The organism is Halomonas smyrnensis AAD6 (genome assembly GCF_000265245.1).
Taxonomy (GTDB): domain Bacteria; phylum Pseudomonadota; class Gammaproteobacteria; order Pseudomonadales; family Halomonadaceae; genus Halomonas; species Halomonas smyrnensis.
In genome coordinates, this window is the sequence record NZ_AJKS02000001.1 from 281,941 (window position 1) to 336,003 (window position 54,063).

Below are 54,063 nucleotides of genomic sequence, written 5' to 3' on the forward strand. Positions count from 1 at the left end.
ACATCGGCGGTCTGGATATCGACCAGTCGGATCCGGTCGCGGTGCGGATGCTGCTTGAGCCAGGCGATCTCGCGCTGGCAGAAGGGGCAGTGGCCGTCGTGGAAGAGCGTCACCGGCGCGCTGGCACGACGGGGATCCGGTGAGTGCAGGCGCGGCATCAGCAGGTCTCCCGCTCGTCGGAGGGTTCATCGCGGCTGGCGTCGTGATAGCCGGCCCGGTGCACGCCCCGGCCATAGGCCGGTTCGGTCTCGAGCCCGGCCAGGAAGGCCTCGGCCTGGGCCCGCATGGCCGCGCGCTTGTCGTCCGACATGCGATCCAGCGAGCCATAGATCAGCTTCATGCGATGATTGCCCGACAGCGCGTCGCGGTGGGTCTCGAGGAAGCGCCAGTAGAGGCTGTTGAGCGGGCAGGCGTCGTCGCCGACGACCCGCTTCGGGTCGAAGCGGCAGTGCCGGCAATGGTCCGACATGCGATCGATGTACTTGCCCGAGGCGCAGTAGGGCTTGGAGCCCATCAGGCCGCCGTCGCCGTGCAGCACCATGCCCAGGGTGTTGGGCAGCTCCACCCACTCGCAGGCGTCGGCATAGACCGCCAGATACCAGTCGCACAGCGCCGACGGGGCCACGTCGCACAGCAGCGCGAAGTTGCCGGTGACCATCAGCCGCTGGATGTGATGCGCGTAGGCGTTGTCTCGGGTCATCTCGATGGCGCGCCGGAGGCAGCGAAGCTCGGTGGCGCCGCTCCAGTAGAAGGCCGGCAGGCCGCGATTCGCGTCCAGGGCGTTGGCGCGCTTGTAGTCGGGCATGCGCGTCCAGTAGAGGCCGCGCACGTATTCCCGCCAGCCCAGTATCTGGCGAATGAAGCCCTCCACCGAGTTGAGCGGCGCGCGCCCCTCGCGATACTCGCGCTCGGCGCCCTCGCACGCCTCCCGGGGCGAGAGCAGGCCGAGGTTCAGCGCCGCCGACAGCCGCGAGTGGAACAGGAAGGGGGCCTCGTCGCTGATGGCGTCCTGCCAGCGGCCGAAGTCGGGCAGCAGCTCGGCGAGGAAGTGGCGCAGATCGGCCAGCGCCTGGCGCCGGGTCACCGGCCAGTGGAAGCCCGCGAGGTCGCCGAAGTGATCGCCGAAGTGCTCCTCCACCAGCGTCATGACCTCGCGGGTGACGTCATCCCGACGATGACGCGGTGGGGCGGGCACCTCGAGGCGTTCGGGCAGCGGCTCGCGGTTGTCGTGGTCGTAGTTCCAGCGGCCGCCGGCGGGCTCGTCGCCCTCCATCAGCAGGCCGGTGCGCCGGCGCATCTCGCGGTAGAAATACTCCAGCCGCGGCGACTTGCGTCCCTTCTCCCAGGCGGCGAAATCCTCCGGCGTGGCATAGAAGCGATCGTCCTCCATCAGGCGCCAGGGCAGGGCGGCGTGAGCGCGCTCACCCATGGCCTGCCACAGGCGCCACTCGCCGGGGCGCACGGCGCGGATCTCGTCGCACTCGTAGAGCCGCGCCAGGCGCTCGGCCTCGTCGAGCAGCGTCTGGGCGTTGTCCGGGTCGTCCAGGGCGCTGTAGTGCACGCGCAGGCCGCGGTCGCGCAGGTCGGCGGCGAAATGACGCATGGCGGCCAGGATCAGGGCGATCTTCTGCGGGTGATGGGGCACGTAGCGGCCTTCCTCGGCGACCTCGCACAGGGCGATGACCGCCTCCGGGGGGGCCTCACGCAGGCTCGGCAGGTCATGGCTGAGCTGGTCGCCGAGCACCAGGATCAGGGGACGGGACATTGTTCACCATAAGTTGTACAAATAGCTCCAATAGTATAACCATATTTCGCCCGAATGCCCGCAGTGGTAGGCTAGGCCTATCAGTTTCGTCTCATGTCGATCACGGGGAACGCGCGCCATGGCAGCCTTCGAGCACTCATCCGATGCCGAGCAGGACTCACCGGGAGAGGGACGGCTGCGGCACGCGCCCGCCGATCATCCCACGCTGCCTCGGGCGAAGGTCGGCGTGGTGCTGGTCAACCTCGGCACGCCGGATGCCACCGACTACTGGTCGATGCGCCGCTACCTCGGCGAGTTCCTCTCCGATCGCCGGGTCGTCGATTACTCGCGCTGGCTGTGGCAGCCGCTGCTGCAGCTGGTGATCCTCGCCCGTCGGCCGTTCATTTCCGGCGCGGCCTACCGCAGCATCTGGAACCAGGAGCTCGACGAGAGCCCGCTGCTGACCATCACCCGTGAACAGACCGCCAGGGTGGCGGAGCGGCTCGAGGCGGCCTATGGCGACCGGGTCGAGGTGGACTTCTGCATGCGCTACGGCAACCCCTCCACCGACAGCGTGCTGCGCCGCCTCCAGGCGCGCGGTTGCGAGCGCATCCTGTTCTTCCCGCTCTATCCCCAGTACGGCTCGCCGACCACCGCCACCGCCAACGACCAGGCCTTCCGCACCCTGATGCGCCTCAAGTGGCAGCCGGCGATCCGCACCGTGCCCGCCTATTACCGGCATCCGGCCTATCTCGAGGCGCTGTCCGCCTCGGTGCGCGAGGCCTATGAGGCCGCCGAGTCGACCCCGGAGGTGCTGGTGGCCTCCTATCACGGCGTGCCCAAGCGCTACCTCGACGATGGCGATCCCTACTACTGCCACTGCCGTCAGACCACCCGGCTGCTCCAGGAGCGGCTGGCGATGCCCGACGAGGCGATCGAGACCACCTTCCAGTCCAAGTTCGGGCCGGAGGAATGGGTGGGGCCGGCCACCGTCGAGCGCGTCGCCGAGCTGGCCCGCGAGGGGCGCAAGCATATCGCGGTGATCTCGCCGGCCTTCTCCGCCGACTGCGTGGAGACCCTGGAGGAGATCCAGCAGGAGATCCGCGCCGCCTTCCTCGAGGCCGGCGGCGAGACCTTCACCTATGTGCCGTGCCTGAACGCCCGCGAGGATCACGTCGATGCGCTGGAGGCCATCGCCCGTCAGGAGCTCTCGGGCTGGCTGTAGCGCCGCCCCGCGAGGCGTTCGCGCCCTCGTGACATTCGCACAAGAGAAAGGCGGCCCGGTGGGCCGCCTTTCTCGTTGCAGGACGCGTTGCCGAGAGGCGTGTCTCAGTGCCCGTTCGGGCGCTTGTCGAGGGTGATGGGGTCACGCTCGGGGGGAGAGCCGTGGGGCACCGGCGTCTGGCCGACCTCTTCCTCCTGAAGCTCCACGGGATGGCCGCGGGTCTTGTCGACGTACTTGAGCTGCAGGTGCAGGCCGGTCTTGGCCAGCAAGTGAGCGCTTACCGGGGCGGTGATGAACAGGAACAGGGCGATCAGGATTTCCTGCACCACCGGCTCGCTGTCGGCGATGCCGAAGTAGAGCATCGAGGCCACCAGGGTGCAGCCGATGCCCATGGTGGTGGCCTTGGTCGGCCCGTGCAGGCGCATGTAGAAGTCACGCAGGTGCGCCATGCCCAGCGAGCCGATGAAGGCGAAGGCCCCGCCGGCGATCAGCAGCAGCGAGATGACTCCCTCGAGAATCACGTAGAACGTCATGCCGGACCCTCCTATTCGATGATGTCGCCGCGCAGCAGGTACTTGCAGACCGCCACGGTGCTGATGAAACCGAGCATGGCGATCAGCACCGCCGCCTCGAAGTAGGTCTTGGTGCCGAGCCACAGACCGAGCAGCACGATCAGGGCGATGGAGTTCACGTACATGGTGTCCAGCGCCAGGATGCGGTCGGGCAGGCTGGGCCCCACCGTCAGGCGGAAGGTGTTCAGCAGCAGCGCCAGCATCACCAGCGTCAGGCTGATCTTCAGCGCGATGTCTAGCATTCGTAGATCTCCTTGAGCGGGCGCTCGTAGCGTTCGCGGATCTGTTCGATCAGCGCCTCGTCATCCTCCGCGTCCAGGGCGTGGATCAGCAGCGTCTTGCCGTCCATGCGCACGTTGGCCGACACCGTGCCCGGGGTCAGGCTGATGGTGCTGGCCAGTAGGGTGATGGTGAAGCGCTCCTCCAGCATCAGCGGATACTCCACGAAGTGGGGGCGCGAACGCTGACGCGGGTTGAGGATCAGCCAGGCGACCTGGAAGTTGGCGACCACGATGTCGCCCAGCACCCGCAGCACGTAGAGAAGCAGCAGCCCGGGGCGCTTGACGTTGGGCTGCACGTCCCAGAAGCGGTAGGTGAGCAGCGGAATGGCGATGGCCAGGGCGCCGCCCAGCAAGAACTGGCCGAAGGCCAGGCTGCGCACCAGCAGCAGCCACACCACCAGCAGCATCAGCGACAGCATCGGGATCGGCAGCCAGGAACGAGGACGGATCATGAGGCGTCTCCAGCGTCGGGGAGCAGGGTGCGAACCATGGCATCGGGATCGGCCAGCTGCTCGGCGGCGGCCTGGGTGTAGTCGCTGACCGGTCCGGCCAGCGCCACCAGCAGCGGCGAGGTGGCCAGCAGCAGGGACACGCCGATCCAGTGCTGGCGGGGCAGCGGCTCGCCGTCGCGCTCGCCCTTCTGGCTGCGCCAGAACAGGGTCGAGCCGGCCCGCGAGAGGGCGATGATGGCGCCCAGGCCGCTCGCCAGCAGCAGCGGCCACAGCCACGGCTGCTGCTCGGCGCTGGCGGCTTCGAGCAGCAGCGCCTTGCCGATGGCGCCGGACAGCGGCGGCAGGCCGGCCACCGCCACAGCACCGGCCAGGAACAGCATCGAGAGCGCGCCGCCCTGGGTCAGCGGCCGGCCACGGACGATGCGTGTCCCGGCCTTGCCGCGCTGCAGGCCGATCATCTCGGCCAGCAGGAACAGGCCGCCGGTGACCAGGGTGCTGTGCACCAGGTAGTAGAGCAGCGAGGACGTGGCCTCGACCGTGCCCATGCCGACGCCGGCCAGCAGGGTGCCCACCGAGACCAGCACCAGATAGGCCATCAGCAGGCGCAGGTCGCGGGCGGCCAGCACGCCGAGGGTCGCCACGGCCAGGGTCGCCAGCGCCAGCCACCACACCCAGGGCTGCTGCAGGGCGGCCAGGCTGCCGGCCTGCTCGCCGAAGACCAGCGAATAGACCCGCAGGATGGCGTAGATGCCGACCTTGGTCATGATGGCGAACAGCGCCGCCACCGGGGCCGGCGCCGCCGCGTAGGCCCGCGGCAGCCAGAAGTACAGCGGCAGGATGGCGGCCTTGAGGCCGAACACCACCAGCAGCAGCAGGGCGCCGGCGGTCACCAGGCCGCTGCGCTCGGCGGGCAGCTCGGCGATGCGGGCCGCCATGTCGGCCATGTTCAGGGTGCCGGTGGCGCCGTAGAGGGTGCCGACGGCGATCAGGAACAGCGACGAGCCGGCCAGGTTGAGCACCACGTAGTGCACGGCGGCCTGGGTGCGTGACTTGCCGCCGCCGTGCAGCAGCAGGGCGTAGGAGGCCAGCAGCAGCACCTCGAAGAACACGAACAGGTTGAACAGGTCGCCGGTCAGGAAGGCGCCGTTGATGCCCATCAGCTGGAGCTGGAAGAGGCCGTGGAAGTTGCTGCCCTGCTCGTCGTCGCCGCCGCAGGCGAAGATCACGCAGCCCAGGGCCAGCACCGAGGTCAGCATCACCATCAGCGCCGAGAGGCGGTCGAGCACCAGCACGATGCCGAACGGCGGCTGCCAGTCGCCCAGCGCGTAGTAGGCGATCTCGCCGCCGGCGGCCCGGTCGACCAGCAGCGCCGAGACCGCGACCAGCGCCAGGGTGGCCCCGACGCCGAGCCAGCGCTTGGTGCGCGGGCTGCCGTGGCGCGTGCGCAGCAGCAGCACGCCGGCGATCAGCGGCAGCACCACGGGGAGCACGATCAGGTGGGGACTCATCGACGGTTCTCCTCTCGATCGTCGCGACCGCGGCCGCCGTCGACGTGGTCGTTACCCATGTCGCCCCGGGCGCGCATCGCCAGGATCACCGCGAAGGCGGTCATGGCGAAGCCGATGACGATCGCGGTCAGCACCAGCGCCTGGGGCAGCGGGTCGGCGTAGGACGCCTTGCCGTCGACGATGGCGGCGCCATGGGTGGTCAGCCCGCCCATCGAGAACAGGAACAGGTTGACCGCGTAGGACAGCAGGGTCAGTCCCACCACCACGGGGAAGGTCCGTCCCCGCAGGATCAGATAGAGGCCACAGGCGCTGAGCACGCCGGTGGTGATGGCATAGAGGCTTTCCATCAGCGTTTCTCCTTGCCGCTGGAGGTGGTGGAGGAGGCGTCTTCCTTGCCCGGCCGGTGGGGCGTGGTGACCTTGCCGAGGTTGGCCAGGATCATCAGCGTCGCCCCGACCACGGCCAGATAGACGCCGAGGTCGAAGATCATCGCCGTGGCCAGCTCGAAGTCGCCGATCAGCGGCAGATGGAAGTGACCGAAGGACGAGGTCAGGAAGGGGTAGCCGAACAGCCAGCTGCCCACGCCCGTCAGGGTCGCCAGCCCGACGCCGGCGATGGCCACCGGCTGATAGGGGAAGTCGAGGCGCGCCTGGGCCCATTCCACGCCGCGGGCGATCAGCAGCAGGATCAGCGCCACGGCGGTGATCAGGCCGGCGATGAAGCCGCCGCCGGGCAGGTTGTGGCCGCGCAGGAAGATGAAGGCGGACACCAGCAGCGCCAGCGGCAGCAGCGCCTGGGAGATGGTGGTCAGGATCATCGGGTAGCGATCCGGGCACCACAGCCGGCCCTCGGTGTCGCTGTGCGGCATGAACAGGCGTAGGCGATTGAGCAGCTTGAAGATCGCCAGGCCGGCGATGGCCAGCACGGTGATCTCGCCCAGGGTATCGAAGCCGCGGAAGTCGACCAGGATGACGTTGACCACGTTGTGGCCGCCGCCGCCGGAGACGCTGTTGTCGAGGAAGAAGCCCGAGATGCTGGCGTTGTCGCGGGTCAACACCGCGTAGTTGAGACTGGCGATGGTCATGCCGAGGGCGCCGGCCAGGGCGATATCGCGCAGGTTGCGCGGCATCGAGGACTCGCGCGGCGTCTTCTGGGGCAGGAAGAACAGCGCCAGCATCAGCAGGATGATGGTCACCACCTCCACCGAGAGCTGGGTCAGGGCCAGGTCGGGGGCGGAGAAGCGGGCGAAGGTCAGCGAGACCAGCAGCCCCACCATCGACAGCATCAGCAGCGAGATCAGGCGGTAGCGATGGGTGACCACGGTGGCCAGGCCGCTGAAGATCAGCAGCGCCGCGCCGGTGAGCAGGATGCCGTCCACCGCCTGCTCGGGCCGGTCGCCGGCCAGGCTCGGCATCTTGCCGAGGCCGAGCGCGATGAACGCCAGCGAGACCAGCAGCAGCAGGCCCACGTAGCGCTGCAGCGAGGCGTTGTCGAGGCGTGACAGCAGCGACTCCGAGCGGTTCGCCGTGCGCTGCACGGCGGCCTCGAACACCAGTCGCGCGTCCACCGGCTTGAAGCCGCGCAGGAAGCGCCGCAGGTGCGAGTGGGCGGCATAGAGCCCCACGCCGACGAGCAGGGCCACGGCGCTCATCGCCAGCGGCAGGTTGAAGCCGTGCCAGATCGCCAGATGGAAGTCCAGCGGGGCGAGCAGCACCGCGCGGCTGGCCAGGTCGAGCAGGCCACCGGCCAGTGCCGAGGGGAACAGGCCGACCAGCACGCACAGCATGGCCAGCAGCGCCATCGGAGCGCTCATCAGCCGCGGCGGCTCATGGGGCGCCTTGGGCGGCGCCTGCTTCGGCGTCTTGAAGAACACCGCGTGCACCAGGCGCAGCGAGTAGGCCACCGAGAGCACGCCGCCGGCGGTTGCCAGCAGCGGCATCAGCCCGCTCAGGCCACCGAGGACCGGGGTGTTCAGGGTCTCGGCGAACAGCATCTCCTTGGACAGGAAACCGTTGAACAGCGGCACGCCGGCCATGGCCGCGCCGGTGATCGTGGTCAGCACGGCGGTCAGCGGCATGGCGCGGCGCAGCCCGCCGAGGTGCGACAGCTCACGGGTGCCGGTCTCGTGGTCGATGATGCCCGCCCCCATGAACAGCGCCGCCTTGAAGGTGGCGTGGTTGATGATGTGGAACAGCGCCGCCAGCACCGCCATCGGGCTGCCGATGCCCAGCAGCACCGTGATCAGGCCCAGGTGGCTGACGGTGGAGAACGCCAGGATGCCCTTGAGATCGGTCTTCATCAGCGCGAACCAGGCGCCATAGAGCATGGTGGTCATGCCGACCAGCGAGACCGTCAGGGTCCACAGCTCACTGCCGGCCAGCGCCGGGTGCAGCCGCGCCATCAGGAAGATGCCGGCCTTGACCATGGTCGCCGAGTGCAGGTAAGCCGAGACCGGCGTCGGCGCGGCCATGGCGTGGGGCAGCCAGAAGTGGAAGGGGAACTGGGCCGACTTGGCGAAGGCGCCGAGCAGCACCAGTGCCAGGGTCAGCGGGTAGCGCGGATCGGCGAGGATGGTCTCGCCGCTGGCCAGCACGGTGTCCAGCTCGTAGCTGCCGACGATATCGCCGATCAGCAGGAAACCGGCCAGCAGCGCCAGGCCGCCGGCGCCAGTGATCGTCAGCGCCATGCGCGCGCCCTTGCGGGCATCGCTGCGGTGCGACCAGAAACCGATCAGCAGGAAGGACGAGAGGCTGGTCAGTTCCCAGAAGATCCACAGCAGCAGCAGGTTGTCGGACATCGCGATGCCGACCATGGAGGCCATGAACAGGATCAGATAGGCGTAGAAGCGCCCGTAGGGCTCGTCCGGATCCAGATAGTAATGGGCGTAGAGCAGGATCAGCAGCCCGATCCCCAGGATCAGCAGGTTGAACAGCAGCGACAGGCCGTCCAGCCTGAAGGCCAGCTCCAGGCCCAGGGAGGGGATCCAGTCGACGGCGAAGCGCAGCGTCTCGCCGTCGAGCAGGGTGGGGATTTCCGCCAGCATCATCAGCAATGCCAGGGCGGGCAGGGCGGCGGTGGCCAGGGAGCATTCCCGGCGTCTTAGTCCGGCGCCGAAGGCCGGCACCAGCACGCCGAGAAGGGGTAGCAGCGCTATCCACATCAAGGTCATCGATCAGTCATCCTGCTCGGTTGCGTTATGTCGGAGCGTCATCATGCCGAGAGGGCGGCCGCGCGCCAGAGGTCAGGCGCCGCCTCCGTCCCAGGGCCGATCGAGCCCCATGAAGTAGTTGAATCGCAATACCTTACCGTATCGGGCGGCGGCTCGCGCCACCTTGCCTTTCAAAATCGGGCTCTTTAAGGTTGAACCACGTTTTCATCCGGTGGGCCCGCGCGGACGCCAGGGAGGAAGGCTCGATGCAACTGGTGGTGTTGGGAGGTTTCTTGCTCGCCGGGATGGCGCCGCTGCTGCATCGCTGGTTCGGCTCGCGCACCCCGCTGCTGATGGCGGCGCTGCCGGCGGGGATCGCCGCCTGGCTGCTGGCCCAGTGGCCGGCGATCGTCGCCGGTGAGGCCCTGCGCCTGGAATGGGCCTGGGCCCCGGGGCTCGATATCAGCCTGACCTTCCTGATCGACGGCCTGTCGCTGATGTTCGCCCTGCTGATCAGCGTGATCGGCGCCCTGGTGCTGGCCTACAGCGGCGAGTACCTGCGTGGCCATCGCGACCTGCCGCGTTTCCTGGTGGTGATCACCGCCTTCATGATGTCGATGCTGGGCCTGGTGCTGGCCGACAACCTGGTGGCACTGTTCGTCTTCTGGGAACTCACCAGCATCACCTCCTACCTACTGATCGGTTTCAACCATACCGATGCGACGGCCCGCAAGGCCGCCCAGCAGGGCCTGCTGGTGACGGTGGGCGGCGGCCTGGCGCTGCTGGCCGGCTTCGTCATGCTCGCCCAGGCCGGCGACAGCTGGTCCCTGCAGGCGCTGGTCGAACGTGGCGATGCCCTGCGCCAGCATGAGCTCTACACGCCGCTGCTGATCTGTGTCCTGCTGGGGGCCTTCACCAAGTCGGCCCAGTTCCCCTTTCACTTCTGGCTGCCCAATGCCATGGCCGCGCCCAGCCCGGTCTCGGCCTACCTGCACTCGGCGACCATGGTCAAGGCCGGGATCTACCTGCTGGCGCGCCTGCATCCGGCGTTGGGCGGCAGCGAGACCTGGACGCTCACCCTGTCGCTGGTCGGCGCCCTGACCATGGCCACCGGGGCCTTCCTGGCGATCCATCACACCAGCATCAAGAAGCTGCTGGCCTATTCCACGGTGATGGCGCTGGGCACCCTGACCCTGCTGCTGGGCATCGGCACGCCCGGGGCCCTGAGCGCCTTCGTGGTCTTCCTGCTGGCGCACTCGCTCTACAAGGGCGCGCTGTTCCTGATCGCCGGCATCCTCGACCACGAGACCGGCACCAAGGACGTCACCGCCATGGGCGGGCTGCGTCGGGTCATGCCGCTGACCGCCACCCTGTCCGTGGTCGCCGGGCTGTCGCTGGCCGGGCTGCCGCCGCTGCTGGGCTTCGTCGGCAAGGAGCTGATGTTCGCCTCGGTGCTGGACGCCACGGCCTGGCGCTGGCTGCTCCTGGCCCTGGCCTTCCCGGCCGCCTTCCTGACCCTGGCGGTGGCGGCGATCGTCACCCTGCGGCCCTTCTTCGGTGCCCGGCGAGAGACGCCCCGCACGCCCCACGAGCCGCCCTTCGCCATGCTCGCCGGCCCGCTGCTGCTGGCGTCGCTGTCGCTGTGGCTGGGGCTGGCGCCGGGCGGGCTGGACGGCCTGACCAACGCCATCCTGGCGGGCATCGGGGCGCCCGACGCCGGCGTGCACCTGGCGCTGTGGCACGGGGTCAACCTGCCGCTGGTGCTGTCCGTGGCCAGCCTGCTGCTGGGGGCGCTGGTGTATCGCCACTGGGATCGGCTGCGCCTCGCCCTGCGGCGGCTCGACCCGCTGATGGCGCGTGGCCCCGAGGCCGGCTATGCGGCGCTGATGGCGGGCCTGGTGTCGCTGTCGGCCTGGCAGACCCGCTTCCTGCAGAACGGCTACATGCGCAACTACCTGGTGATGACCCTGCTGGTGCTGCTGGGGCTGGTGGGGCATGCCTTCTTCTTCCGTCACGGCCTGGCGATCGAGCTCGGCCTGTCGGTCCACTTCCACGAGGCGGTGGTCGCCGGGCTGATGGTGGCCGGCGCGGTGACCGCCTGCGTGATGCGCGCCCGGCTGGCGGCGGTGGCGGCGGTGGGGGTGATGGGCTTCTCCATCGCCCTGACCTTCGTGCTGTTCAGCGCGCCGGACCTGGCCATCACCCAGCTGCTGGTGGAGACCCTCACCGTGGTGCTGCTGGCGCTGGTGCTGTTCCGCCTGCCGCGCTTCGCGACCCTGTCGACCCCGCTCGAGCGGCTGCGCGATCTGGTGGTGGCGACCCTGACCGGGGGGCTCATCACGCTGCTGATGCTCTCGGTGCTGTCCGGAGAGCGCCTGCCGCGCATCTCCGACTGGATGGTCGCCAACAGCCAGCCGCTGGCGCACGGGCACAACATCGTCAACGTCATCCTGGTGGATTTCCGCGCCCTGGACACCCTGGGCGAGATCTTCGTCCTGGCCCTGGCGGCCGTGGGCGTCTACGCCATGCTGCGGTTCCACGCCGGCGAGTACGAGGCCCGCGACGACGGGCGCACGGGAGGGCCGCCCGATGGTTAAGTCTGGCACCCTGATCCTCAGCGTCGCCGCCCGCCTGCTGCTGCCGCTGCAGCTGCTGTTCTCGGTGTTCCTGCTGCTGCGCGGTCACGACGAGCCCGGCGGGGGCTTCATCGCCGGCCTGGTGGCGGCAGGGGGCTTCGCGCTCTACCTGTTCGCCTTCGGTCGTCACGCCCTGCGCCGGGTGCTGCGGGTCTCGCCGCGCGATCTGGTGGGCGTGGGGCTGCTGCTCGGCGTGAGCTCGACGCTGCCGGCCTGGTGGAGCGGCGAGCCCTTCTTCACCGCCCACTGGTGGACGATCCCGGTGATCGACTTCAAGGCCTCGACGCCGCTGATCTTCGATATCGGCGTCTACCTGGCGGTCGTGGGCGTGGTGCTCACCGCCATCACCGCCCTGGTGGACACCGATCGACACGATGAGGGATAGCCTATGGAACCCCTGATGGCCGTGACCATCGGCGTGCTGTTCGCCACCGCCATCTACATGATGCTGAGGCGCTCCATCGTCAAGCTGGTGATCGGGCTGATGCTGCTGTCCAACGCCGCCAACCTGCTGATCTTCGCCACCGCCGGCATGCGCCGTGGGGCGCCGCCGCTGGTGCCGGAGGGGCTCGCTGCCCCCGAGTCGGCGGTGGCCGATCCGCTGCCCCAGGCGCTGGTGCTGACCGCCATCGTCATCGCCTTCGGCGTGCTGTCGTTCGCGGTGGTGCTGGTGCGGCGCGCCTGGGAGATCGTGCGCGCCGACGACCTTGACCGGATGAAGGATACCGACACGTGACCCCGCAGATCGCGCTCCCCGTCCTCATCCCGCTGTTCGCCGGGGCCCTGTCGCTGGTGTTCTGGCGCTCCCGCACGATGCAGCGCCTGATCGCGTTGGGCGGCACCGTCGGGCTGCTGGCCACCGGCGTCTGGCTGCTGATGACGGTGAGCCGCGACGGCATCCAGGTGATGCAGATGGGCGGCTGGCCGGCGCCCTTCGGCATCAGCCTGGTCGCCGACCTGCTGGGCGCGCTCATGGTCGTGCTGACCGGCATCATCGGCCTGGCGGTGGCGCTCTTCTCGCTGGCCTCGGTCGGCCGTGGGCACCAGGACTACGGCTATTTCCCGCTGATGCACCTGCTGCTGGCCGGCGTGGCCGGGGCCTTCTTGACCGGCGACATCTTCAACCTCTACGTGTGGTTCGAGGTGATGCTGGTGGCGTCCTTCGCGCTGCTGATCCTGGGCAGCGAGAAGCCGCAGATGGAGGGGGCGATCAAGTACGTGACCCTCAATCTGGTGTCGTCGGTGCTGTTCCTGGTCGCCGTGGGCCTGCTGTACGGCATGGTGGGTACCCTCAACATGGCCGACATCGCCCGCCGCCTGACGACCCTGGACGATACCGGCATGGTCGACGTGCTGGCGATGATGTTCATGGTCGCCTTCGGCATCAAGGCGGCGGCCTTCCCGCTGTTCTTCTGGCTGCCGGCCTCGTACCACACGCCGCCGGTCGCGGTCTCGGCGCTGTTCGCCGGCCTGCTGACCAAGGTCGGGGTCTATGCGCTGTTCCGGGTGTTCACGCTGATCTTCCATCACAGCCCCGGCTATACCCACGAGATCCTGCTGTGGGGCGCCGCCCTGACCATGCTGTCCGGTGTCCTGGGGGCGGCGGCGCAGTTCGAGTTCCGGCGCATCCTGTCGTTCCACATCGTCAGCCAGATCGGCTACATGATCCTGGGGCTGGCGCTGTTCACGCCTCTGGCGATCCTCGGCGGGGTGTTCTATATCGCCCACCACATCATCGTGAAGACCAACCTCTTCCTGATCAGCGGCATCGTCCAGCGGCTGCGCGGCAGCTATCGCCTCGAGACGCTGGGTGGCGTCTATCGCCAGCACCCCTGGCTGGCGGTGCTGTTCCTGATATCGGCGCTGTCGCTGGCCGGCATGCCGCCGCTGTCGGGCTTCTTCGCCAAGTTCATCGTGATCCGGGCGGGCCTCGAGGCCGAGGCCTACGGGGTGACGGCGATCGCGCTGCTGGTGGGGCTGCTCACCCTGTACTCGATGATCAAGATCTGGAACGAGGCGTTCTGGAAGGCGCCGCCCGATGACGAGGCCGGGGGCGAGCCCGCCCGGGAGGTCGGGCAGCGCGAACTGTGGCTGATGGGCGCGCCGGCGGTCGGCCTGGCGCTGTGTACCCTGGCGATCGGGCTGCAGCCCGACGCGCTCTATGCGCTGGCCGAGGCCTCCGCGGCGCAGCTGCTGGCGCCCGAGCGTTACATCGAGGCGGTACTCGGCGTGCCGGGAGGGGAGCCATGATCGGCGCGGCCTGGAACCTCATGCTCGGCGTCGCCTGGGTGGTGCTGACCGGCGACTTCAGCGGCGGCAGCCTGTTCGCCGGGCTGGTGTTCGGCTACCTGGTGCTGGCGCTGATCCAGCCCCAGGTGCCGGCGCTGGCCGGTTACGCCCAGCGGCTGCCGCGACTGATCCGCTTCGTCGGCTTCTTCCTCAAGGAGCTGGTGGTCTCCAACCTGCGGGTGTCCTACGACATCATCACGCCGCCCTGGTACATGAAGCCGGGGGTGATCGCGATGCCGCTGAAGGCCCGCACGGAATTCGAGATCGCCTTCGTCGCCAACCTGATCTCGCTGACCCCGGGGACGCTGAGCCTGGACGTCTCCGACGACCGCCGCGTGCTCTACATCCATGCCATGTTCCTCGACGACGAGCCGGCGCTGACCCGCAGCCTGGCCGAGCTCGAGCGGCGTGCCCTGGAACTCTTCCACTGACGAGGGGAGGCCTGTCCCGTGTCGATCGTGATCCTGTTCAGTCTGGCCGTGATGTCGCTGGCCCTGTGCCTGGCGTTCGCGCGCCTGTTCCGGGGGCCGAGCCTGCCGGATCGGGTCGTGGCGCTGGAGCTGTTCTCCTCGATCCTCGTCGGCATCATCGGCGTGGTGGCCATCGCCACCGACGTGGCGATCCTGCTCGACGTGGCCATCGTCATGGCGCTGATGGCCTTCATGGCCACCATCGGCTTCGCCCGGTTCCTCGAGCGGGGAGGGCCGCGAGATGACTGAGGTGCTCACCGCCGCCGGCCTGCTGACCGGCTCCACCTTCATGCTGCTGGCCGCCCTGGGGGTGGTGCGCCTGCCCGATCTGCTGACCCGCCTGCACGCGACCACCAAGGCGGCCACGCTGGGCGTGTCGCTGATCATGCTGTCGGTGGCGGTGCACTTCGCCGAGACGGCGGTGGTGGCCAGGGCCCTGGGGATCATCCTGTTCCTCATGCTGACGGCACCGGTGGCGGCGCATATCATCGGCCGCGCCGGCTACTTCGTCGGCGCCCGGCTGTGGGACGGCACCGTCAAGGACGAGCTTCGCCCCCACTACGATCCGCTGACCCATCGCCTGCGCAGCGGGCGCGAAGAGGACGACGAACCGCCCGCCGCGCCGCCCCACCGCGACTGACTCCCCCGCCCGCAAGACGCGCCTCGCCCCGTCGGGGCGTGTCACCCCGAGACCCGCGACGCCCCCCCCCCAGGTCGGCGAGTCGCTCGCCGCCTTCGGCCCATCCCCCCCGCCTGCCGGCCCGCAGGGTGAATCCTGCCGGCGTCGGCCGTGCCGCTTGCGTTCGCGACCATGGGATATAACATGTACATAAGTTGTACCATTTTTTTTACCCTGTCCATGTCGGGTGAAGCCATGCGTCGCAAGGCCGACCTTCCCTCCAAGCCCTGCCAGTGCTGCGGCCGTCCGTTCCGGTGGCGCCGCAAGTGGGCGCGCTGCTGGGAGGAGGTGCGCTATTGCAGCGACCGCTGCCGCCGCGAGGCCAGACGCCTTTCGCGCAGCGAGGACGGGGCATGAGGAGGCCGTCATGAGCATCGATCTCGTCTGGCTGCGCCAGGACCTGCGCCTGGCCGACAATCCGCTGTTCGCCGCGCCGCTGGGAGAGCACCTGGCCTGCGTCTATGTGCTGGATGAGCGCTGGCTGAAGGAGCGGCGCATCGGCCCGGCACGCCTCGGCTTCCTGTGGCAGAGCCTGATCGAGCTGCGCGGCCGCCTGCTCGCCCGGGGCAGCGACCTGCTGGTGCGGATCGGCGATCCGGCCGAGGAGGTGGCCGCCCTGAGCGCCGAGCTCGGCGCCCGGCGGGTGAGGGTGCGGCGCGATCCCGGCTGGGAGGAGACCCGCGCCGTCGAGCGGCTGGCGCCGCGCCTCGCCGCGGGGTGCGAGCTCGAGCGCCTGGAAGGGGGCATGCTGTTCGCCGCGGACGACCTGCCGCGGCCGGTCGCGGCGCTGCCGCCCGGCTTCTCGGGGTTCCGGCGTCGGCTCGAGGGCGTCACGCCGCAGGGCGCCGGCGCGGAGCCGGTGACGCTGCCGCCCTGGCCGCCCGATGCCTCGCGCGGGCTGCCGCCGCTGCGCTGGATCGACGTGCGGGCGGCCGAGTGGAGCGCCTCGTCCCTCGGCAGCTTCTCCTTCGCCGGCGGTGAGAGCGCCGGCCTGGCGCGGCTGGACGATTACCTGTGGGGCAGCGGCGCGGTGGCGCACTACGCCGAGACCCGCAACGGCCTGGTCGGCGCCGACTTTTCCAGCCGGCTGTCGCCCTGGCTGGCGCTGGGCTGCCTCTCGGCCGCCCAGGTCAACGACGCCCTGGACGACTGGGAGGCGGAGCGCGGCGCCAGCGACTCGAGCCGCTGGCTGCGCTTCGAACTGCTGTGGCGGGAGTATTTCCACTGGGCCGCCTGGCAGGATGGCCGGCGACTCTATGGCGGCGCCACGGCGCCCGGCGGGGGCGAGGACTTCGCGGCCTGGTGCCGCGGCGAGACCGGGCTGCCGTTCGTCGACGCCGGGATGCGCGAGCTGGCCGAGACCGGCTGGCTGTCGAACCGCGCCCGCCAGAACGTGGCCAGCCATCTCGTTCACGACCTGGGCGTCGACTGGCGACTGGGGGCGGCCTGGTTCGAGCGCTGCCTGATCGATCATGACGTCGCCAGCAACTGGGGCAACTGGGGCTATATCGCCGGCCGTGGCCGGCATGCCAGGGCGCATCGCTTCGACGTCCTGGACCAGGCCGAGCGCTACGATCCCTGGGGCGACTACGTGGCCCGCTGGTGCCCCGAGCTCGCCGATCTGCCGCCCGGCAGCGCCCGCCATCGCCCCTGGCAGCACGATCCCGCGGTCTTCCTGCCGCCGCCCTCGCTGGCGACGCCGGCTCGGCGGGACGTCGCGCCATGAACGCCGATCGCGATGACCCGGAGCGGGGCGCCCGCCGCCCCGGCATGAACGGACTCGGCGTCGCCGGGCTGGTGCCGTTCGTCGTGACCCTGCCGGCGGCCTACCTGGCATCGCCGCCGGGGCAGGCCCTCGCCATCCAGGCCTTCCTCGCCTACGGCGCGGTGATCCTGTCCTTTCTCGGCGGGGTGCACTGGGGACTGGCGCTGGCCGGCGCCGGCGGGCCCGAACCCGCGGGCCGCCGCCTGGTCGTGGGCGTGCTGCCGAGCCTGGTCGCCTGGCCGGCGCTGCTGCTCGCGCCGCCGGCCGCCGCCGCGACGCTGCTGGCCGGCTTCGTCGCCCTGCGCCTCTACGAGGCGGGCCCCGGCGCCGCGGGGCTGCCGGGCGACTATCGGCGGCTTCGCACTCGACTGACCGCCGTCGTGGCGGCCTGCCATCTGGCACTGATCGCGAGGCTGCTGCTGCTGGCCTGAACGGGCGTTCTGCGCGATCATCGGGGGCCATTTTCGTCAAGGAACGTCGTCGATGTTGCCCCCGTTACTGCTCCTCGTGCTGCTCTGCGCCGGCCTGGCCGGCTGCCAGGGTCTCACCCCGCCGCGCGCCGAAGCCGCCTCTTCCGCGGCCACTCCCGTTGGCTCTCCCTCGGCCGATGCCGCCGCCACGGCGATGACGGACGAGGCGGCGCCCGCCGTGCGGCCCGAGGCCGTGGGCGACTTCGACGACTGGCGCCGCGACTTCCGCCGCCTGGCGAGCGACGAGGGCCTCGGCGAGGCCGCCCTGGCGCGCATCGACGCGCTGCGCTATCTGCCCCGGGTCATCGAACTGGATCGGCGTCAGCCGGAGTTCGTGCGCCCGATCTGGGAGTACCTCGACGGGGCGGTGTCGACGAACCGGGTGAGCACCGGTCGCGATCGGCTCGTGGCCCATCGCCGCACGGCCGAACGCGCCGAGGAACGCTACGGCGTGCCGGCCGAGGTGCTGGTGGCGATCTGGGGCATCGAGAGCAGCTACGGCGGCTATCAGGGCGAGGTCTCGACCCTCGATGCCCTGGCGACCCTGGCCCATGACGGCCGCCGCCGCGACTTCGCCCGCGGCGAGCTGCTGGCGGCGCTGCGCATCCTCGAGGCCGGCGACGTGCCGGCCGAGCGCATGGTCGGCTCCTGGGCCGGCGCCATGGGCCATCCGCAGTTCCTGCCGTCGAGCTACCTGGCCCACGCGGTTGACGGCGACGGCGACGGCCGCCGCGATATCTGGGGCAGCGTCCCCGATGCCCTGACCTCGATCGCCGCCTATCTCGCCGAGGCCGGCTGGCGCGCCGACGAACCCTGGGGCCTGGAGGTCGCGCTGCCGGACGACTTCGATTATTCGCTGACGGGCGATACCACCCGCCGCAGCGCCGACGACTGGGCCGCGAGGGGCGTGCGGCCGCGCGCCGGCGAGGCGCTGCCCGCACTGGACGAGGCCGCGCTGATCGCGCCGGCCGGCGCACGGGGGCCGGCCTTCCTGGTCGGCCACAACTTCCGCGTCATTCGCCGCTACAACAACGCCACCAGCTATGCGCTGGCGGTGGCCACGCTGGGCGACGCCATCGACGGGCGTCCCGCGGTCCAGGGCGACTGGCCCCGCGAGGAGCCGGCGCTCAAGCGCACCCAGGTGCTGGAGCTGCAGCGGCGGCTCAACGCCCGCGGCCACGAGGTCGGCGAGGCCGACGGCATCCTCGGGCCCAATACCCGGCGCGGCCTGCGGGCCTTCCAGCGCGAGATCGGCGTGACGCCGGACGGCTTCGCCACCCTGGGGCTGCTGGAGCGGCTGCGGGAGGTGGGCTCATGAGGCGCGCGGCGTGGTGCCTGGCGGCGGCGCTGTGGTCGGGGCTGGTCCTGGCCGAGGCGCCGGATCGCACCGTGGGCTGGGTCGAGCCGGTGACCCTGATGCCCTGGAACCTGCCCTTCGAGGCCAAGCTGGACAGCGGGGCGCTGACCTCGTCGCTGGACGCGCGGGACATCGAGCGCTTCGAGCGCGACGGCGAATCCTGGGTGCGCTTCCGGCTGCATTTCGATGACGAGGACAAGGGCGAGACCTTCGCCATGACCCTCGAGCGGCCGCGGGTGCGGCGCCTGACGGTGCGCGGCGCCGGCGGCACCGACGATCGGCCGGTGGTGCTGATGGATGTGTGCGTGGACGGCGTGCGCTACGAGGAGGAGTTCAGCCTGCGCGACCGCTCGGAGATGACCTACCCGATCCTGCTGGGGCGCCGCACCATCGGCCACCTGGGGCGACTGGACGTGGCCAGCACCCATCTGACCGAGCCCGGCTGCGACGGCGATGCGCCGCGCAAGCCCCATCGGCCGGACGAGGAGGCGTCCGGCGATGACGGGGCGAGCGAAGCGCACGAGGAGAAGGGGGAGGCCGACGGCGCCGAGGCGTCGTCGTCATCGGCCGCCGAGCCCGAGGACGCACCGGCGTCAGAATAACCGCGCCAGCAGGGCGGTGACCGCGGTCTCCACGCGCAGGATGCGCGGGCCCATGTGGACGCCGTGGCAGCCGGCCTCGACCAGCTTCTCCACTTCCCAGGGAATGAAGCCGCCCTCGGGGCCCACCACCAGCAGCGTCGGCGCCTCGACCCCGCGGGGGCAGGCGTCCGGCATGCCGGGATGGGCCAGCAGCCCGCGGCGGCCGGCCAGCAGCCCCGGCAGGTCGTCCTCGACGAAGGGGCGGAAGCCCTTGGCCAGGGTCACGCGCGGCGGGCGGGTGTCCCGGGCCTGCTCCAGGCCCAGCTCCAGATGGCGGCGGATCTTGTCCTCGGACAGCTCCGGCGACTGCCAGTAGCTCTTCTCCACCCGTTTGGTGTTCAGAAGCGTCAGCTCCTTCACCCCGAGCGCGGTCACGTGTTCCAGGGTGCGCGCCAGCATCCGCGGCCGCGGCAGGGCCAGCACCAGATGCACCGGCAGCGGCGCCGGCGGGGCCTGGTCGAGGGCGGAGACGTCGAACACCGCCTCCGTGTCGTTCAGGGTCAAGAGCTCGCCGCGCCCCAGGGCGCCGCCCTCGATGCCCAGCGTCATGGCGTCGCCTTCGCGGGCCCGGTGGACCTCGCGCAGATGGGCGAGCCGTCGCGGGTCGCGCACCCGGGCCAGGCGGTCGTTCTCGATGTCGTCGGGCGAGAGCAGGATCAGGTTCATGGGGCCTCGTGGTGCCGGTATGCCTTGCATGAAGGGTGGGGCGGTGCACAATACCTGCATGAGGAGGCATCCGCCCACCCGATTCGAACCGAGGAGAGCGCCGTGCGCGTGATTCGCAAGTATGCCAACCGCAGGCTCTATGATACCGAACAGAGCCGCTACGTGACCCTCGAGGACCTGCGCAAGCTGATCCTCGACGAGGTGCCCTTCCGGGTCGAGGATGCCAAGAGCGGCGAGGACCTGACCCGCACCATCCTGCTGACCATCATCATCGAGCAGGAGCAGGCCGACGGCGACGCCCAGGTGTTCTCCAACGACCTGCTGGCGCAGTTCATCCGCGTCTACAACATGGCTCAGCCGCTGCCGCTGGCGCGCTACCTGGAGCAGGGCACGCAGCTGATGATGGAGCAGCAGAAGCACCTGCAGGACCAGTGGCAGCAGGCCATGCGCCACACGCCGATGGAGATGATGCGCGAGCTGGCCGAGGAGAACATGCGCTTCTGGCAGCAGAACCTCGGCGGCAAGGGCCGCAAGGACGACGACGAGTCCTGATGGCGTGTCGATGCTCTCGGGGCTGATCCGGCGACAGGTCGCCGAGGGGCGCTGTGAACCCTTCCCTGGGCGCTACTTTTGCCATCCATGGCAAAAACCCCCTCTTTGACCTGCCCCCGGCGCCCCGCGCGGCGCTTCGGTAGGCCGGCGTATCGAAGCTGAAGGCGGCGCCGGCGGCCGCTTTCTGGCATAATGCGGCGACGTTTTTCCCGTGTTATCCCCCTGTAAGTGAGGTAGAGCAGCGGATGAAGGTTCTGATCATCGGCGGCGGTGGCCGCGAACATGCCCTGGCCTGGAAGGTCGCCCAGTCGCCCGAGGTCGAGACCGTCCACGTGGCCCCGGGCAACGCCGGAACCGCCCGCGAGCCGGGGCTCGAGAACGTGGCGATCGGCGCCGAGGACCTGGACGGGCTGGTCGCCTTCGCCCGCGAGCAGGCCATCGACCTGACCATCGTCGGCCCCGAGGCGCCGCTGGTGGTCGGCGTTGTCGACCGCTTCCGCGAGGCCGGCCTGGCGATCTTCGGCCCCACCGCCGGCGCCGCCCAGCTCGAGGGCTCAAAGGCCTTCACCAAGGACTTCCTGGCCCGTCACGCCATTCCGTCCGCCGAGTACCGCACCTTCGTGGCGGTGGAGCCGGCGCTCGAGTACCTCGCCGAGAAGGGCGCGCCGATCGTGATCAAGGCCGACGGCCTGGCCGCCGGCAAGGGCGTGATCGTCGCCATGACCCGGGAAGAGGCCGAGGCCGCGGTCCACGACATGCTCGAGGACAACGCCTTCGGCGACGCCGGCGCCCGGGTGGTGATCGAGGACTTCCTGCAGGGCGAGGAGGCCAGCTTCATCGTCATGGTCGACGGCGAGACGGTGCTGCCGATGGCCACCAGCCAGGACCACAAGCGCGCCTACGACGACGACCAGGGTCCCAACACCGGCGGCATGGGCGCCTACTCGCCGGCGCCGGTGGTCACCGACGAGGTCCATGAGCGGGTGATGGAACGGGTGATCCGTCCCACGGTGCGCGGCATGGCCGAGGAAGGCCATCCCTACACCGGTTTCCTGTATGCCGGCCTGATGATCGATCCCGAGGGCAACCCGCGGGTGATCGAGTACAACTGCCGCTTCGGCGACCCCGAGACCCAGCCGATCATGATGCGCCTGCAGTCCGACCTGGCCGAGCTGTGCCTGGCCGGCGCCCGCGGCGAGCTGGCCGGCCACGCCTGCGAGTGGGATTCCCGCGCCGCGGTAGGCGTGGTGATGGCCGCCGGCGGCTATCCCGGCGGCTATCGCAAGGGCGACGCCATCGAGGGGCTCGACGCCGCCGAGGCCACCGGCAGCAAGGTCTTCCACGCCGGCACCGCCACGGGCGACGACGGCGAGGTGCTGACCGCCGGCGGCCGCGTGCTGTGCGTCACCGCACTGGGCGAGGGCGTCTCCGCGGCCCGCGACCTGGCCTACCGGGGCGTGGCCGAGATCCGCTGGCAGGACGCCTTCCACCGCGGCGACATCGCGCATCGCGCCATCGCCCGGGAAGGCGGCGAGGGCTGAGCCCGCGAGCCCGATCCCCCACGACGTCGCACATTCACCACCAGGAGGCGGCATGGAGCGTGTGAAACTGGAGTTCCCCGAGGCGGACATCCTGCACCGGCACCCGCTGTCGGTGCGCATCACCGACATGAACTACGGCCGGCACCTCGGCCATGACGCCGTGGTGTCGCTGATGCACGAGGCCCGCGTCCATGCCCTGGCCGCCCGCTCGCTCGCCGAGGGCGACATGGCCGGCTATCCGTGCGTGGCGGCCGATCTGGCGGTGCAGTATCAGGCCGAGTCGCGCTGGCCCGAGGCGCTGGAGGTGGACACCGCCATTCCGGCGCCGGGGCGCCGCGCGATCGCCGTCTACCATCGCATCCGGCGGCTCGCCGACGATCGCCCCGTGGCCACGGGGCGCATCAACCTGATGCTGGTGGACCCCGCCACCGGCCGCCCGGTGGCGGTGCCCGACCTCGTGCGCGAGCGTCTCGCGGGGGCGAGCTGATGTCGCGCGAGTATCCGATCATCGCCGTGACCGGCTCCTCCGGGGCCGGCACCACCACGGTCAAGCGTACCTTCGAGCGCATGTTCGCCCGCGAGGACCTGCATGCCGCCTTCGTCGACGGCGACGCCTTCCATCGCTACACCCGTCAGGAGCTGGCGCGGATCTTCCGCGAGGAGCCCGAGCGCAAGGACGAGCTGTCGCACTTCGCCGTGGAGGCCAACCTGCTCGAGGAGCTCGAGGTGCTGTTCCAGGAGTACGGCGAGCACGGCACCGGCACCTATCGGCACTATATCCACGCCGAGGACAAGTCGATGATCGAGGCCGGCTACCAGGTCGGCACCTTCACCGAATGGCAGCCGCTGCCCACCGGCACCGACCTGCTGTTCTACGAGGGGCTGCACGGCGGCCTGGTGACGCCCGAGCACGACATCGCGCGCCACGCCGACCTGCTGGTCGGCGTGGCGCCGACCATGAACCTGGAGTGGATCCAGAAGATCGATCGCGACATGCGCTATCGTGGCTACTCCCAGGAGGCGGTGATCGACACCATCCTGGGGCGCATGGACGACTACGTGCGCTACATCCAGCCGCAGTTCTCGCGTACCCACATCAACTTCCAGCGGGTGCCGACGGTGGATACCTCGAACCCCTTCGAGGTGCAGGACATCCCCGCCGACGCCGAGTCCTTCGTGGTGATCCGCTTCCGCGACCCGGCCACGGTGGACTTCCCCTACCTGCTGGCGATGATCCCCGATGCCTTCATGAGCCGCCCGCACACCCTGGTGGTGCCGGGCTCGCGCATGCCGCTGGCCATGGAGCTGATCCTGGGGCCGCTGGTGCGCCACCTGCTGGCCCAGCGCCGCTTTCGCTGATTCGCTTCGTTTCCCGCTGACGGCATCCGCCGTTCGTCATCCGCCGAGGAGCCCGCCATGGACTGCCTGTTCTGCAAGATCATCAATCGCGAGATTCCCGCCGACATCGTCTACGAAGACGACGAGGTGCTGGCCTTCAACGACATCGATCCCAAGGCACCGACGCATCAGCTGATCGTTCCCAAGCGCCATATCGCCACCCTCAACGACATCGAGGAAGACGATCTGGCGCTGGTGGGGCGGCTGCAGTTCACCGCCGCCAAGCTGGCCAGGCAGGCCGGCTTCGACGAGGACGGCTATCGGGTGGTGATGAACTGCAATGAACAGGGCGGCCAGACCGTCTATCATATTCATATGCACCTGATGGGCGGTCGACGCTTTACCTGGCCGGCTGGGTAGTCGGCGCGCGGCGCCTGCCGCGGCTTGCGGTGTTCGACGCATCAGGTGCAGCTCGCCTCGCTCGATACCGTTTCCTCACGACGCCGCCCGCGGGCGGCGTCGTCGCGTCCGGGGAACTGCCGGCCCCGGGGCGACTCGGTTACAATGGGTCATCATCGATTCAGGGGGTGTCATGAACCGTCAGTATTCCCGTGCCGATCAGCTGGTGCGCCAGGGCGATGCCGTGCTGCGCACCCTGCTGCCGGGCGCCGCCCAGCCCTCGCGCCCGTCGCCCGCCACCCCGGAGGTGCGCGACGATGCCATGGACGAGGCGGAACGCCGCCACGCCGAGGGCCTGATGCGCATCAACCATACCGGCGAGGTGTGCGCCCAGGCGCTCTACCAGGGCCAGGGCCTGACCGCCAAGCTGCCCGAGATCCGCGAGCAGATGGAGGAGGCCGCCCAGGAGGAGATCGATCACCTGGCTTGGTGCCAGTCGCGCCTCGAGGAGCTCGATGGCCACCCCAGCCGCCTCAATCCGCTGTTCTATGCCGCCTCGTTCGGCATGGGCGCGCTGGCCGGGGCGATCGGCGACCGCATCAGCCTCGGTTTCGTGGCCGCCACCGAGGAGCAGGTGGGCCGCCATCTCGACGCCCACATGGACGAGCTGCCGGGTGGCGATCATCGCTCCCGGGCGGTGCTGCGCCAGATGGCCATCGACGAGGCCCATCACGCCGAGCAGGCGCTGGCGGCCGGCGGCGCCCGCTTCCCGGGGCCGGTCAAGGCCGGCATGACGCTGATGTCCAGGGTGATGACCCGATCGGTCTATAAGCTTTAAGCGCCGAGCTACAAGCGCCGAGCTACAAGCGCCGAGCTATAAGCGCCGAGCTACAAGCGCCGAGCTACAAGCGCCGAGCTACAAGCGCCGAGCTACAAGAAAACCCCGAAGGCTTCCGCCTTCGGGGTTTTCTTTTGCGGCGGGCGCTTTCGCGCTGCTGGCTTGCAGCCTGCAGGGGCGGGTCAGTCCATGTTGCGCGAGTAGAAGATCTCCAGCATCTCCTTGCGCAGGCGGCCCTCGATGTCGCGGGCCTCCTCGAAGCTGACGTCGCGGCGGGTGATGCCGAACAGGTAGTTGTCCAGCTCGAAGTCCTTGAGCAGCATCTTGGTGTGGAACATGTTCTCCTGATACACGTTCACGTCCACCATCTGGTAGGCCTGCTTGGTGTCGTCGGCCAGATAGTCCTGGATCGAGGTGATGTCGTGGTCGATGAACAGCTTCTTGCCGTCCACGTCGCGGGTGAAGCCGCGGACCCGGTAATCCATGGTCACGATGTCGGAATCGAAACTGTGGATCAGGTAGTTGAGCGCCTTCAGCGGGCTGATGTGACCGCAGGTGGAGACGTCGATGTCCAGGCGGAAGGTGCTGATGCCGTTGTCCGGATGCGACTCGGGGTAGCTGTGCACCGTGACGTGGCTCTTGTCGAGGTGCGCCACCACGGTTTCCGGCAGCGGGCCCGGGCCGGGCTCCAGCTGCTCGGGGGCGGCCTCTTCCAGCTCGTGCTCGGCGATCAGGATGGTCACGCTGGCCCCGTGCGGCTCGTAGTCCTGGCGCGAGATATTGAGCACGTGGGCGCCGATGATGTTGGTGACATCCTTGAGGATCTGGGTCAGGCGCTCGGCGTTGTAGAGCTCATCGATGTAGTCGATGTAGGCCTTTCGCTGATCCTCTGTCTTCGCGTAACAGATGTCATAGATGTTGAAGCTCAGGGAGCTGGTCAGGTTGTTGAACCCGTGGAGTCGGAGATTGTCGGTCACGTCCGCGCCTCCCAAAAGTGGCAGATGTTGTCATCCCGACGGACGGCGCCGGAACCCCTGGCAATCGAGCGCCGTATTATGCACAGCCCACCGTGGCGGCGCACCCGCCGCCACGGTTTTTTTCCTCGCCGTAAGGGCGATTCATGGAGTGAGGGCTCGCTCACTCCTCGACGATGGTGAAGGAGTGGGTCACCTCCACGCCGCCCTTGGCCAGCATGATCGAGGCGCTGCAGTACTTGTCGGCGGAGAGCTCGACGGCGCGCTTGACCTGCTTCTCCTTGAGCCCCTGGCCGCTCACCGTGAAGTGGATGTGGATCTTGGTGAAGACGCTGGGCACGCTGTCGGCGCGTTCGGCCTCGATGCTGGCCACGCAGTCGGCGACCGGGGCCCGGGACTTCTCGAGGATCTCCAGCACGTCGAAGGAGGTGCAGGCGCCCATGCCCATCAGCAGCATTTCCATCGGGCGCGGGCCGGTGTTGCGGCCGCCGTGGTCGGGCGGGCCGTCGATGACCACGCTGTGGCCGCTGCCGGCCTCGGCAACGAACTGGCGGCCGTCTGTCCATTTGACGCTGGCTTTCATGTGCGGTGTTTCCTTGGTCCAGTGAGAGATGGGAGCAGTGAGAGAGTGGAGTGGCGCCAGCTTAGCAGCTGGCACCGCGCGGCTCAGCCCGAGCGAGCGCGCAGGGCCCGATCCAGGCCCTCGAGGCGGGCCGGGGTGCCGACATCGACCCAGGCGCCGCGATGATGATGGCCGGCGACCCGGCCGTCCGCCATGGCCTCGCGCAGCAGCGGGGCCAGGGCGAAGGCGCCGTCGTCGTGGTCGGCGACCAGCGCCGGGTCGATCAGCGCCAGGCCGGCGTAGGTCAGCCGCGGCTCGCCCTCGGGATGCACTCGACCGGTGGCGTCGAGGTGGAAGTCGCCGGTGGGATGGTGATCGGGGTTGTCCACCAGCACCAGGCGCGCCAGGTCGTCGCCGAGCGGTGGCAGCGCGTCGGGGGCCACATCGCACCAGACGTCGCCGTTGACCAGCCAGAACGGCGCCTCGCCCAGCAGCGGCAGGGCGCGGCGGATGCCGCCGCCGGTCTCCAGCGGGGCCTCCTCGCGGCTCCAGGCGATGGTCACGCCGAACTCGCGGCCGTCGCCCAGCGCCTCGATGATCTGCTCGGCCCGGTAGCTGACGTTGATCACCACCTCGCGGATGCCGGCCGCGGCCAGGCGCTCGAGGTGGTGAACGATCAGCGGCTTGCCGGCCACCGGCAGCAGCGGCTTGGGGCAGTGGTCGGTGAGCGGGCGCATGCGCGTGCCGAGCCCCGCGGCCAGGATCATCGCCCTCATGCCGCGCCCTCCCGGTCGATGCCGGCCTCGTCCAGCTTCGCCGCCATGGCGGGGCGGAAGACGTCGGCGAGCCAGGCCTTGACGGCGTCGTGGCCGTCGAGCTCGGCCAGGGCGTCCTCGAGATGGGCGAGGAAGTGGGGCAGGCGGGCGAGATAGCCGTCGCGATGGTCGCGCAGGGTCAGGCGGCAGAAGATGCCCAGCACCTTGAGCGCACGCTGGGCGGCCATGGCGGCCACCCGGGCGTGGAAGTCGGCCGGCTCGACCTCGGCGCCGAGGCGGCCGTCGGCGATGGCCCGAGCGCGGAAGGCCTCGATCCACTCGGCGCGCCGCGCGGCGTCGAAGCGGCAGTAGCGCCCGTGCAGCAGCGAGATCAGGTCGTAGCCGATGGGGCCCGCCACGGCGTCCTGGAAGTCGATCAGGTAGAGCCCCTCGTCGACCACCATCAGGTTCATGGCGTCGTAGTCGCGATGCACGGTGACCACGGGCTGGTCCAGCGCGGAGGCGATCAGCGCGTCGCGCAGGGCGTCCCAGCCGGGCGGCGGGGCGACGTCGAGCCAGCGCGACAGGCACCACTCGGGGAAGAGGTCGAGCTCGCGGCCGAGCAGGGCGGCGTCGTAGGCCGGCAGCGCGTCCGGGGCGGCACGGTTCTGAAGCTCATGGATGAGCGCCAGGGCGCGCTCGTGCCAGGCCAGGGTGGCCGGCGCGTTCTCGCCGTCGAAGCGGGTCTGCAGCGGCGTGTCGCCGAGATCGTCGAGCTCCAGGAAGCCGGCATCGAGGTCCACGGCATGCAGGTGCGGCACCGGGAGGCCGGCGGCTTCCCAGGCCCGGTCGATGGCCACGAAGGGCGCGCTGTCCTCGCGGTCCGGCGGCGCGTCCATCAGCATGCGCGTGGCGCCGTCGGGCAGGGTCAGCCGATAGTAGCGGCGAAAGCTGGCGTCGCCGGCGGCCAGACGCAGGTCCAGGGCCTGGGGGGCGAGTCCATGGCGCTGCGCGATCCAGCGGCGCAGCGGCGTCTGGCGGGCGAGGGCATCGGCCTCTGGCATCTTCACCTCTCGATGTCCGGTGGCGGGGCGTCGGTTGACGGCCCGGAAGCGTCGCCGCATGCTGAGGCCCGACAGCGTCGGCGTGACAGGGACTCGTCGGCGGGACAGGTCGCATGGGGCCTGTATAATACCGATTCACTCCGCCAAGGACATCGTGGAACATGGCCAATCGACCCTCCCGGACGGCCCTGGCAGGTCTGGCGACCTCGAGCCTGATCATTGCCGTCCCCGTGCTGGCGGCGCCCCCCGAGCCGCTGCCCGCCGATCAACTGGACTGGCAGCCCTGGGGCGCCGACCGGCCGGCCGACGCCGTGTGCCGCGGGCGCTACGTGATGCCCGATTATCGCCTCGCGCCGCCGCCCGAGGGGCAGGTCTCCAGCGAGGCCGACAGCGGCGAATACGGCGCCGAGGGCGAGACCCGGCTCAGCGGCGAGGTGGTGCTGCGCCGCGGCGATACCCAGCTCGAGGCGCCGCGGGTCAATCTGCCGGCGTCCCGCGACCGGGTGCAGGCCGAAGGCCCGGTGGCGCTGCGCGACCGGAACCTGCTGGTGCGCGGCGACGCCGCCGAATTCTCGCTGGAAAGCGATGCGGCAAGCATCGATACCGCCCACTACGTGGCCCACGAACAGCGCCTGCGCGGCGATGCGGTGCGTCTGGCGCGGCTCGAGGACGGCCGCTACCGGCTGCGCGAGGCCAGCTTCACCACCTGCGAGCCCGGCAACGAGCTGTGGCGCCTGGTCGGCAACGACATCCTGCTGGACCGCGAGAGCGGCTTCGGCACCGCCAAGCACGCCCGCCTCGAGGTCGGCCATGTGCCGGTGTTCTACTGGCCCTGGGTGCGCTTCCCCATCGACGACCGCCGCCAGACCGGCTTCCTGTGGCCGACGATCGGTGCGACCGGCAGCGGGCTCGACTATTCCCAGCCCTTCTACTGGAACATCGCCCCCGATCAGGACGCGACCATCACCCCGCGCTGGATCAGCGATCGTGGCCTGCTGATGGGCGGTCAGTATCGCTATCTCTTCCCGTCCGACGCCGGCACCATCGAGGGTGCCTATATCGCCGACGACAAGAGTGCCGGGGACGAGGCCTCGGACTATTCGGACCTCGAGAACGGCGACGAACGCTGGTACCTGGACTTCCGCCATGCCGGCCGTTTCGATGAGCGCACCGACTATCGACTGCGCTACGGCGCGGCCAGTGACGGCGCCTACTTCGACGACTTCGGCCGCGACTTCGCCGAGCAGGACACCGATCACATGTCGCGGCTGGCCCAGCTCGATTACCGTGGCGACGTCTGGCAGCTGCAGGCTAAGGCCCAGGGCTACCAGCAGCTCGACGACCCGCTGGATCAGGACGACAAGCCCTTCTATCGTCTGCCGAGCCTCGATGCCCAGGCGAGCTGGTCCCAGGACGGCGGCTTCTATCAGGAGTGGAGCTCCAACCTGACCTACTTCTGGCGCGACGTGGATACGGACGACGACGGCTGGTATGACTTCAAGGACAGTCGTCGGCAGATCCCGGAACGCGAGGCGGCCAACGGCACCCGGCTCAGGCTGGACCCTGCCGTGGGCTGGCGCTTCGACCAGAGCTGGGGCTACCTCGAGCCCCGCGTCGAGCTGGCCCACCGCTCCTACGACCTGGACTACGACAATCGCGAGACCGATCGCGGCGACACGCCGTCGCTGACCGTGCCGGTGACCTCCGTCGACGGCGGCCTGGTGTTCGAGCGCGACCTGAGCCTCGGCGGCGGCGACTACCGCCAGACCCTGGAGCCGCGGCTCAACTACGCCTACGTGCCGGCCGAGGACCAGACCGACTTCCCGGACTTCGACACCGGCGAGCGCAACTTCTCCTGGAACCAGCTGTGGTCGCCGGACCGCTTCTCCGGCGGCGACCGGGTGGGCGATCTCAATCGCCTGTCCTACGGCGTCGAGAGCCGCCTGCTGGAAGACGAGAGCGGCCGCGAGCGGCTGTCGCTGGGCCTCGGCCAGGCGTTCTACTTCGAGGATCGCCACATCGACATGGACGGCGATCCCGATACCCTGCCGTCGGACGAGGATTCCTACGACTACTACGCCGCCACCCGCGACCGCTCGCCGCTGGTCACGCGCCTGAACTGGCGGCTGAGCGACGAGTGGAGCACGCGCTGGCAGTGGCTCTACGACGATCACCGCTCGCGCACCGAGAGCGCGAGCTGGGATCTGCAGTACCGCTCCGACGCCGGTCACGTGCTCAACCTCGGCTATCGCTGGCAGATCGAGGGCTTCGACGTTTCCGAGGACGACGCCGAAGACAGGCTCGGCTACAACCGTGAGGAGTTCGATGTCTCCGGGGCGCTGAAGATCGGGCCGCAGTTCGACCTGATCGGCCGCTACGTCTACGACAATACCAACGATCGCAGCCTCGAGCAGATGGCGGGTGTGCAGTGGAACGACTGCTGCTATGGTCTGCAGCTGGTGTGGCGCGAGTGGATCGACGACGAGGACACCGCGAACACCATCGACGACGACACCACCGATCGCGGGTTCTTCCTGCGCTTCGTGTTCAAGGGCCTTGGCGGCGTCGGCGGCGAGGCGGCGAGCTACTTCGACGGCGCCGTGCCGGGCTATCGCGGCACCGACTTCAGCGTGCGTTGAGCCGCGGCGACATCCCTGTCCGACGCTCCGTCGCGGCCGCTCGCCGGCCGCGACGAGACATTCGATATTGAACGAGAGGAAACACCGACATGCGCAGCCGACACTTCGCCACCCTGCTGCTGGCCCTGACGCTGGGGGCCGCGCCCCTGACCGGGCTGGCCCAGGCGCGTGAGCCCCTGGACCGTATCGTGGCGGTGGTCAACGACGGCGCCATCATGGCCTCGCAGCTCGAGGATCGCTTCGTCCAGACCAAGCGCCAGCTGAATACCCAGGGCGTCGACCTGCCGCCGGACCGGGTGCTGCGCGAGCAGATCCTCGACCGCCTGGTGGTCGAGGAGATCCAGCTGCAGATGGCCCGCGAGGCCAATCTCAGCGTCGACGACACCGAGCTCAACCGTCAGGTGCGCGCCATCGCCCAGAGCAACAACATGACGCTGGACCAGTTCGCTGATGCCCTGGAGGCCGACGGCCTGTCGCTCGGCGTGGTGCGTGACCAGGTCCGCCGCGAGCTGCTGATGCGCGAGCTCCAGCAGCGTCGCGTCGGCGGCCGGGTCAGCCTCTCCGAGCGCGAGGTCGACCGCTTCATCGAACAGCAGGGCGGCAACATGAGCCGCGACCAGGCGCGCCAGGCGCTGTTCCAGCGCAAGGCCAACGACGAGATGGAAGACTGGGTCCAGGAGATCCGCAGCGACGCCTTCGTCGACGAGCGCCTCGAGCCGAACGCATGAGCGACGCGCCCGTCATCGCCCTGACCACCGGCGAGCCGGCCGGCATCGGCCCCGAGCTCGCGGTGATGCTGGCGACCGACGGCGCCACCGGCGCGGCCCCGGGGCATCGCCGGGTGGCGGTGGGCGACCCCGGACTGATCGCCGAACGGGCCGAGGCCCTGGGGCGGGCGCTCGAGATCGTCGAGCTGGCGCCGGGCGAGCCGGTACCCGAGAGCCGGCCCGGCAGCCTGCACGTGTGGCCGGTGGCGCTCGCCGCCCCGAGCCGGCCCGGGGTGCTCGACGTGCGCAACGGCGACTACGTGCTCGAGACCCTGGACCGCGCCGTCGCCGGCTGCCGGGCGGGCGAGGCCGCGGGGATCGTCACCGCGCCGCTGCACAAGGCGGTGATCCGCGAGGCCGGCCACGCCGACTTCACCGGCCACACCGAATACCTGCGCGACGCCTGCGGCGTCGACGAGGTGGTGATGATGCTCGCCACCGACCGCGCCCTGCACGCCGCCGGCGCCGACTGGCAGGGCCCGCGGGTGCTGCGCGTGGCGCTCGCCACCACCCACCTGCCGCTGCGCGAGGTGAGCGACGCGGTGACGCCCGAGCGGCTGGCGCGCATCCTGCGCCTCCTCGACGCCGACCTGCGCCGCTGGTTCGGCCTGGCCGCGCCGCGCATCGCCGTCTGCGGCCTCAATCCCCACGCCGGGGAGGGCGGCCACCTCGGCCGCGAGGAGCTCGAGGTGATCGCGCCGACGCTCGAGGCGCTGCGTCGCGAGGGCCTGGCCCTTGACGGGCCGCTGCCGGCGGATACCCTGTTCACCCCGCGCCACCTGGCCGAGGCCGACGCCGTGCTGGCGATGTATCATGACCAGGGCCTGCCGGTGCTCAAGTATGCCGGCTTCGGCCGCGCCGCCAACATCACCCTGGGCCTGCCGCTGGTGCGCACCTCGGTGGACCACGGCACCGCCCTCGACCTGGCCGGCAGCGGCCGCGCCGATCCCGGCAGCCTGGCGGTGGCCGAGGCGCTGGCCGCCGACATGGCCCGCCGCGCCGCTCGTGACTGAGCGCGGCATCCCCGATTCGAACAGAAGGACAGACCGCATGGCATCCCGCCCCCAGGGTCATCGCGCCCGCAAGCGCTTCGGCCAGAACTTCCTGCGCGACCCCGGCATCATCTCGCGGCTGGTACGCGCCATCGGCGCCCGCCCCGGCGAGCGACTGGTGGAGATCGGTCCCGGTCAGGGCGCCCTGACCGAGCCGCTGCTGGACGCGGCGGGCGGCCATCTCGAGGTCATCGAGCTCGACCGCGACCTGATTCCCGGGCTGCGCGTGCAGTTCTTCGACCAGCCGGGCTTCGTGATCCACGAGGGCGACGCGCTCAAGTTCGACTTCCGCGAGCTGCGCGGCGAGGGCCCGGCGCTGCGGGTGGTAGGCAACCTGCCCTACAACATCTCCACGCCGCTGATCTCCCATCTGCTTCAGGCCGGCGACGCCGTGGCCGACATGCACTTCATGCTGCAGAAGGAGGTCGTCGACCGCCTGGCGGCGCCGCCCGGCGGCGGCGATCGCGGTCGCCTCTCGGTGCTGGCCCAGTACTACTGCACGGTCGAGTCGCTGTTCATCGTGCCGCCGGAGTCCTTCGTGCCGCGGCCCAAGGTGGACTCGGCCATCGTGCGCCTGACGCCCCGCGCCGAGCGGCCGGACGTCGCCCGCGACGAGACGCTGCTGTTCGAGGTGGTGCGCGAGGCCTTCGCCCAGCGCCGCAAGACGCTGCGCAACAACCTCAAGGGGCGGATCGACGCCGCGGCCCTCGAGGCGCTCGGCATCGAGCCGAGCCGGCGCCCCCAGACCCTGAGCGTGGCGGAGTTCGTGCGCATCGCCAATCACCTGGCCGAGGAGGGCGGCAGCGCATGACGGCAACGGCCCTGGGCGACGAGATCCGCGTGGACGTGGAGCCGGCCTTCCAGGCGGACGAGTCCGCCCCCGAGGAAGAGCGCTTCGTGTTCAGCTATACCATCACCGTGCACAACCACTCCGGCCACAGCATGCAGCTCCTGGCGCGCCACTGGAAGATCACCCAGAGCAGCGGCGAGACCCAGGAGGTGCGCGGCAAGGGCGTGGTCGGCCAGCAGCCGCTGATCGGCCCCGGCCAGACCTTCCGCTACACCAGCCGGGCGATCCTCGATGGGCCGGTGGGCGTGATGGAAGGCGCCTTCACCTGCGTCGACACCGCCACCCAGCGCCCCTTCGAGGTGGCCGTCGCCCCCTTCCGGCTGGCCGGGCCCAACCAGGTGCACTGAGGCGCTCGGCGAGCGCCGGTGCCCCCGATGTTTCAACGAGACCGCGAGGACGCGCCATGACCACCTACGCCGTCGGCGATCTCCAGGGCTGTCACGAGGAATTCGTGGCCCTGCTCGAGCGCCTCGACTTCGATCCGCGCCGCGACCGGCTGTGGCTGGCCGGCGATCTGGTCAACCGCGGCCGCGGCTCGCTGGCCTGTCTGCGCGAGGTCATGGCCCTGGGCGACGCCGCCCGGGTGGTGCTGGGCAATCACGACCTGCACCTGCTGGCGGTGGCCCGCGGCGGTGCGCGGATCAAGCGCAAGGACACCCTCGACGCCATCCTCGCCGCGCCGGATCGCGAGCGCGTGCTCGACTGGCTGCAGAGTCGTCCGCTGGTGGTGCGCGACGGCGAGACCCTGATGAGCCACGCCGGCCTGCCGCCCCAGTGGGCGCTGGAGCGGGCCGAACCGCTGGCCGCCGAGGTGGCCGAGCGGCTCGGCGGCGAGCGTGCCGGCGCCTTCCTCGAACAGATGTACGGCAACGAGCCGGCCCGCTGGCGTGACGACCTGGACGGCCTCGATCGGCTGCGGGCGATCGTCAACACCTTCACCCGCATGCGCTTCATCGCCGCCGACGGCCGCCTGGACTTCAGCGCCAAGGAAGGGCTCGACAGCGCGCCGTCGGGCTTCGCGCCCTGGTTCCAGTATGCCCGCGACGACGATCCGCGGCTGCTCTTCGGCCACTGGGCGGCGCTCGAGGGCGAGACCCCGGGCAGCCGGGTGCGGGCCGAGGCGCTGGATACCGGCTGCGTCTGGGGCGGGGCGCTGACCGCCCTCGACCTTGCGAGCGGCGCCCGCATCAGCGTGCCCAGCCGCCACTGACTCTAGCCCTTCCTTCCTCTTTCGTTCCCTGGAGATCCGATGAGCTTCCAGCACTTGGACATTCCGACCCTGGCCGAATGGCTCGACGCCGGCTCGCCGCTGACCCTGGTCGACATCCGCGACCCGGCGAGCTTCGCCGCCGGCCATATCCCCGGCTGCCGCCACCTGGACAACGACAGCGTCACGGCCCTGCTGGCCGAGGCGCCCCGCGAGACGCCGCTGGTGGTGGTCTGCTACCACGGCCACTCCAGCCAGCAGGCCGCGGCCTGGCTGGCCGGCCAGGGCTTCGAGACGGTCTACAGCCTCGACGGCGGCTTCACCGACTGGCAGCACCGCCTGCCCGAGCGGGTGGAGGCCTGAGCATGGCGACCCGCGACGCCCGCCTCGATGGCCTGACCGTCTATCGGGTCGGCGGCGCCGTGCGCGACGCCCGGCTGGGCTGGCCGGTCACCGACGTCGACTGGGTGGTGGTCGGCGCCACGCCCGAGGCCATGACCCGGCGCGGCTTCCGCGCCGTGGGCCGCGACTTCCCGGTGTTCCTGCATCCGAAGACCCAGGAGGAGTTCGCCCTGGCGCGCACCGAGCGCAAGGCCGGCCACGGCTACACCGGCTTCGAGGTGCACGCCAGCCCCGAGGTCAGCCTGGAGCAGGACCTGGTGCGCCGCGACCTGACCATCAACGCCATGGCCGAGACCCCCGAGGGCGAACTGGTCGACCCCTACGGCGGGCTTCACGATCTCGAGGCCCGGGTGCTGCGCCACGTCTCGCCGGCCTTCGTCGAGGACCCGCTGCGGGTGCTGCGCACGGCGCGTTTCCTGGCCCGCTACGCCGGGCTCGGCTTCGTGATCGCCCCGGCCACCCGCGAGCTGATGCGCCGGCTGGCGGAGAGCGGGGAGCTCGGCCACCTGGTGGCCGAGCGCGTCTGGACCGAGACCGAGAAGGCGCTGGGCGAGCCCTGGCCGGACGTCTACTTCCAGGCCCTGCACGACTGCGGCGCCCTGGCGGCGCTGATGCCGGAGCTGGCGGCGGACGCCGCGGCGCTGGACGAGGCGCTGGGGCGGCTGGCGCGGCTGCCCGAAGACATCGCCGACGAGCAGGCGCCGCACTGGCGCTGGGCGCGGCTGGTCGAGCATCTCGAGGCCGAGGCCCGCGAGCGCCTGGCCGAGCGCCTGAAGCTGCCCCGGTTGCCGCGCCGGCTGGGCGGTCAGGCGGCGGCGACGCGCCGGCTGATCGCCGAGGCGCGGTCGGGCGAGCTGGACGGGGCGCGGGTGATGGCCTGGCTCGATGGCATCAATGCCTGGCGACAGGGCGAGCGGGTGGCCTCGCTGATCAGCCTGGTGAGCATGGAAGACGCGCGTCTGGCCGAGGACCTGGCCGTGGCCTGGCGCCTGGCGGGGCAGATCCTGCCCCGCGGGCTCGTCGAGGAGGGCTATCAGGGCCGCGAGCTGGGCGAGGAACTGGCCCGGCGGCGCCGGGCCGCCATCGATGAGGTGCTGGCGGGCTGAAGCCCGGGTGCCGCGGGCCGGCGCGGCTCAGGCGTCGAGCGGCAGGGACTTCCCGCGCCACGGGAAGTCGGCCGGCCACAGGGCCTGGTCGTCGGCCTCGAAGGCCGCCCACAGCTCGGCGTAGCGCCGGCCGTCCTCGGGATGGCGGGCGTCGGGCAGCAGCTCCGCCAGCGGCTTCAGCACGAAGGCGTGATGACGGATCTCGGCCCGCGGCAGCGCGACGCCGTCGTGCTCGCCGGTCAGTTCGCCGACGGTGAGCAGGTCGACGTCCAGGGTGCGGGGGCTGAACTTGGGGCTGTCGGCGCGGCGGCCGTTGGCGAACTCGAGCCGCTTGCACCAGGCCTGAAGCTCGCCCACCGACCAGTCGCTGTCGAAGGCCGCGACCAGGTTGTAGAAGTTGCGGCCGTCCTCGAAGCCCACCGGTTCGCTCTCGTAGACCCGCGACAGGCGCAGGCCGTCGAAGCGCTCGGCCAGGGCGTCGAGGCAGGCGGTCAGGTGCGTCTCGCGCTCGATGTTGCTGCCGATGCTGACGGTGACCAGGGCCATCAGGTCGCGCTCCGCTCGCCGCGCTCGATGCGCACGCCGACCGCCTTGGCGGCCGGCACCGCGCCCGGCTTGCGCAGGGTCAGGCGCACCCAGGCGATGCCGTACTCCCGACGCAGGGCGTCGACCAGGCGCTCGGCGAAGGTCTCCACCAGCTCGAAGCTGTGTTCGGCGCCGAAGCGGGCGATGCGTTCGCTGATGGCGGCATAGTCGAGGGTCCGGGCGATATCGTCGTCGGCCGCCGCGGGGCGGATGTCGGTGGCCAGCTCCAGATCCAGAACCAGGGTCTGGGTGAGGGTGCGCTCCCAGTCGTAGACGCCGATGACGGTGTCGACCTTCAGCGCTTCGATCAGTACGAGGTCCATCTTGGGCTCTCCGAGCCGTGGCAAGGGGGGCGGCAGTGCCGGATTGGGCGGCGATTGTACGCGAGGCGACCGGTCGGCGACAGCGCCGACGCTGTTCCTGCGGCATCGAGGCTGGCAGAATCGGGGCACTTTCCGCTTGAGGGTCGGCCGTGCTGAGCCAACTCGAACTCGTGCTGCCGCTGATGGCGCTGGGCTATCTCAGTGGCACCTGGCTGGGGGCGATCACGGTGTGTCGCCTGGCCGGCCGCGGCGACCCGCGCCTGGCCGGCTCCGGCAACCCCGGTTTCTCCAACGTGCTGCGCCTGCATGGGCCGCGGCTGGCCCTGGCCACGCTGCTGGTCGATGCGGTCAAGGGCATGCCGGTGCTGTGGCTGGCCATGCTGCTGGCGCTGCCGCCCTGGGGGCAGGGGCTGGTCGGACTCGGCGTGCTGCTCGGCCACAGCTATCCGGCCTGGTATCGCTTCCGCGGCGGCAAGGCGGTGGCCAGCGCCTTCGGCGTGATGCTGGTGCTGACCCCCTGGGTGGCGCTGTGCTGCGCGACCCTGTGGTGCCTGCTGGCCTGGCGGGTGCGCACCGCGGCGGTGGCGTCGCTGGCCAGCGCCGCGCTGGCCCCGCTGGCCGCGATCTGGCTGGCGCCCGACTACGTGCCGGTGGTGATCGGCTTCACGCTGCTGGTGCTGGGGCGTCATGCGCTCAATATCCGCCAGCTGGGGCGCGGCGACGAGCCGGGGTTGTAAGTCGTCAGCGCGAAGAGCGGCGCTTCGCGCCCGGACGCTGGAAGAACACCGCCCCCAGGCGCTGGCCATGGGGGCGGTTTTCGTTGGGCGGTTCCCGGTCGTCAGCCTCCGGCCGGCGGCTCGAGCCCGTCCATCGGCCAGCGCGGCACGGCCTGCATCCGGCCGACCTCGTCGCGCTCTCCCGCCAGCAGTCGCTGCGCGCCGTGACCATAGAAAGCGTGATCATGCGCTGCCAGTTGGCGGCTCGAGCCCGTCCATCGGCCAGCGCGGCACGGCCTGCATCCGGCCGATTTCGTCGCGTTCTCCCGCCAGCAGTCGCTGCGCGCCGTGACCATAGAAAGCGCGATCATGCGCTGCCAGTTGGCGGCTCGAGCCCGTCCATCGGCCAGCGCGGCACGGCTTGCATCCGGCCGATCTCGTCGCGTTCTCCCGCCAGCAGTCGCTGTGCTCCCACATAGGCGATCATCGCCCCGTTGTCGGTGCAGAAGCGTCCGCGCGGATAGAAGACCTCGGCGCTGCGCTTGGCGGCCTCGAGGCCGAGGCGCTCGCGCAGGCGGGCGTTGGCGCTGACGCCGCCGGCCACCACCAGCCGCTTGAGGCCGGTCTGGTCGAGGGCGCGACGGCACTTGATCACCAGGGTGTCGACCACGGCCTCCTCGAAGGCGCGGGCCACGTCGGCGCGGGCGGCGTCATCGAGCTCGCCGTCGGCCTCGAGCCTGCGGATCGCGGTCAGGGTGTGGGTCTTGAGTCCGGAGAAGCTGAAATCCAGCCCCGGGCGGTCGGTCATCGGCCGCGGGAAGCGAAAGCGCGACGGATCGCCGGTCTCGGCCAGGCGCGCCACGGCGGGGCCGCCGGGGTAGTCCAGGCCGAGCATCTTGGCGGCCTTGTCGAAGGCCTCGCCGGCGGCGTCGTCCACCGATTCGCCGAGCAGGCGATAGCGGCCGAGGCCCTCGACCTCGACCAGCTGGGTGTGGCCGCCGGAGACCAGCAGCGCCACGAAGGGAAAGGCGGGCGGGGCATCCTCGAGCATCGGCGCCAGCAGATGGCCCTCCATGTGGTGCACGCCGAGCACCGGAATGTCGAGCGCCCGGGCCATGCCGTGGGCGGTGCTGGCGCCGACCATCAGCGCGCCCACCAGGCCGGGCCCGGCGGTGTAGGCGATGGCGTCCAGCTCGCCGCGGCTCACGCCGGCCTCATCGAGCACGGTCTGGATCAGCGGCAGCAGGCGGCGGGTGTGGTCGCGGCTGGCCAGCTCCGGCACCACACCGCCGTATTCGGCGTGCATGGCGATCTGGCTGTGGAGGGCGTCGGCCGCGAGGCCGCGCTCGGTGTCATAGAGGGCGACGCCGGTCTCGTCGCAGGAGGTCTCGATGCCCAGTACACGCATGGTCATGGCTCGGTACAGCGGAAAGGGCGTCATTCTACGCCTTTTGGTCGTGCCGCGGCAGGGGCGGAGGGCGAAACGGTTTGCATGGCCGTGGTACGACGACTAGAATACTGTGCGCTGCAAGACTGGGTCGTGCGCCCAGGGGCAGGCTCCCTGTTTCTCCCTTCCATCGTTTCGGCCCGCCTCGCGTGGTCGTCGGCGTCAGCGGGACATGGCGAGCGTCCCTGAAGGCGTGCGTTCAAACCGAACTCAAGTTTTTCAAGGTAGGTGAGTGCTTAATGCCTTCTGTTAAAGTACGCGATAACGAGCCGTTTGACGTCGCACTGCGTCGCTTCAAGCGTTCCTGTGAAAAAGCCGGTGTTCTGTCCGAGGTTCGCCGCCGCGAGCAGTACGAGAAGCCGACCGCAGAGCGCAAGCGCAAGGCGGCTGCCGCCGTCAAGCGTCACGCCAAGAAGCTTCAGCGTGAGCGCAAGCGTTTCGAACGGCTCTATTGATCCGTACTTGGGCCGGCCCGCTGGCTAGCGGATCGGCTCGGGAGGAGCGCCAAGCGGCCGCCGTTCGGTGGCCGCTTGTTTTTTCGCCCGTTCTCAGGGGCCTGGCTTTCAAACCCGACTGGATTGCCTGATGGCCGGTCAGATCCCGCAGCGTTTCATCGATGACCTGCTGGCTCGCGTCGACGTGGTCGAGGTGGTCGGCGAGCGGGTCAAGCTCAAGAAGGCCGGACGCAATCATTCCGGTCTCTGTCCCTTCCACCAGGAAAAGTCGCCGTCCTTTACCGTCAGCGCCGACAAGCAGTTCTACCACTGCTTCGGCTGCGGTGCCCACGGTAACGCGCTGCGCTTCCTGATGGAGTACGACAACCTGCGCTTCCCCGAGGCGGTGGAGCATCTCGCCGCCCGGCTGGGGCTCGAGGTGCCGCGCGAGGGCGCCGACGATCCGCGGGCCCAGGCCCGGGAGCGCAAGCGCAAGGAAGGCGTCAACCTGCTCGAGCTCTCGGCGAGCTTCTTCCGCGAGCGCCTGAAGATGCCCGAAGGGCAGGGCGCGCGGGAGTACATCGAGCGGCGCGGGCTGTCGCCGGAAGTCGTGCGCGACTTCGGCATCGGCTATGCCCCGGGCGGCTGGGAGTCGCTCAAGCGGCATCTCGGCGAGCAGGGCGTCGCCGAGCCGGTGCAGATCGAATACGGCCTGCTGGTGCACCGCGAGGACAGCGGGCGCACCTATGATCGCTTCCGCGATCGGGTGATGTTTCCGATCCGCGATATCCGCGGACGCACCATCGCCTTCGGCGGGCGGGTGCTGGGCGATGCCAAGCCCAAGTACCTGAACTCCCCGGAGACACCGGTCTTTCACAAGGGGCGCGAGCTGTACGGCCTCTACGAGGCGCGTCAGGCCAATCCGCGCCTCGAGCGACTGGTGATCGTCGAGGGTTACATGGACGTGGTGGCGCTCGCCCAGTTCGGCATCCGCAATGCGGTGGCCACCCTGGGCACGGCCACCACCGAGGATCATCTCGGACGGCTGTTCCGCATGGTCGACGAGGTGGTGTTCTGCTTCGACGGCGACCGCGCCGGGCGCCAGGCGGCGAGCCGGGCGCTGGAGACGGTGCTGCCGCAGATGATCGACGGCCGCCAGGCGCGCTTCCTGTTCCTGCCCGACGGCGAGGATCCGGATACCCTGGTGCGCCGCGAGGGGGCCGAGGCCTTCAAGGATCGCGTCACCTGTGCCAGTCCGCTGTCGGAGTTCCTCTTCGAGCAGGCCGCCGAAGGGCGCGACCTGGAGCGGCTGGAGGAACGCGAGCGCTTCGCCAGCCGGGTGCTGGGCGCCATCGGCCGGCTGCCCGCCGGGGTGATGAAGTCGCTGCTGCTGACGGAACTCTCGCGTCGCACCGGCGTCGACCAGTCGAGCTTCGAATCGCTGATGTCCCGCGACGAGGCCGTGGTCGACGAGGCGCCGCCCGCGGAAGCGCCGCCGGAGTGGGCGGACTCGGCGCCGCCCCGGGGCGAGGCGCCGGGGCGCGGTCGACCGGCCGCCGGCGCTCAGGCGTCGCTGGGCCAGATGGCCCGGGCGCTGCAGCTGCTGGTGCACGAGCCGACGCTGGTCGAGCGGCTGCCCGAGGATGACGACTGGTGCGACCAGAGCGACCCGGATGCCGGGCTGTGCCGCGAGGTGGTGCGCCTGCTTCGGGCCGGCGGCTACCGCAGTGCCCAGGTGCTGCTGGCCCACTTCCACGGCACGCCGGAGGGCGAGCGCCTGGCGAGCCTGGCGCGCAAGCCGCTGGAGATGCCGCGCGGAGTGCGTGGCACCGAGCTGGATAACTGGGTGGCCTACTTTCAGCGCCACCGGCAGCGGCAGTCGCCGCAGCAGGAGTATGACGCCCTGCTGGCGCGGGAGCGCGCCGGGGAGCGGCTGTCCAAGGAGGAGCGCCAGCGGCTGATGGTGCTGCTGACCGAGCTGAAGGGATGAGGGTTCGCGGTGCGTCGCCAACTGGCGCCGGCCTTGAAATCCCGCCTACCATCACCATATAGATAGCGTCCCCTGAGCGGAACGCAACCAGACACGCTAACACACCTGAATGACCGCGCAAATACGCCGAACTGGCAAAACAGCGGTCTTACCCGCTATACTGTTCGGCTTATCGAGTTTTCTCCGCTTCAGTGCTTCAGGTGCTTCATTCTTCTTCGTCGAGATAGGGTTTCTATGGCTGGAAATGCGCAGCAGCAGTCACGTCTGAAGGAGTTGATCGCGCGCGGCAAGGAACAGGGCTTCCTGACCTATGCCGAGGTCAACGACCATCTTCCCGAGGATATCGCCGACCCCGATCAGGTGGAAGACATCATCGGCATGATCAACGACATGGGTATCAATGTCGTCGAGGAAGCGCCTGATGAAGATACCCTGATGATGGCCGATCACTCCACCGATGAATCGGCTGCCGAAGAGGCCGTGGCGGCCCTGGCGGCGGTGGAGAGCGACGTGGGCCGCACCACCGACCCGGTGCGCATGTACATGCGCGAGATGGGCACGGTCGAGCTGCTGACCCGCGAAGGCGAGATCGAGATCGCCAAGCGCATCGAGGAAGGCACCCGCGAGGTGATGTCGGCCCTGGCCTATCTGCCGGGCGCCGTGGACTCCATCCTCGAGGCCTACGATGCCACCCAGGACGAGGAGGCCCCGGGCCGCCTGTCCGACCTGTTTTCCGGCTTCATCGACCCCGACGAGGGGATCCCCGGCGTCGCCGAGGCGGACGTGCCCGAAGAGCCGGTCGTCGCCGAGGGCGAGGCCAGCGAGGATGACGAGGACGCCGAGGACGAGGACGACAGCGGCGGCGGCCCGGACCCGGAAGAGGCCCGTGCCCGCTTCGAGCAGATCCGCGAGCAGAACGAGTCGGCGCGTCAGGCCATCGACGCCAACGGTCGTGCCTCCGCCCAGGCCCAGGCCGAGCTGGCGCGTCTCGCCGAGCTGTTCTCGCCGATCAAGCTGGTGCCCAAGCACTTCGAGCGTCTGGTCGGTCAGGTGCGCATCAGCGTCGAGCAGATCCGGGCCCAGGAAAAGGCCGTGATGCAGCTGTGCGTCAAGAAGGCCAAGGTGCCGCGCAAGACCTTCATCAAGGCCTTCCCCGGCAACGAGTCGCGCCAGGACTGGCTCGACGACTTCATGGCCGAGCAGACCAAGTACGCCGACAAGCTCGCCGTCTTCAAGGGTGACATCCAGCGCTCCCAGCGCAAGATCGCCTTCGAGGAGGAGATGATCCAGCTGCCGGTGACCGACATCAAGGAGGTCAACCGCCGGCTCTCCATCGGCGAGGCCAAGGCCCGCCGCGCCAAGAAGGAGATGGTCGAGGCCAACCTGCGTCTGGTCATCTCGATCGCCAAGAAGTACACCAACCGCGGCCTGCAGTTCCTGGACCTGATCCAGGAGGGCAACATCGGCCTGATGAAGGCGGTGGACAAGTTCGAGTACCGTCGCGGCTACAAGTTCTCGACCTATGCCACCTGGTGGATCCGTCAGGCGATCACCCGCTCCATCGCCGACCAGGCACGCACCATCCGTATCCCGGTGCACATGATCGAGACGATCAACAAGCTCAACCGCGTCTCCCGCCAGATGCTGCAGGAGATGGGGCGCGAGCCGACCCCGGAAGAGCTGGGCGAGCGCCTCGAGATGCCGGAAGACAAGGTGCGCAAGGTGCTGAAGATCGCCAAGGAGCCGATCTCCATGGAGACGCCCATCGGTGACGACGACGATTCGCACCTGGGCGACTTCATCGAGGACGGCACCATGGTGCTGCCGATCGACTCGGCCACCGGCGAAGGCCTGATCGAGGCCACCCGCAACGTGCTCGGCGGCCTGACCGCCCGCGAGGCGAAGGTGCTGCGCATGCGCTTCGGCATCGACATGAACACCGACCACACCCTCGAGGAGGTCGGCAAGCAGTTCGACGTGACCCGTGAGCGGATCCGTCAGATCGAGGCCAAGGCGCTGCGCAAGCTGCGTCATCCGTCACGCTCCGAGCCGCTGCGCTCCTTCCTCGACGAGTGATCGTCGGGCCGGCCGTGTGCCGGCCTCGGCATGCCCTGCTTGAAATGCCCCGCCTGAAACGACGACGCCCGCGGCCATGGCCGCGGGCGTCGTCGTTTGGGCTGCCGGTCTGGCCCGGTCTGGACCTTACCCCCGGCCCTGAAGCCGCTGCTGCCGCCAGCGGCGCGCCAGCAGCATCAGCTCGATCATGGCGATGCACAGCAGGGTATAGCCGAACAGTTCGGTGACCTCCTCGGCGGCGTCCTTGAACACGCGGATGTACTGCTCGCCGAGGACGGCCTCCCACATTTCGCCGCGCCCGTAGAGGCGCGAAAACACGTAGGTGCCGATGAAGCCCGCGGCGAACAGGCCTCCGGAGAAGGTCGTGGCATAGCGCTCGAGCTCGGCGGTGAAGGCGCGGCCGTTGCGGATCACCACGAACAGGATCGGCAGCACCAGCAGGCTCACCAGGATCTGCCAGGCGCCGTCGAAGACGAACTCGTCGAGCCAGGCATCCTGCTCGCGGATCAGCGAGGCGCCGAGCAGGCCGATGACCAGCAGGGTGAGGTGGGGCAGGCGGTCGTCCAGGCGGCGGGCGACGATCGCCAGGATCGTGCCGGCGAGCAGTAGCAGCGACTGCAGCGATTCGGTGAGGCCGATTTCGGAGAAGCGCACGTTCGGCATGTACGTGGCTTCGAAGAGCACGGCCTGCATCAGGGCGGCCACCAGCAGCATGTAGGCGAAGCCGCGCAGGCACAGGTGTCGGAAGCCGATTCGGTCGGCGGAATGTTCGGGCATGGATGAGGCTTCTATCGGTAGAGATGTTAAGGCGGCTAATTATACGTCTCAAGACGAGGTGTTGTCTGCCACCACCGGATGCCGGGAGGGATGCTGTCGCCGCGCTTCCTCCAGCAGCCAGTCGTGGACCGCGCAGATCCGCCGGTCGTCCAGCGAGCCCGCGGCGTGCACGATGCCGTAGTGCATGCCGGTGGCGACGCGCTGTTCGAAGGGCGCCACCAGGGCGCCGGTGTCCAGCTCGCTGGTGATCAGCGTCTGGCGGGCGATGGCCACGCCCATGCCGGCCAGCGCGGCCTCCATGGTCAGGTGGTTGCGGTTGAAAGTGTAGCCGCGTCGAACGTTGATGTAGGGCGCCTCGGTGGCCTGCAGATAGTGTTCCCATTCGCCATAGTCGTGGCTGCCGCGCCAGGCGGTGACGTCGTGCAGCAGCGGATACCAGGCCAGGTCCTCGGGGCGGCGCAGCGGCGGCCGGCCGCGCATCAGCGAGGGCGCGCAGACCGGGAAGATGGTCTCCTCCATCAGCGGCGTGATCGACATGCCGGGGTAGTGGCCGTCGTTGAGATCCAGTGCCAGGTCGAACTCGCCCTCGCGCAGCGAGATGTTGCTGTCCTCGGAGAGGATGTGCAGTTCGATGTCGGGAAAGCGCGCCTGCAGGCGGGGCAGGCGCGGCATCAGCCACTTGTTGAGGAAGGAGGGCACCACGCGCATGCGGATGATTCCGCTCATCACGCCGCTGCGCAGCCGCTTTACCTCCAGGCCCACCGCCTGATAGGCCTCGTCGACCACCGAGGCCAGCCGCCGGCCCTCTTCGGTCAGCGCCAGGCGACGCGGCAGGCGTCGGAACAGCTTGAACCCGAGGCGCTCCTCGAGCTGCTTGATCTGCTGGCTGACGGCGCCGGTGGTGACGTGCAGTTCCTCCGCCGCGCGGGTGAAGGAGAGGTGGCGCGCGCTGACCGCGAAGACCTTCAGCCAGGCATGGGTCTGGGCGTTGAGGAGTCGGCTCATGGTTTAGTCATTCTATATCGTGGGCGAGATATTCTGGATTGTCGTCATGCCCCAGTGCGGACAACATTAAGGTCCAAGGCAAGCCAAGGCCACCAGGCTTTAGTGTAACTGACAACAAGACGGCGTCGGAACGATCCGGCCCCGCCCGAGGTTCTCCCCATGTCCATCAGCGTCTTCGACTTGTTCAAGATCGGCATCGGCCCTTCCAGCTCCCATACCGTCGGCCCGATGCGCGCAGCCTATGACTTCGTTCAGGAACTGCGTCGCCAGGACCTGCTGGAGCGCGTGGCGCGGGTCGAGGTGCATCTCCACGGGTCGCTGTCGTCCACCGGCCAGGGTCATGGCACCGACCAGGCGACCATCATGGGCCTGATGGGCGAGCGCCCCGAGTCGATCAACCCGGATATCGTCACGCCCTGCATCGAGGAGCTGCTGGAGTCCCAGACCCTGCTGCTCGACGGCCATCTGGCGATTCCCTTCCTGTGGGCGCGTGACCTGCAGTGGCACGACGAGAGCCTGCCCTATCACCCCAACGCCATGACCCTGGTGGCCCACGGCCATTCCCAGGAGCTGTACCGCAACATCTACTACTCCGTGGGCGGCGGCTTCGTGGTCGACGAGGCCCAGGCGGCCAGCGGCGAGCTGGACAGCGATACCACCGCGCTGCCCTACGACTTCAACTCCGCCGGCGAGCTTTTGGCGCTGTGTCGCCTGCATGGCCTGCGCATCAGCGAGCTGATGCTGGAGAACGAGAAGGCCTGGCGCAGCGAGGCCGAGATCCGCGCCGGGCTGTGGCGCATCTGGGAGGCCATGCAGGACTGCGTGCAGAAGGGCTTCGAGGGCGAGGGCGTGCTGCCCGGCGGCCTCAACGTCAAGCGCCGCGCCGGCGCCCTGCATCGCCGCCTCGAGGCCATGGAGGACGACGGCAGCCTGATCGCCTCGACCTTCTCCGCCATGGACTGGGTCAACGTCTTCGCCCTGGCGGTCAACGAGGAAAACGCCGCCGGCGGGCGCATGGTTACCGCGCCGACCAACGGCGCGGCCGGCATCATCCCCGCGGTGCTGCACTACTACATGAAGTTTCAGGCCAGCGCCGACGAGCGCTGCGTGGTCGACTTCCTGCTGACCGCCGGAGCCGTGGGCATCCTGTGCAAGAAGAACGCCTCCATCTCCGGCGCCGAGGTCGGCTGCCAGGGCGAGGTGGGCTCGGCCTGCGCCATGGCCGCCGCCGGCCTCACCGAGGTGCTGGGCGGCACCCCGGGGCAGGTGGAGAACGCCGCCGAGATCGGCCTGGAGCACAACCTGGGCCTGACCTGCGACCCGGTCGGCGGCCTGGTCCAGGTGCCCTGCATCGAGCGCAACGCCATCGCCTCGGTGAAGGCGATCAACGCCACCCAGATGGCCCTGCGCGGCGACGGCGAGCACTTCATCTCGCTGGACAAGGCGATCCGCACCATGCGCGATACCGGCGCCGACATGCAGGAGAAGTACAAGGAAACCTCCAAGGGCGGCCTGGCGGTCAACGCCATCGAATGCTGAACCAGTCTCTTTGTCGGGCGGCGGTTGCCGTCCTTGCTGGCGTGCCACTCGGGTGGCGCGCCTTTTTTTTGCCGGATGCCGGTCAGGCGGCCGCTCAGCCGCGGCGCGCCGGCAGGGTGTCGCCGAGATGGGCGACCAGATAGTCGAGGAAGTGCTGCACCTTGGCCGAGCGGTGGCGGTGTTGGGGGTAGACGGCCCACACCGCGGTGTCGCCGTGGCGATAGGCGTCGAGCACGCTGATCAGCTCGCCCCGGGCCAGGTGCTCCTCGACGTAGTAGTCGGGGAGCTGGGCCAGCCCCAGGCCCTTCAGCGCCGCATCGAGCAGCGCCGGGCCGGAGTTGCCGTTCAGCGGGCCGTCGACGCGGATATCGCGGCGCACGCCGTCGACGTCGAAGCGCCAGTAGTCCCGCGAGCCGACCAGGCAGCGGTGATGCGACAGCTCCGAGAGGCTGTGGGGCTGGGCGATGCGGGTGAAGTAGGCGGGCGCGCCGACCACGTATTCGCGCCGCTCGCACAGGCGCCTGGCGATCAGCGAGGAGTCCTTCAGCCGACCCATGCGGATGGCGATGTCGAAGCCCTCGTCGATGATGTCCACCTGGCGATTGGTGAAGTGCATGCGCGCCTCGAGCCGCGGGTTGGCGCACATGAAGTCATGCACCAGCGGCGCGATGAAGCGTTCGCCGAAGGTGGTGGCGCAGGTCAGGCTCAGCAGGCCGGTGGGCGTGTCCTGCAGTTCCTTGACCGCGGTCTCGGCCTCGCGAAAGCCCTCGAACAGGTGCTGACAGTGCTGGTAGTAGAGCTGCCCCGCCTCGGTGAGGCGAATCCGCCGCGTGGTGCGATAGAGCAGGGTCGTGCCCAGCTGATTCTCCAGCTGGCTGACCAGCCGGCTGACATGGGAGCTCGAGACCTTGAGGCGTTCGGCGGCGGCCTTGAAGGCCCCCAGGCGCACGACTTCGATGAAGGCCTCGACGCGGTCCCAGCGTTGCATGCGGGGTGTCCTCCGGTGGCTGGTGCGCTGGATTGTTGTCATGTGGCAACAATGTCATGCGTTTAATGCAGTTTATCCGAGTATGCGGTCTTGCCTAGACTGTGGGAAGGCCAACCCCATTGAGAGGAGTGAATCATGAAGTCACGCGCCGCCGTTGCCCTGGAAGCGGGCAAGCCGCTCGAGCTGACCGAGATCGACGTCGAGGGCCCGAAGGCCGGCGAGGTGCTGGTACGCATGGCCGCCACCAGCGTCTGCCACACCGATGCCTTCACCCTGTCCGGCGCCGATCCGGAGGGCCTGTTCCCGTCCGTGCTGGGCCACGAGGGGGCCGGCGTCGTCGAGGAAGTGGGCGAGGGGGTCACCGGCCTCAAGCCCGGTGACCACGTCATTCCGCTTTATACCGCCGAATGCGGCAAGTGCAAGTTCTGCCTGTCCGGCAAGACCAACCTGTGCCAGGCGGTCCGCGCCACCCAGGGCAAGGGCGTGATGCCCGACGGCACCAGCCGCTTCTCCCTCGACGGCCAGAAGCTGCACCACTACATGGGCTGCTCCACCTTCAGCGAGTATACCGTGGTGCCCGAGGTGTCCCTGGCCGTGGTCTCCAAGGAAGCGCCGCTGGACAAGATCTGCCTGCTGGGCTGCGGTGTGACCACCGGCATCGGCGCGGTCATGAACACCGCCAAGGTCGAGCCGGGCTCCACCGTGGCCGTGTTCGGCCTGGGCGCCATCGGCCTGGCCGTGATCCAGGGCGCGCAGATGGCCAAGGCCAGTCGCATCATCGCCATCGACGTGAACCCGGAGAAGTTCGAGCTGGCCAAGCAGTTCGGCGCCACCGAATTCGTCAATCCGAAGGACTACAGCGACCCCATCCAGCAGGTCATCGTCGACATGACCGACGGCGGCGTCGACTACTCCTTCGAGTGCATCGGCAACGTCAACGTCATGCGCCAGGCGCTGGAGTGCTGCCACAAGGGCTGGGGCGAATCCGTGATCATCGGCGTCGCCGGCGCCGGCGAGGAGATCTCCACCCGGCCGTTCCAGCTGGTCACCGGCCGGGTCTGGAAAGGCTCCGCCTTCGGCGGCGTCAAGGGCCGCACCGAGCTGCCGGGCTACGTCGATCGCTACATGAAGGGCGAGATCAACATCGACGACTTCATCACCCACGACATGCCGTTCGAGAAGATCAACGAGGCCTTCGAGCTGCTGCACAAGGGCGAGAGCATCCGCACCGTGCTGCACTATTGATACGCGCCCGACCCCGCGCGCAGGGCTAACACGCGCCCGACCGCGCGGGGCTGACACGCGTCCGACCTCGCGCGCAGGACTCGATACCTGCCCGTTGCCGCGCGGGGGATTCGCGCCCGCCGCGCTCGCGGCGGGCGTGAACGATCCGCCTTCGATGTCGGGTGTCGCGAATGCGACGCCCGGCAGCTCTCGAATTCCATGAGGAGTCGCTCATGACCATGACCGAACAGCTCGAACTGGTATCGGCCAACCGCAGCTTCGGCGGCTGGCACAAGCGCTATCGCCATCGCTCCCGGGCGCTGGACTGCGAGATGACCTTCGCGATCTACCTGCCGCCCCAGGCGGAGACCGAGCGGGTGCCGCTGCTGTGGTGGCTGTCGGGGCTGACCTGCACCGACGAGAACTTCATGCAGAAGGCCGGCGCCCAGCGCCTGGCCGCGGAGCTCGGCATCGCCATCGTCTGCCCGGACACCAGCCCCCGCGGGCTGAACCTGCCGGGCGAGGACGACAGCTACGACTTCGGCACCGGCGCGGGCTTCTACGTCAACGCCACCCAGGCGCCGTGGAAGGACCACTACCGGATGTACGACTACGTGGCCGAGGAGCTGCCCTCGGTGGTGCGTCAGCACTTCCCGGTCAACGGCCGCGAGGCCATCAGCGGCCACTCCATGGGCGGTCACGGCGCGCTGATCCTGGCCCTGCGTCGCCCCGGGCACTATCGCTCGGTGTCGGCCTTCGCGCCGGTGGTCAACCCGAGCCAGTGTCCCTGGGGCCGCAAGGCCTTCGGCAACTACCTGGGCGAGGACGTCAGCCAGTGGACCCAGTACGATGCCTGCGAGCTGGTGGCGCGTGGCGCCTCCCGTCAGCCGCTGTTCATCGATCAGGGCGAGGCCGACAATTTCCTCGAGGAGCAGCTTTGCCCCGAGCGCCTGGAAGCGGTGTGCGCCGAGCACGACCATCCGCTGACCCTGCGTCGCCAGCCGGGCTATGACCACAGCTACTTCTTCATCGCCAGCTTCATCGACGATCACCTGCGCTACCACGCCGAGCACCTCCACGCCAAGCACTGAGTCGCGCCAGCCGTGCGCCGATGCGGCTCCGCGAGACGCGGTGCCCCGTGAGGTGCCATGTCGGGCCGCCCTGCGGCCCGCGCCGCGCCGCCTCCTCGCAGGCGGCGCCTGTCGTTCCTGCCTTTCGCGTCCATAGCGACGCCTTCATGCCTATCGGCGACTCATTGTCGCGCTGTACCGGGAAAACGCCTCCCGATAGGCAAATTTGACATGCCAGAAAACGACACAGTCGGTAAATTTCGAGGCGTGCATGCCTGTCCGCGACAGGCGGGCCTCCAGGGCAATGTCCTTGCCTGACTCGACAATAACGATGACAACACCACCGTGCTGGAGTATGGACGATGACAAGCGCTCCTCAGACCTCGCGTCATGCCGCCGGGCCGCAGACGCTCGGTTTCCTGTTGCTGGACAACTTCACCCTCATCTCCCTGGCCTCGGCCATCGAACCCCTGCGCATGGCCAATCAGCTGGCCGGGCGCGAGCTCTACCGCTGGTACACCCTGACCCTGGATGGCGGCCCGGTGCGTGCCAGCGATGGCCTGCAGATCACCCCGGATGCCTCCACCACCGTGCCGCTGGCGCTGGACATGGTGATCGTCTGCGGCGGCGTGGGCCCGCAGCGCAGCGTGCAGCGTGAACACGTCGCCTGGCTGCAGTCCGAGGCGCGCCATTCGCGCCGCCTGGGGGCCGTCTGCACCGGGTCCTGGGCCCTGGCCCGCGCCGGGCTGCTCGACGGCTTCGAGGCCAGCGTGCACTGGGAGTGCCTGGCCGCCATGCAGGAGGCCTTTCCCAAGGTCGCCCTGACCACCCGGCTGTTCTCCATCGACCGCGACCGGGCCACGGCCTCCGGCGGCACGGCGCCGATGGACATGATGCTGACCCTGATCGGCCGCGACCACGGCCGCGAACTGGCCGCCGGCATCTCGGAGATGTTCATCTACGACCGCGTGCGCAACGAGCAGGACCAGCAGCGGGTGCCGCTCAAGCACGTGCTGGGCACCACCCAGCCGCGGCTGCTGGAGATCGTGGCGCTGATGGAGGCCAACCTCGAGGAGCCGATCAGCCTCGACGAGCTGGCCGGCTACGTGAACGTGTCGCGGCGCCAGCTGGAGCGGCTGTTCCAGAAGAACCTGCACTGCTCGCCGTCGCGCTACTACCTCAAGCTGCGCCTGACCCGGGCCCGGCAGCTGCTCAAGCAGACGCCGATGTCGATCATCGAGGTGGCCTCGGCCTGCGGCTTCGTCTCCACGCCGCACTTCTCCAAGTGCTATCGGGAATACTTCGGCATCCCGCCCCGCGACGAGCGTCTGGGCTCCAGCGCCGTCGACCTGGTGCCGGTGCAGCTGGGCCAGGATGCCGCCGTCATGCTACAGTCCGCCTCTTTCGAGTCGGTGCCCGACACGCCGGTGTCCGCGGCCATGAGCGCCCTGGACCAGGCCCGAGGGGAGCCGACCTACGCCAGCGTCAGGCTGAGCTAACGCCTGGCGCCGGGAGGGCGCATCCCCATCCTCGGGGAGTGTGCCCCTGACGGAGTGCCGGGCAGGGAGCGATGGGAAACGGATGGCGATGGCTGGCGCGGGTTCTCGGACTCGCGCTGCTCGGCGGGATCGGGCTGAGCGTACTGGCGGTGCTGATGTTCCGGGTGGTGCCGGTGGGCGGCTCCATGGTGATGCTCGAGCGCAAGGTGCAGGCCTGGCGTGACGGCGATGCGCTGGAGATCCGCCAGGACTGGCGCCCGTGGGGCGAGCTGGCCGACAGCGCCAAGCTGGCGGTGATCGCCGCCGAGGATCAGCGCTTCCCCGACCATCATGGCTTCGACCTGATCGAGCTGCGCCGGGCCGTCGAGGCCAGCCTCAGCGGCGGTGACCTGCGCGGCGCCAGCACCCTCAGTCAGCAGACCGCCAAGAACCTCTTCCTGTGGACCGGTCGCAGCTGGGTGCGCAAGGGCCTGGAGGCCTGGTTCACCCTGCTCATCGAGACGCTCTGGCCCAAGGAGCGCATCCTCGAGGTCTATCTCAACATCGCCGAATGGGACGACGGGGTGTTCGGCCTGGAGGCCGCCTCCCGTCACTACTTCGGTGTTCCGGCGTCGCGTCTGAGCAACGCCCAGGCCAGCCGACTGGCCGCCATCCTGCCCAATCCCCGCGGCTGGAGCGCCTCGCGCCCCAGCGGCTACGTGCTGCAGCGCAGCGCCTGGATCCGCGGCCAGATGCGCAATCTCGGCGGTGCCACCTACCTCGAACGTCTCTGACGCGACACCGAATTCGCGGCGTGTCGCGATCGCGACGGGCGTGACGCTTTTGGAATTTTCCCGGTCGTTTCCAGGCGCCGGGGCCCGCGGGGCGGGGGATATGCTGCCGGCGTGACCATGCGCTATTACGGAGCCCCCAGCCATGACCCCTGCCGAGCTGCACCAGGACGCCATCGTCATCGATGGTCTCGTTATCGCCAAGTGGAACCGCGAGCTGTTCGAGGACATGCGCAAGGGCGGCCTCACCGCCGCCAACTGCACCGTGTCCGTCTGGGAAGGCTTCCAGGCCACCGTCGATAACATCGTCAAGACCGACGCCCTGATGGCCGAGTCCAGCGACCTGGTGCGTCCGGTGCGCACCACCGCGGACATCACCCGGGCCAAGGAAGAGGGCAAGACCGGCATCATCTACGGCTTCCAGAACGCCCATGCCTTCGAGGACCAGATCGGCTACGTCGAGATCTTCAAGAAGCTCGGCGTCGGCATCGTGCAGATGTGCTACAACACCCAGAACCTGGTCGGCACCGGCTGCTACGAGCGCGACGGCGGCCTGTCCGGCTTCGGTCGCGAGATCGTCGCCGAGATGAACCGCGTCGGCATCATGTGCGACCTCTCCCACGTCGGCGAGCACACCTCCCGCGAGGTGATCGAGGCCTCCGAGAAGCCGGTGTGCTACTCCCACTGCCTGCCGTCCGGCCTCAAGGAACACCCCCGCAACAAGTCCGACGAGGAACTCAAGTTCATCGCCGACAACGGCGGCTTCGTCGGCGTGACCATGTTCACCCCCTTCCTGCGCGCCGGCGTCGACGCCACCGTCGACGACTACGTCGAGGCCATCGAGTACGTCATGAACATCGTCGGCGAGGATGCCATCGGCATCGGCACCGACTTCACCCAGGGTCACGACAAGCAGTTCTTCGAGTGGCTGACCCACGACAAGGGCTACGCCCGTCGCCTGACCAACTTCGGCAAGATCATCAACCCCGAGGGCATTCGCACCATCGGCGAATTCCCCAACCTCACCGAGGCGCTGCTGAAGCGCGGCATGAGCGAGCGCCAGGTGCGCAAGATCATGGGTGAGAACTGGGTCAATGTCCTGAAGGACGTCTGGGGCGAGTGAGCCCGGTGCGACGGGCCGCGGCCCGTCGCCCTCCCGACCGCGTCACCGCTCGAAGCCGCTTACGCACAGCCAACAACGCCCGAAGCCGCTCCTGCGAGCCCATTGAAGCCCGATAATAATCAGCAAGATTCGAGGAACAAGATCGTGACCAAGATGGCCCCTGAACTGCCGATCGAAGTGGATGCCGACACCGGTATCTGGACCACCGACGCCCTGCCGATGCTCTACGTGCCGCGTCACTTCTTCATCAACAACCACGTCGCCGTGGAAGAGGCCCTGGGGGCCGAGAAGTACGCCGAGATCCTCTACGATGCCGGCTACAAGAGCGCCTGGCACTGGTGCGAGAAGGAGGCCGAATGCCACGGCCTCGAGGGCGTCGATGTCTTCGAACACTACATGAAGCGCCTCTCTCAGCGCGGCTGGGGGCTGTTCATCACCGAGGACATCGACCTCGACGCCGGCACCTGCCGCGTGCGCCTCGAGCACAGCGCCTTCGTCTATCAGATGGGCAAGGTCGGCCGGAAGATCGAATACATGTTCACCGGCTG

Annotated in this window: 57 protein-coding genes (2 of these 57 cut by a window edge); 38 read left to right on the forward strand and 19 right to left on the reverse strand. The window is 69.4% G+C overall.

Features of this window, described 5'->3' with window-relative positions; all coding sequences use genetic code 11:
* Positions 1-158: the start of a thiol-disulfide oxidoreductase DCC family protein gene (locus UYS_RS0201285; RefSeq protein ID WP_016853674.1), read on the reverse strand. Its footprint begins 262 nt before the window's first position; 158 of the gene's 420 nt are visible here — the first part of the coding sequence; it begins with the start codon at positions 156-158; its stop codon lies off the left edge, out of view.
* Complete coding sequence (locus UYS_RS0201290) at positions 158-1,765, reverse strand: cryptochrome/photolyase family protein (protein WP_016853675.1); 1,608 nt, start codon at positions 1,763-1,765, stop codon at positions 158-160. The genes UYS_RS0201285 and UYS_RS0201290 overlap by 1 nt, the downstream gene beginning before the upstream one ends.
* A 118-nt stretch (positions 1,766-1,883) precedes the next feature.
* Between UYS_RS0201290 and hemH the strand changes: the two genes are divergently transcribed.
* Entirely contained in the window at positions 1,884-2,969 is a 1,086-nt protein-coding gene (hemH, locus tag UYS_RS0201295; protein ID WP_016853676.1) for a ferrochelatase, read from the forward strand.
* A 104-nt stretch (positions 2,970-3,073) separates the two neighbouring features.
* Here the strand turns inward: hemH and UYS_RS0201300 are convergent, their stop codons facing one another.
* Genes UYS_RS0201300 through UYS_RS0201325 form a run of 6 tightly spaced genes read right to left on the reverse strand, consistent with a single transcriptional unit; the run spans position 3,074 to position 8,951 of the window.
* Entirely contained in the window at positions 3,074-3,502 is a 429-nt protein-coding gene (locus UYS_RS0201300; protein WP_016853677.1) for a Na+/H+ antiporter subunit G, read from the reverse strand.
* Between the two features lie 11 nt (positions 3,503-3,513).
* The gene (locus tag UYS_RS0201305) at positions 3,514-3,783 is read right to left on the reverse strand and encodes a K+/H+ antiporter subunit F (RefSeq protein WP_016853678.1); all 270 of its coding nucleotides are present in this window, start codon (positions 3,781-3,783) and stop codon (positions 3,514-3,516) included.
* Positions 3,777-4,274: a Na+/H+ antiporter subunit E gene (locus tag UYS_RS0201310; RefSeq protein ID WP_016853679.1), complete on the reverse strand. Its 498-nt coding sequence runs from the start codon at positions 4,272-4,274 to the stop codon at positions 3,777-3,779. Before UYS_RS0201310 ends, UYS_RS0201305 begins: the two co-directional genes overlap by 7 nt.
* Complete coding sequence (locus UYS_RS0201315; RefSeq protein WP_016853680.1) at positions 4,271-5,782, reverse strand: monovalent cation/H+ antiporter subunit D; 1,512 nt, start codon at positions 5,780-5,782, stop codon at positions 4,271-4,273. Before UYS_RS0201315 ends, UYS_RS0201310 begins: the two co-directional genes overlap by 4 nt.
* Positions 5,779-6,129 (reverse strand): Na+/H+ antiporter subunit C, encoded by a 351-nt coding sequence (locus tag UYS_RS0201320; RefSeq protein WP_016853681.1) that lies wholly within the window; start codon positions 6,127-6,129, stop codon positions 5,779-5,781. Before UYS_RS0201320 ends, UYS_RS0201315 begins: the two co-directional genes overlap by 4 nt.
* The gene (locus tag UYS_RS0201325; protein WP_016853682.1) at positions 6,129-8,951 is read right to left on the reverse strand and encodes a monovalent cation/H+ antiporter subunit A; all 2,823 of its coding nucleotides are present in this window, start codon (positions 8,949-8,951) and stop codon (positions 6,129-6,131) included. Before UYS_RS0201325 ends, UYS_RS0201320 begins: the two co-directional genes overlap by 1 nt.
* A 245-nt stretch (positions 8,952-9,196) precedes the next feature.
* Here UYS_RS0201325 and UYS_RS0201330 point away from each other — a divergent pair, with 245 nt between their 5' ends.
* The 12 genes from UYS_RS0201330 to rloA3 all read left to right on the forward strand — a co-directional run bounded on the left by UYS_RS0201330 (position 9,197) and on the right by rloA3 (position 19,198).
* Positions 9,197-11,527 (forward strand): putative monovalent cation/H+ antiporter subunit A, encoded by a 2,331-nt coding sequence (locus tag UYS_RS0201330; RefSeq protein ID WP_016853683.1) that lies wholly within the window; start codon positions 9,197-9,199, stop codon positions 11,525-11,527.
* Positions 11,520-11,951 carry a Na+/H+ antiporter subunit B gene (locus UYS_RS0201335; protein ID WP_016853684.1) on the forward strand — a complete coding sequence of 144 codons (432 nt, stop codon included), beginning with the start codon at positions 11,520-11,522 and terminating at the stop codon, positions 11,949-11,951. Before UYS_RS0201330 ends, UYS_RS0201335 begins: the two co-directional genes overlap by 8 nt.
* A 3-nt stretch (positions 11,952-11,954) precedes the next feature.
* On the forward strand, positions 11,955-12,302 hold the full coding sequence (locus tag UYS_RS0201340; protein ID WP_016853685.1) for a Na+/H+ antiporter subunit C: 348 nt from the start codon (positions 11,955-11,957) through the stop codon (positions 12,300-12,302).
* Positions 12,299-13,816, forward strand: a complete 1,518-nt coding sequence (locus UYS_RS0201345; RefSeq protein ID WP_016853686.1) for a Na+/H+ antiporter subunit D — start codon at positions 12,299-12,301, stop codon at positions 13,814-13,816. The genes UYS_RS0201340 and UYS_RS0201345 overlap by 4 nt, the downstream gene beginning before the upstream one ends.
* Positions 13,813-14,286 carry a Na+/H+ antiporter subunit E gene (locus UYS_RS0201350; RefSeq protein ID WP_016853687.1) on the forward strand — a complete coding sequence of 158 codons (474 nt, stop codon included), beginning with the start codon at positions 13,813-13,815 and terminating at the stop codon, positions 14,284-14,286. Before UYS_RS0201345 ends, UYS_RS0201350 begins: the two co-directional genes overlap by 4 nt.
* An 18-nt stretch (positions 14,287-14,304) precedes the next feature.
* Complete coding sequence (locus UYS_RS0201355; RefSeq protein ID WP_016853688.1) at positions 14,305-14,574, forward strand: monovalent cation/H+ antiporter complex subunit F; 270 nt, start codon at positions 14,305-14,307, stop codon at positions 14,572-14,574.
* Positions 14,567-14,965, forward strand: coding sequence for a monovalent cation/H(+) antiporter subunit G (gene mnhG / locus UYS_RS0201360; protein WP_016853689.1), 399 nt, complete (start codon positions 14,567-14,569; stop codon positions 14,963-14,965). The genes UYS_RS0201355 and mnhG overlap by 8 nt, the downstream gene beginning before the upstream one ends.
* A 234-nt stretch (positions 14,966-15,199) precedes the next feature.
* Entirely contained in the window at positions 15,200-15,361 is a 162-nt protein-coding gene (locus UYS_RS17795) for a DUF2256 domain-containing protein (protein WP_083868064.1), read from the forward strand.
* A gap of 10 nt (positions 15,362-15,371) precedes the next feature.
* Entirely contained in the window at positions 15,372-16,730 is a 1,359-nt protein-coding gene (locus UYS_RS0201365; protein WP_016853690.1) for a DASH family cryptochrome, read from the forward strand.
* On the forward strand, positions 16,727-17,200 hold the full coding sequence (locus tag UYS_RS0201370) for a DUF3429 domain-containing protein (protein ID WP_016853691.1): 474 nt from the start codon (positions 16,727-16,729) through the stop codon (positions 17,198-17,200). The genes UYS_RS0201365 and UYS_RS0201370 overlap by 4 nt, the downstream gene beginning before the upstream one ends.
* A 52-nt stretch (positions 17,201-17,252) precedes the next feature.
* The gene (locus UYS_RS0201375; RefSeq protein WP_016853692.1) at positions 17,253-18,557 is read left to right on the forward strand and encodes a lytic murein transglycosylase; all 1,305 of its coding nucleotides are present in this window, start codon (positions 17,253-17,255) and stop codon (positions 18,555-18,557) included.
* The gene (gene rloA3, locus UYS_RS16680; protein ID WP_016853693.1) at positions 18,554-19,198 is read left to right on the forward strand and encodes a retropepsin-like aspartic peptidase RloA3; all 645 of its coding nucleotides are present in this window, start codon (positions 18,554-18,556) and stop codon (positions 19,196-19,198) included. The genes UYS_RS0201375 and rloA3 overlap by 4 nt, the downstream gene beginning before the upstream one ends.
* On the opposite strand, the gene UYS_RS0201385 is transcribed toward rloA3, so the two are convergent.
* A complete protein-coding gene (locus tag UYS_RS0201385; RefSeq protein ID WP_016853694.1) occupies positions 19,190-19,903 on the reverse strand; it encodes a 16S rRNA (uracil(1498)-N(3))-methyltransferase in 714 nt (237 codons plus the stop codon). The genes rloA3 and UYS_RS0201385 overlap by 9 nt on opposite strands.
* A 102-nt stretch (positions 19,904-20,005) precedes the next feature.
* Between UYS_RS0201385 and phaR the strand changes: the two genes are divergently transcribed.
* From phaR to coq7, 6 genes are all read left to right on the forward strand, one after another.
* On the forward strand, positions 20,006-20,455 hold the full coding sequence (gene phaR, locus UYS_RS0201390) for a polyhydroxyalkanoate synthesis repressor PhaR (RefSeq protein ID WP_016853695.1): 450 nt from the start codon (positions 20,006-20,008) through the stop codon (positions 20,453-20,455).
* 245 nt (positions 20,456-20,700) lie between these two features.
* Positions 20,701-21,996 (forward strand): phosphoribosylamine--glycine ligase, encoded by a 1,296-nt coding sequence (gene purD, locus UYS_RS0201395; RefSeq protein WP_016853696.1) that lies wholly within the window; start codon positions 20,701-20,703, stop codon positions 21,994-21,996.
* A 52-nt stretch (positions 21,997-22,048) separates the two neighbouring features.
* Positions 22,049-22,483, forward strand: a complete 435-nt coding sequence (locus UYS_RS0201400) for an acyl-CoA thioesterase (protein ID WP_016853697.1) — start codon at positions 22,049-22,051, stop codon at positions 22,481-22,483.
* A complete protein-coding gene (locus UYS_RS0201405) occupies positions 22,483-23,355 on the forward strand; it encodes a phosphoribulokinase (protein ID WP_016853698.1) in 873 nt (290 codons plus the stop codon). The genes UYS_RS0201400 and UYS_RS0201405 overlap by 1 nt, the downstream gene beginning before the upstream one ends.
* A gap of 57 nt (positions 23,356-23,412) precedes the next feature.
* Positions 23,413-23,754: a histidine triad nucleotide-binding protein gene (locus UYS_RS0201410; RefSeq protein WP_016853699.1), complete on the forward strand. Its 342-nt coding sequence runs from the start codon at positions 23,413-23,415 to the stop codon at positions 23,752-23,754.
* 172 nt (positions 23,755-23,926) lie between these two features.
* Positions 23,927-24,571, forward strand: coding sequence for a 2-polyprenyl-3-methyl-6-methoxy-1,4-benzoquinone monooxygenase (gene coq7, locus UYS_RS0201415; RefSeq protein ID WP_016853700.1), 645 nt, complete (start codon positions 23,927-23,929; stop codon positions 24,569-24,571).
* Positions 24,572-24,753: 182 nt separating this feature from the next.
* Here the strand turns inward: coq7 and speD are convergent, their stop codons facing one another.
* The 4 genes from speD to UYS_RS0201435 form a co-directional block, all read right to left on the reverse strand.
* Positions 24,754-25,548 (reverse strand): adenosylmethionine decarboxylase, encoded by a 795-nt coding sequence (gene speD / locus UYS_RS0201420; RefSeq protein ID WP_016853701.1) that lies wholly within the window; start codon positions 25,546-25,548, stop codon positions 24,754-24,756.
* 160 nt (positions 25,549-25,708) lie between these two features.
* Positions 25,709-26,128: an OsmC family protein gene (locus UYS_RS0201425; RefSeq protein WP_016853702.1), complete on the reverse strand. Its 420-nt coding sequence runs from the start codon at positions 26,126-26,128 to the stop codon at positions 25,709-25,711.
* Positions 26,129-26,211: 83 nt separating this feature from the next.
* Positions 26,212-26,883, reverse strand: coding sequence for an N-acetylmuramate alpha-1-phosphate uridylyltransferase MurU (murU, locus tag UYS_RS0201430; protein ID WP_026068272.1), 672 nt, complete (start codon positions 26,881-26,883; stop codon positions 26,212-26,214).
* On the reverse strand, positions 26,880-27,926 hold the full coding sequence (locus UYS_RS0201435; RefSeq protein WP_016853704.1) for an aminoglycoside phosphotransferase family protein: 1,047 nt from the start codon (positions 27,924-27,926) through the stop codon (positions 26,880-26,882). The genes murU and UYS_RS0201435 overlap by 4 nt, the downstream gene beginning before the upstream one ends.
* Before the next feature lie 161 nt (positions 27,927-28,087).
* Between UYS_RS0201435 and UYS_RS0201440 the strand changes: the two genes are divergently transcribed.
* The 8 genes from UYS_RS0201440 to UYS_RS0201475 all read left to right on the forward strand — a co-directional run bounded on the left by UYS_RS0201440 (position 28,088) and on the right by UYS_RS0201475 (position 35,949).
* Complete coding sequence (locus UYS_RS0201440; RefSeq protein ID WP_016853705.1) at positions 28,088-30,565, forward strand: LPS-assembly protein LptD; 2,478 nt, start codon at positions 28,088-28,090, stop codon at positions 30,563-30,565.
* An 89-nt stretch (positions 30,566-30,654) separates the two neighbouring features.
* A complete protein-coding gene (locus tag UYS_RS0201445) occupies positions 30,655-31,293 on the forward strand; it encodes a SurA N-terminal domain-containing protein (protein ID WP_016853706.1) in 639 nt (212 codons plus the stop codon).
* On the forward strand, positions 31,290-32,345 hold the full coding sequence (pdxA, locus tag UYS_RS0201450) for a 4-hydroxythreonine-4-phosphate dehydrogenase PdxA (RefSeq protein WP_016853707.1): 1,056 nt from the start codon (positions 31,290-31,292) through the stop codon (positions 32,343-32,345). Before UYS_RS0201445 ends, pdxA begins: the two co-directional genes overlap by 4 nt.
* Before the next feature lie 37 nt (positions 32,346-32,382).
* A complete protein-coding gene (rsmA, locus tag UYS_RS0201455) occupies positions 32,383-33,195 on the forward strand; it encodes a 16S rRNA (adenine(1518)-N(6)/adenine(1519)-N(6))-dimethyltransferase RsmA (protein ID WP_016853708.1) in 813 nt (270 codons plus the stop codon).
* Positions 33,192-33,581, forward strand: coding sequence for a Co2+/Mg2+ efflux protein ApaG (apaG, locus tag UYS_RS0201460; RefSeq protein WP_016853709.1), 390 nt, complete (start codon positions 33,192-33,194; stop codon positions 33,579-33,581). Before rsmA ends, apaG begins: the two co-directional genes overlap by 4 nt.
* Positions 33,582-33,637: 56 nt before the next feature.
* On the forward strand, positions 33,638-34,444 hold the full coding sequence (locus UYS_RS0201465; RefSeq protein ID WP_016853710.1) for a symmetrical bis(5'-nucleosyl)-tetraphosphatase: 807 nt from the start codon (positions 33,638-33,640) through the stop codon (positions 34,442-34,444).
* Positions 34,445-34,483: 39 nt separating this feature from the next.
* Positions 34,484-34,804, forward strand: coding sequence for a thiosulfate sulfurtransferase GlpE (glpE, locus tag UYS_RS0201470; protein ID WP_016853711.1), 321 nt, complete (start codon positions 34,484-34,486; stop codon positions 34,802-34,804).
* 2 nt (positions 34,805-34,806) lie between these two features.
* Positions 34,807-35,949, forward strand: coding sequence for a tRNA nucleotidyltransferase/poly(A) polymerase-related protein (locus UYS_RS0201475; protein ID WP_016853712.1), 1,143 nt, complete (start codon positions 34,807-34,809; stop codon positions 35,947-35,949).
* A 27-nt stretch (positions 35,950-35,976) separates the two neighbouring features.
* On the opposite strand, the gene folK is transcribed toward UYS_RS0201475, so the two are convergent.
* On the reverse strand, positions 35,977-36,495 hold the full coding sequence (gene folK, locus UYS_RS0201480) for a 2-amino-4-hydroxy-6-hydroxymethyldihydropteridine diphosphokinase (RefSeq protein WP_016853713.1): 519 nt from the start codon (positions 36,493-36,495) through the stop codon (positions 35,977-35,979).
* Entirely contained in the window at positions 36,495-36,857 is a 363-nt protein-coding gene (gene folB, locus UYS_RS0201485; protein WP_016853714.1) for a dihydroneopterin aldolase, read from the reverse strand. Before folB ends, folK begins: the two co-directional genes overlap by 1 nt.
* A 149-nt stretch (positions 36,858-37,006) precedes the next feature.
* Here folB and plsY point away from each other — a divergent pair, with 149 nt between their 5' ends.
* The gene (plsY, locus tag UYS_RS0201490) at positions 37,007-37,594 is read left to right on the forward strand and encodes a glycerol-3-phosphate 1-O-acyltransferase PlsY (RefSeq protein ID WP_016853715.1); all 588 of its coding nucleotides are present in this window, start codon (positions 37,007-37,009) and stop codon (positions 37,592-37,594) included.
* 346 nt (positions 37,595-37,940) lie between these two features.
* Here plsY and tsaD read toward each other — a convergent pair whose 3' ends face one another.
* Complete coding sequence (tsaD, locus tag UYS_RS0201495; protein ID WP_026068274.1) at positions 37,941-38,981, reverse strand: tRNA (adenosine(37)-N6)-threonylcarbamoyltransferase complex transferase subunit TsaD; 1,041 nt, start codon at positions 38,979-38,981, stop codon at positions 37,941-37,943.
* Between the two features lie 278 nt (positions 38,982-39,259).
* On the opposite strand from tsaD, the gene rpsU reads away from it, so the two are divergent.
* The 3 genes from rpsU to rpoD all read left to right on the forward strand — a co-directional run bounded on the left by rpsU (position 39,260) and on the right by rpoD (position 43,520).
* On the forward strand, positions 39,260-39,475 hold the full coding sequence (gene rpsU, locus UYS_RS17800; RefSeq protein WP_013333229.1) for a 30S ribosomal protein S21: 216 nt from the start codon (positions 39,260-39,262) through the stop codon (positions 39,473-39,475).
* A 130-nt stretch (positions 39,476-39,605) separates the two neighbouring features.
* On the forward strand, positions 39,606-41,444 hold the full coding sequence (gene dnaG / locus UYS_RS0201500; RefSeq protein ID WP_016853717.1) for a DNA primase: 1,839 nt from the start codon (positions 39,606-39,608) through the stop codon (positions 41,442-41,444).
* A gap of 234 nt (positions 41,445-41,678) precedes the next feature.
* Complete coding sequence (gene rpoD / locus UYS_RS0201505; protein ID WP_026068275.1) at positions 41,679-43,520, forward strand: RNA polymerase sigma factor RpoD; 1,842 nt, start codon at positions 41,679-41,681, stop codon at positions 43,518-43,520.
* 126 nt (positions 43,521-43,646) lie between these two features.
* Here rpoD and UYS_RS0201510 read toward each other — a convergent pair whose 3' ends face one another.
* Together UYS_RS0201510 and UYS_RS0201515 are read right to left on the reverse strand one after the other, a co-directional pair.
* Positions 43,647-44,297 carry a hypothetical protein gene (locus UYS_RS0201510; protein WP_016853719.1) on the reverse strand — a complete coding sequence of 217 codons (651 nt, stop codon included), beginning with the start codon at positions 44,295-44,297 and terminating at the stop codon, positions 43,647-43,649.
* 48 nt (positions 44,298-44,345) lie between these two features.
* On the reverse strand, positions 44,346-45,302 hold the full coding sequence (locus tag UYS_RS0201515) for a LysR substrate-binding domain-containing protein (protein WP_016853720.1): 957 nt from the start codon (positions 45,300-45,302) through the stop codon (positions 44,346-44,348).
* Positions 45,303-45,461: 159 nt separating this feature from the next.
* On the opposite strand from UYS_RS0201515, the gene UYS_RS0201520 reads away from it, so the two are divergent.
* Entirely contained in the window at positions 45,462-46,841 is a 1,380-nt protein-coding gene (locus UYS_RS0201520) for an L-serine ammonia-lyase (protein ID WP_016853721.1), read from the forward strand.
* Between the two features lie 94 nt (positions 46,842-46,935).
* On the opposite strand, the gene UYS_RS0201525 is transcribed toward UYS_RS0201520, so the two are convergent.
* On the reverse strand, positions 46,936-47,829 hold the full coding sequence (locus UYS_RS0201525; protein ID WP_016853722.1) for a LysR family transcriptional regulator: 894 nt from the start codon (positions 47,827-47,829) through the stop codon (positions 46,936-46,938).
* A 135-nt stretch (positions 47,830-47,964) separates the two neighbouring features.
* On the opposite strand from UYS_RS0201525, the gene UYS_RS0201530 reads away from it, so the two are divergent.
* From UYS_RS0201530 to UYS_RS0201555, 6 genes are all read left to right on the forward strand, one after another.
* Positions 47,965-49,074, forward strand: a complete 1,110-nt coding sequence (locus UYS_RS0201530) for an S-(hydroxymethyl)glutathione dehydrogenase/class III alcohol dehydrogenase (RefSeq protein WP_016853723.1) — start codon at positions 47,965-47,967, stop codon at positions 49,072-49,074.
* Between the two features lie 212 nt (positions 49,075-49,286).
* Entirely contained in the window at positions 49,287-50,144 is an 858-nt protein-coding gene (fghA, locus tag UYS_RS0201535; protein ID WP_016853724.1) for an S-formylglutathione hydrolase, read from the forward strand.
* Between the two features lie 341 nt (positions 50,145-50,485).
* Positions 50,486-51,622 (forward strand): choline metabolism transcriptional regulator GbdR, encoded by a 1,137-nt coding sequence (gene gbdR / locus UYS_RS0201540; RefSeq protein ID WP_016853725.1) that lies wholly within the window; start codon positions 50,486-50,488, stop codon positions 51,620-51,622.
* Between the two features lie 71 nt (positions 51,623-51,693).
* Positions 51,694-52,395, forward strand: a complete 702-nt coding sequence (gene mtgA / locus UYS_RS0201545; RefSeq protein WP_016853726.1) for a monofunctional biosynthetic peptidoglycan transglycosylase — start codon at positions 51,694-51,696, stop codon at positions 52,393-52,395.
* Positions 52,396-52,537: 142 nt separating this feature from the next.
* Positions 52,538-53,515: a dipeptidase gene (locus UYS_RS0201550; RefSeq protein ID WP_016853727.1), complete on the forward strand. Its 978-nt coding sequence runs from the start codon at positions 52,538-52,540 to the stop codon at positions 53,513-53,515.
* A gap of 144 nt (positions 53,516-53,659) precedes the next feature.
* On the forward strand, positions 53,660-54,063 hold the 5' portion of the coding sequence (locus UYS_RS0201555) for a DUF5943 domain-containing protein (RefSeq protein WP_016853728.1). 154 nt of this gene lie beyond the right edge of the window; only the first 404 of its 558 coding nucleotides appear in the window; the start codon lies at positions 53,660-53,662; the stop codon falls past the right edge of the window.

What these genes read in the sequence shown, in the direction of transcription:
- mtgA (WP_016853726.1), top strand. Translation starts at nt 51,694, where the DNA reads ATGGGAAACGGATGGCGATGGCTGGCGCGGGTTCTCGGACTCGCGCTG.
- folK (WP_016853713.1), bottom strand. Translation starts at nt 36,495, where the DNA reads ATGGCCCTGGTCACCGTCAGCATCGGCAGCAACATCGAGCGCGAGACG.
- UYS_RS0201445 (WP_016853706.1), top strand. Translation starts at nt 30,655, where the DNA reads ATGCGCAGCCGACACTTCGCCACCCTGCTGCTGGCCCTGACGCTGGGG.
- UYS_RS0201365 (WP_016853690.1), top strand. Translation starts at nt 15,372, where the DNA reads ATGAGCATCGATCTCGTCTGGCTGCGCCAGGACCTGCGCCTGGCCGAC.
- UYS_RS0201335 (WP_016853684.1), top strand. Translation starts at nt 11,520, where the DNA reads ATGGTTAAGTCTGGCACCCTGATCCTCAGCGTCGCCGCCCGCCTGCTG.
- UYS_RS0201310 (WP_016853679.1), bottom strand. Translation starts at nt 4,274, where the DNA reads ATGATCCGTCCTCGTTCCTGGCTGCCGATCCCGATGCTGTCGCTGATG.
- UYS_RS0201465 (WP_016853710.1), top strand. Translation starts at nt 33,638, where the DNA reads ATGACCACCTACGCCGTCGGCGATCTCCAGGGCTGTCACGAGGAATTC.
- UYS_RS0201300 (WP_016853677.1), bottom strand. Translation starts at nt 3,502, where the DNA reads ATGACGTTCTACGTGATTCTCGAGGGAGTCATCTCGCTGCTGCTGATC.
- UYS_RS0201525 (WP_016853722.1), bottom strand. Translation starts at nt 47,829, where the DNA reads ATGCAACGCTGGGACCGCGTCGAGGCCTTCATCGAAGTCGTGCGCCTG.
- apaG (WP_016853709.1), top strand. Translation starts at nt 33,192, where the DNA reads ATGACGGCAACGGCCCTGGGCGACGAGATCCGCGTGGACGTGGAGCCG.
- UYS_RS0201475 (WP_016853712.1), top strand. Translation starts at nt 34,807, where the DNA reads ATGGCGACCCGCGACGCCCGCCTCGATGGCCTGACCGTCTATCGGGTC.
- rpsU (WP_013333229.1), top strand. Translation starts at nt 39,260, where the DNA reads ATGCCTTCTGTTAAAGTACGCGATAACGAGCCGTTTGACGTCGCACTG.
- UYS_RS0201510 (WP_016853719.1), bottom strand. Translation starts at nt 44,297, where the DNA reads ATGCCCGAACATTCCGCCGACCGAATCGGCTTCCGACACCTGTGCCTG.
- UYS_RS17795 (WP_083868064.1), top strand. Translation starts at nt 15,200, where the DNA reads ATGCGTCGCAAGGCCGACCTTCCCTCCAAGCCCTGCCAGTGCTGCGGC.
- UYS_RS0201400 (WP_016853697.1), top strand. Translation starts at nt 22,049, where the DNA reads ATGGAGCGTGTGAAACTGGAGTTCCCCGAGGCGGACATCCTGCACCGG.
- UYS_RS0201550 (WP_016853727.1), top strand. Translation starts at nt 52,538, where the DNA reads ATGACCCCTGCCGAGCTGCACCAGGACGCCATCGTCATCGATGGTCTC.
- UYS_RS0201330 (WP_016853683.1), top strand. Translation starts at nt 9,197, where the DNA reads ATGCAACTGGTGGTGTTGGGAGGTTTCTTGCTCGCCGGGATGGCGCCG.
- UYS_RS0201425 (WP_016853702.1), bottom strand. Translation starts at nt 26,128, where the DNA reads ATGAAAGCCAGCGTCAAATGGACAGACGGCCGCCAGTTCGTTGCCGAG.
- UYS_RS0201435 (WP_016853704.1), bottom strand. Translation starts at nt 27,926, where the DNA reads ATGCCAGAGGCCGATGCCCTCGCCCGCCAGACGCCGCTGCGCCGCTGG.
- fghA (WP_016853724.1), top strand. Translation starts at nt 49,287, where the DNA reads ATGACCATGACCGAACAGCTCGAACTGGTATCGGCCAACCGCAGCTTC.
- UYS_RS0201320 (WP_016853681.1), bottom strand. Translation starts at nt 6,129, where the DNA reads ATGGAAAGCCTCTATGCCATCACCACCGGCGTGCTCAGCGCCTGTGGC.
- UYS_RS0201410 (WP_016853699.1), top strand. Translation starts at nt 23,413, where the DNA reads ATGGACTGCCTGTTCTGCAAGATCATCAATCGCGAGATTCCCGCCGAC.
- dnaG (WP_016853717.1), top strand. Translation starts at nt 39,606, where the DNA reads ATGGCCGGTCAGATCCCGCAGCGTTTCATCGATGACCTGCTGGCTCGC.
- purD (WP_016853696.1), top strand. Translation starts at nt 20,701, where the DNA reads ATGAAGGTTCTGATCATCGGCGGCGGTGGCCGCGAACATGCCCTGGCC.
- UYS_RS0201520 (WP_016853721.1), top strand. Translation starts at nt 45,462, where the DNA reads ATGTCCATCAGCGTCTTCGACTTGTTCAAGATCGGCATCGGCCCTTCC.
- rsmA (WP_016853708.1), top strand. Translation starts at nt 32,383, where the DNA reads ATGGCATCCCGCCCCCAGGGTCATCGCGCCCGCAAGCGCTTCGGCCAG.
- UYS_RS0201440 (WP_016853705.1), top strand. Translation starts at nt 28,088, where the DNA reads ATGGCCAATCGACCCTCCCGGACGGCCCTGGCAGGTCTGGCGACCTCG.
- rpoD (WP_026068275.1), top strand. Translation starts at nt 41,679, where the DNA reads ATGGCTGGAAATGCGCAGCAGCAGTCACGTCTGAAGGAGTTGATCGCG.
- hemH (WP_016853676.1), top strand. Translation starts at nt 1,884, where the DNA reads ATGGCAGCCTTCGAGCACTCATCCGATGCCGAGCAGGACTCACCGGGA.
- UYS_RS0201385 (WP_016853694.1), bottom strand. Translation starts at nt 19,903, where the DNA reads ATGAACCTGATCCTGCTCTCGCCCGACGACATCGAGAACGACCGCCTG.
- UYS_RS0201405 (WP_016853698.1), top strand. Translation starts at nt 22,483, where the DNA reads ATGTCGCGCGAGTATCCGATCATCGCCGTGACCGGCTCCTCCGGGGCC.
- UYS_RS0201340 (WP_016853685.1), top strand. Translation starts at nt 11,955, where the DNA reads ATGGAACCCCTGATGGCCGTGACCATCGGCGTGCTGTTCGCCACCGCC.
- folB (WP_016853714.1), bottom strand. Translation starts at nt 36,857, where the DNA reads ATGGACCTCGTACTGATCGAAGCGCTGAAGGTCGACACCGTCATCGGC.
- gbdR (WP_016853725.1), top strand. Translation starts at nt 50,486, where the DNA reads ATGACAAGCGCTCCTCAGACCTCGCGTCATGCCGCCGGGCCGCAGACG.
- UYS_RS0201515 (WP_016853720.1), bottom strand. Translation starts at nt 45,302, where the DNA reads ATGAGCCGACTCCTCAACGCCCAGACCCATGCCTGGCTGAAGGTCTTC.
- glpE (WP_016853711.1), top strand. Translation starts at nt 34,484, where the DNA reads ATGAGCTTCCAGCACTTGGACATTCCGACCCTGGCCGAATGGCTCGAC.
- UYS_RS0201530 (WP_016853723.1), top strand. Translation starts at nt 47,965, where the DNA reads ATGAAGTCACGCGCCGCCGTTGCCCTGGAAGCGGGCAAGCCGCTCGAG.
- UYS_RS0201315 (WP_016853680.1), bottom strand. Translation starts at nt 5,782, where the DNA reads ATGAGTCCCCACCTGATCGTGCTCCCCGTGGTGCTGCCGCTGATCGCC.
- UYS_RS0201375 (WP_016853692.1), top strand. Translation starts at nt 17,253, where the DNA reads ATGTTGCCCCCGTTACTGCTCCTCGTGCTGCTCTGCGCCGGCCTGGCC.
- UYS_RS0201290 (WP_016853675.1), bottom strand. Translation starts at nt 1,765, where the DNA reads ATGTCCCGTCCCCTGATCCTGGTGCTCGGCGACCAGCTCAGCCATGAC.
- tsaD (WP_026068274.1), bottom strand. Translation starts at nt 38,981, where the DNA reads ATGCGTGTACTGGGCATCGAGACCTCCTGCGACGAGACCGGCGTCGCC.
- pdxA (WP_016853707.1), top strand. Translation starts at nt 31,290, where the DNA reads ATGAGCGACGCGCCCGTCATCGCCCTGACCACCGGCGAGCCGGCCGGC.
- rloA3 (WP_016853693.1), top strand. Translation starts at nt 18,554, where the DNA reads ATGAGGCGCGCGGCGTGGTGCCTGGCGGCGGCGCTGTGGTCGGGGCTG.
- UYS_RS0201370 (WP_016853691.1), top strand. Translation starts at nt 16,727, where the DNA reads ATGAACGCCGATCGCGATGACCCGGAGCGGGGCGCCCGCCGCCCCGGC.
- coq7 (WP_016853700.1), top strand. Translation starts at nt 23,927, where the DNA reads ATGAACCGTCAGTATTCCCGTGCCGATCAGCTGGTGCGCCAGGGCGAT.
- murU (WP_026068272.1), bottom strand. Translation starts at nt 26,883, where the DNA reads ATGAGGGCGATGATCCTGGCCGCGGGGCTCGGCACGCGCATGCGCCCG.
- UYS_RS0201325 (WP_016853682.1), bottom strand. Translation starts at nt 8,951, where the DNA reads ATGACCTTGATGTGGATAGCGCTGCTACCCCTTCTCGGCGTGCTGGTG.
- UYS_RS0201305 (WP_016853678.1), bottom strand. Translation starts at nt 3,783, where the DNA reads ATGCTAGACATCGCGCTGAAGATCAGCCTGACGCTGGTGATGCTGGCG.
- UYS_RS0201350 (WP_016853687.1), top strand. Translation starts at nt 13,813, where the DNA reads ATGATCGGCGCGGCCTGGAACCTCATGCTCGGCGTCGCCTGGGTGGTG.
- mnhG (WP_016853689.1), top strand. Translation starts at nt 14,567, where the DNA reads ATGACTGAGGTGCTCACCGCCGCCGGCCTGCTGACCGGCTCCACCTTC.